This window comes from Halonatronomonas betaini (assembly GCF_015666175.1).
In the GTDB taxonomy this organism is placed as follows: domain Bacteria; phylum Bacillota; class Halanaerobiia; order Halanaerobiales; family Halarsenatibacteraceae; genus Halonatronomonas; species Halonatronomonas betaini.
The window spans coordinates 304,803-362,473 of record NZ_JADPIE010000004.1; the positions used below are offsets into that span (position 1 = coordinate 304,803).

Sequence of the window (57,671 nt, forward strand, 5' to 3'; positions counted from 1 at the left end):
GAACGGGATAATTTTAATTTCTATTTTCCTATTACCACAATGGTTATTTTAAGTATTATTTTAAATCTGGTTTTAAGAATAATCAATTATATTTTTTAAAACTTAAAAAAGGGTGGGAATATTAATGACAGATAAAATTTATTACAATGGAAATATAATTAAAAGAGAAGATGCTAAAGTTGATATAGAAGATAGAGGCTATCAATTTGCTGATGGGGTTTATGAAGTTGTGGCATTTTATCAGGGGGAGCCATTTACTCTAGAGGAGCATATGGAGAGATTAGTATTTTCAGCAGGTGAGATTGATATTGAAACTCCTTCGGCTGAAACATTAATTAAAGAAGCTAAAAATTATATGCAGGAGACAGGTTACGCAGATAGGAATGCCAAACTTTATGTTCAGGTATCCAGGGGAGTTGCCTCAAGAAGCCATGCTTATCCAGATGGCCTGGAACCTGTTATAATAATGAAAGCCGGGCCTTTAAATCCTAATCCAGAAGAGTATTTTCAGGAAGGTGTTAAAATAATAACCCTGCCAGATGAACGCTGGTCCCGTTGTTATATAAAGTCTATTGCATTGCTTCCTAATATACTGGCTAAAAAGAAAGCTAAACAGGCAGATGCCTATGAGGCTGTAATGTCCAGAGATGGCTTTATAACAGAGGGTTCCAGTTCGAATATATTTATTGTTGAGGATGATACAATTATAACACCACCTGCAACAAACTATATTTTAAATGGTATAACCAGACAGACAGTAATTGATAGACTGGCTCCTGAATTAGGTTATGAGGTCATTGAAGAGAGTATTCCATATTATACATTATTGAAAGCTGAACAGGTTTTTCTAACTGGAACAACTACTGAAATTATGCCAGTCGTGCAGATAAATGATAAAGTTGTTGGTGACGGGAAAGTTGGAGCAGAAACAAAGGAGATTTTTAAAGCATTTAGAGAATTAACTGGATTTGTCAGGGGGAAATAAGGATGTATGAAAGAGAGATAAAAATTACCAGTAAATACGGACTGCATGCAAGACCGGCAGCCAGTTTTGTTGAGCGTGCAGGAAAGTATGATTCTGAAATCGAAATAGTTCATGATGGAGAACCAGCTAATGGTAAGAGTATTATTAGTTTGCTGGCCCTTGCAGCTGGTAAGGGAGATAGAATAATCATTAGAGCAGAAGGAAAAGACGAAACAGATGCTGTCAATGATCTGGTTGATTTTTTAAAGGAGGCAGAATAAATGCCTGGAACTGCAAATTTATTGACTCCTATTCAGATTAATAATTTAATTTTAAAAAATAGAATTGTGCTTCCACCATTAGCAAGTAAAAAGGCAACTGCTGATGGGAAGGTTACTGATGAATTATTAGATTATTATAGAAATAGAATTGGCAATGGCTTAATTATTGTAGAACACAGTTACATTGATAAAGCTGGTATGGCCAGTGAAAATCAGCTGGCTATTAATGATGGCACTAAATTAGATGGTTTAAAAGAACTTGCAAGTTTAATAAAAGAGGGAGGATCAGCTGCAGGAATTCAACTTGCTCATGCCGGTGCCAAAGCTGATCCAGAAATTACTGGTTGTAATTCCTATTCCCCATCTGGAATTAAACCACCAGGGATAGAAAAAGATTATAAACCTGAAAAACTTTCAAAAAAAGAGATAGATGAGTTGCTGGAGTTATATGCTACTTCAGCAAGAATTGCTAAAGCGGCAGGTTTTGATTTAATAGAAATTCATGCTGCCCATGGCTATTTGCTAAATCAATTTATTTCCCCTTTAACAAATAAAAGGGATGATGAATACGGAGGTTCTCTGGCCAATAGATTCAGGATTATTGGTAAGGTTATTGAATCAATCAGGGAAGTGATTGGTGATAGTTTTCCGCTGGCAGTTAGATTAGGTTCAGATGATTTTGAGGAAGAAGGTTTAAAGCCTGAAAAAGCTGCTGAAGGAATTTTGCCATATCTCGATTCGATTGATCTCCTTGATCTGTCTGGGGGATTAAACGGATATGGTGTACTGGATGAAGGGGAAGAAGGATTTACTGCTTATCTGGCAGATGAATTTAAGAATTTTATTTCAGAAGATAAGTTGCCACCGATTTTAATTGCCGGAGGGATAAAAACAGCCAGTTATGCTGAAAAACTTTTAGTTTCAGAAAAGGCTGAACTTATAGGTGTTGGTAGAGCACAGTTAAAAAATAGAAACTGGCCTGATAAAGCTCTAAATCAGTTAAATAACAATTAAATGGGGTGAGAGTTTTGGAAAAGTCATTAATAATTAATCCAGGTTCAACTTCAACAAAATTAGCTATTTTTGATGGCAAAAAAGAGGAATGGTCAAAATCCCTTGATCATTCAAGATCTGATATAGATGAATTCAATAAGATAATTGATCAATTAAGCTGGAGACAGGAGCTTATACTAGAAGCTATAAAAGATGCTGGCTATCAGCTGGAGGATTTTGATTTTTTTGTTGCCCGAGGAGGTCTGCTTGATCCTATTCCTGGAGGAACTTATTTAGTTGGCGAGGAGATCATCAAAGATTTAAAGGCCGGGAAAAATGGTGAGCATGCTTCTAATCTGGCTGCAATTATTGCCTATAATTTTGCTAAAAAGTCTGGAGTAAATGCATATATAGTTGATCCAGTTGCTGTTGATGAATTTAAGCCTGTAGCCAGATTGTCTGGTTTACCTGAATTACCGAGAAAATGCCAATCACATGCTTTAAATTTAAAGGCAGTTGGCAGGAAAGTGGCTGCCAGCTTAGGTAAAAATTTTGATGAGATTAATCAGATAGGTGTTCATTTAGGCGGAGGTATTTCAATAGCTGCACTGGAATATGGTAAAATAGTAGATGTAAATAATGCAAATCAGGGAGGGCCTTATTCCCCTGAACGTGTGGGCACATTACCGGCCCTTGATTTAGTAAATTATATTTTTGAAAACGAACCGAAACAGGCAGAACTTAAAAAGGAATTAGTAGGCAAAGGTGGACTTACTGCTTATTTAGGGACAGCTGATGGAAGAGAGATAGAGGAAAGAATTTCTTCTGGAGATGAAAAAGCTAAACTTATTTATGATGGTATGGTCTATCAGATTGCAAAGGAAATAGGCGCAATGTCAGCAGTTTTAAATGGAAAAATTAGTGGAATATTTTTAACTGGTGGTCTGGCTAATTCAGATTATCTTACTGATGCTATTAAAGAAATGGTCTCTTATCTGGCACCAGTCTTTATTTATCCAGGTGCCGAAGAGATGGAACATCTTGTATCCGGTGGTTTAAGGGTTATCCGTGGCGAAGAGGATGCAAAGGATTATAAGTCAGAAAAGTTATAGGAGGGATAGCTTGAGCAAACCAGAGGTTTATGTTAGCAGGGTGATTCCAGAGACTGGATTGAATATTCTTGAAGAAAAATGTGATGTGACTGTAAATGAAGAAGATAAACAGCTTTCTAAATCTGAATTAATCGATAATTTAAAGGGCAAAGATGGCGCTCTTGTAATGCTGAGTGATGAAATTGACAGGGAATTAATTGAAGCCTGTCCAGATTTAAAAGCAGTAAGTAATCTGGCTGTAGGTTATAATAATATAGATGTCCAGGCAGCTAAAGAGGCTGGAATTATAGCTACTAATGTTCCTGGCGTTTTAACAGAAGCTACTGCTGAGTTGACCTGGGCATTATTGATGGCAGTTGCCAGGAGAGTGGTTGAAGCTGATAAGTTTTTGCGAGCTGGAAAGTTTAAAAGCTGGGGCCCAAAGCTGTTGATGGGCAATGATATTTATGGCAAAAAGCTTGGTATTATAGGTTTTGGCGATATAGGCCAGGCTGTTGCCAGAAAAGCTGCCGGTTTTAATATGGAAATCTTCTATAATAAAAGAAATAGATTATCGATACCAGCTGAAAAGAGATTAGGGGTTGAATATAAAAAATTACCTCAATTACTGGCAGAATCAGACTATATTACAGTTAATGCACCTCTGAATTCTGATACTTATCATCTGATTGGTACAGAAGAACTACAAATAATGAAGGAAACAGCATATATAATAAATACAGGCAGGGGACCAATAATTGATGAAAAAGCTCTGGTGAAAGCTTTAAGAGAAAATGTTATAGCCGGTGCTGGTCTGGATGTTTTCGAAAATGAACCTGATGTAGAACCAGGGTTGCTAGAGCTTGATAATGTGGTTTTGACTCCTCATATCGGGAGTGCTTCAAAGGAAGCCCGTTATGAGCTGGCAGAAAAAGCAGCATCTGACTTAGTTGCGGCTTTAACAGGTGGAGAAGTTGAGAATCCGGTGACCTAGAAAGTAGGTGTTTATATTGGTTGATTCAGATAACCTGGGTAATAATTTAGAAGATATTATGGCAAAAACTATTTCATTTATAGAGGACAGTACTCAGGATGTTTTTGCTATTGCTGAATCATCTAGAGAAGAACTTGATAATATAAAAAATGAACTTTTATTGATTCAGCAGGAGATTGAGGAAGTTATCGATAAGTTAGATAGTAAGGAAAAAGAAAATAAAGAGGCAAGGCAGAGGCTGATGGAAGTCAGTCAACAGTTTGATAGATATTCTGAAAGGGAGATAAAAAAGGTTTATGAACTTGCCGAGGACACCTCTGTTGAGATTGCAGTATTACGGGAAAAGGAGGAACAATTACAACAGCGAAGAAGAGAACTAGAAGAAAGATATAAAAAAATGGAAAAGACCAATAATAAAGCTGAAAGTCTGGTCAGTCGGATGGGTGTTGTCAAAGATTTTCTTGATGGAGAGCTAGTGGATATTAATGATCAGTTTGATGATTTAAGAAATAGGGAACAGCTGGCATTTAAAATAATTCAGGCCCAGGAAGAAGAAAGAAAGAGGGTGGCCAGAGAAATTCATGATGGACCTGCTCAATCAATGGCTAACCTGGTTTTAAGAACTGAGATAGTTCAACAGATTTTAAAAGAAGATAAAGACCAGGCATTAAATGAGTTAGATGATTTTAAAGATATTGTAAGAACGTCTGTAAAAGATATAAGAAAGATTATATATGATTTAAGGCCAATGTCGTTAGATGATTTAGGACTGGTTCCGACTTTAAGAAAATATATTGATGATTTTACTACTGAGACTGGCATAATGGTTGAATTAATGATCCGTGGAGAAGAGAGGACATTGCCTTCTTCTTATGAAGTTACGATATTTAGACTGGTTCAAGAGGCATTGACCAATATGAGAAAGCATTCTGATGCAAATAGTGGCAGGGTTCAGATTGAGTTTACCAGAAATGATATCAAGATATTAATCATTGACGATGGAAGAGGTTTTGATCAAAATGGTGATTTTGAAAATTCATATGGTATAATATCTATGAAGGAACGTTGTAAACTTCTTCAGGGAGATTTCAAGATTAGTTCAGAACCAGGTAAAGGAACCAGAATTAATATTGTTCTTCCCCTGGATATAGAGAGGAAAGGGTGATTTTAAATGGCAAAGACAAAAGTATTAGTAGCAGATGATCATGAGTTAGTTCGTGAGGGAATTTGTAAATTGCTTGATCTATTTGATAATATTGAAATAGTTGGTGAGGCAGGTGATGGTCTTGAAGCTGTTTCTAAAGTCAGGGAACATTTTCCAGATTTAGTTTTATTGGACTTAAATATGCCTAGAATGAATGGCATTAATGCTATCCGAAAAATAAAAGAGATAAGCCCGGAAGTGAAAGTTATTATACTAACAATTCATGATGATGAGGAATATATTTATAAGGTGACTTCAGCTGGAGCTGAGGGTTTTATTCAAAAGGATATTACATCTGAAGAATTACAGGATGCTATAAAGAGGGTACTGGACGGAGAAACAGTATTCCCAAGAACAGTTGCTCAGGAACTTGATGCTGACGGAAAAGAGGCAACTGATTATAATGAATTATTAAGTAATAGAGAACATGAGGTTTTAGGCCTTCTGGCACGGGGCATGAGTAATAGAGAAATCGCCGAAGAACTTTATATTAGTGAGAAAACAGTAAAAAATCATGTTAGTAACATTTTAAGAAAACTTGATGTAAATGATAGAACTCAGGCTGTCATTAAATCTTTAAAGTATGGCCTTGTTAGATTAGTATAAAATATTTATAGAGGTGTTAATTAATGAAGTTATTTATTGATACAGCAAATATTGAAGAAATTAAAGAGATTAATCAATGGGGTATTCTAGATGGTGTTACAACTAATCCCAGTTTGATTGCTAAAGAAGGTGGCGTTGAATTTGAGGATGTAATAGCAAGTATTACTGAGATAGTCTCAGGACCAATAAGTGCTGAAGTTATTGGGACAACAACTGAAGAAATGGTTGAAGAGGGAAAGAGACTGGCAGCTATTGCTGATAATATTGTCGTTAAGATACCTTTGATTCCTTCTGGGTTAAATGCAGTTAGCCAGTTGAGTGCTGAAGGGATTAAAACTAACGTGACCTTAGTATTTTCTGCCAATCAGGCTCTGCTGGCAGCTAAAGCAGGGGCAACCTATGTTAGTCCCTTTATTGGCAGGCTTGATGATATAGGGAGTGAAGGTGTTGATATACTTGAGGATATAGTTGATATTTTTTATACCTATGATTTAAATACTGAAGTTATCTCTGCCAGCATCAGACATCCCCAGCATGTTTTAGAATCGGCCAGAGTTGGTGCTGATATTGCAACTATTCCATACGATGTCTTTAAGAAAATGGTTGTTCACCCTAAAACTGATGAAGGGCTTGAGAAATTCTTAGCTGACTGGGAGCAGAGAGAATAATGGCAAGTAATGCTGAGTTTGATCCTGTTAGTCCGTCTGGCTTAAAAAGTATCTTAAAGAAACATGGATTATATGCAAAAAAATCCTTTGGCCAGAATTTTTTAGTTGATGGTAATATACTTGATATAATCATTGAAAATGCAGGCCTTGAAAAAGATGATAATGTTATTGAAGTTGGGCCAGGGTTAGGTGCTCTGACCCTGAGGATACTGGAAGAGATTCCTGATGGAGAGTTGCTGTCAATAGAAAAAGATAGGGAACTCTGCTCAATTTTGAGGCAGGAGTTGTCTGAATTTGATAATTTTTCACTGGTTGAAGCTGATATTCTTGAATATAAGCTGGAAGAAGAATTGGAAGATAAAGGGTTTAAGGACTTAGATTATAAGTTGATGGCAAATTTGCCTTATAATATAACAAGTCCTTTAATCAGATTATTCTTAGAAAGGGAGACCAGACCTGAGAAAATGGTTTTGATGGTTCAACGAGAAGTTGCTGAAAGAATAGTTGCTGAGCCTGGAGGCAAGGATTATGGCACCTTAAGTATTGCTGTTCAGTACTATGCCAGGGCAGAGATACAGCATTATATCTCTCCAGAAGTGTTTGTGCCCAGGCCAAGAGTTGAGTCTGCAATTATAACTTTAGATCTAACAGATCCACATCCAGAGAGAGCTGATAATGAAGATATATTTTTTAAAGTTGTCAGGGCTATGTTTCAGCAGAGGAGAAAAATAATTCGTAATTCACTTTCAAAAGCCGCTCAGGTTGATTTTCCAAGGGATAAGGTAGATGAAGCTCTCAAAAGAGCTGAGATTGATCCTAAAATTCGGGGCGAGAAATTATCTATTCAAAGAGTTATTAAGCTAAGCAATGAATTGACAAAATTACTCTAATAAGTCGGTGATTATATGGAGTTTATTAGTCCTACTGATGGCAGATTGACTTTAAAAGAGACTTATAATGCTGTTCTTAATTTTATTAAGGACCAGCCTCAACATGCCTATAAGCTAATTATAGGAACAGATTCTCAGCCGAATGATCCGAGATCATCATTTGTAACAGCAATAGTTGTATATAGAGTTGGCCATGGCGGTCGGTTTTTTTATCACAGAAGAAAAGTTAATACTAAAGGCGGTTTTAAGCAGAGAATATTTTATGAGGTTTCCTGTAGCCTTGAGGTTGCCAGTAAGATTACCAGGATGTTATCTGAAGAGACAGAATTAGATGAAAATATTGAGGTGGAGATACATGTTGATGTTGGCGAGAATGGACCGACCAGTACAATTATTAAAGAAGTGGTTGGCATGGTAGTTGGGAGCGGTTTTGAAGCTTTAATTAAACCAGAAGCCTATGCAGCCTCTTCAGTGGCAGATAAATATACTCGCTAAAGGAGAGATATTTTTGGATACTTCCATGTTGATAGGCCTTTTAGGAGGTCTTGGTTTATTCATATATGGTATGAAACAGATGAGTGAAGGCCTGCAGAAATTTTCAGGCAAGAGACTGCGCCATCTTCTGGCCTCACTCACTGATAGTCCAATAAAAGGAATTCTTGTTGGTACCGGGGTAACAGCTATAATTCAGAGCAGTAGTGCGACTACTGTTATGGTGATTGGTTTTGTCAATGCTGGCTTATTAACACTTGCCCAATCTATTGGTGTTATCATGGGGGCTAATATTGGTACTACCATAACTGCACAGCTGATTTCTTTTAGATTAGGAGATTATGCCTTTCATGCGATAGCTATTGGTGTAATTCTGTTTATGTTTGCTAAAGATAAGAAGATGAAATATATCGGGCAGTTTATCCTGGGTTTTGGAATTTTATTTCTTGGATTAAATACAATGAGCGACACAATGAGGCCTTTAAGGGATTCGGTGGCATTTGCTAATTTAATGGAACAGTTTGCTGTCTATCCTGTCTTAGGCGTATTAATTGGAATTCTTGTAACGATTGCAGTTCAGAGCAGTACAGCATCTTTTGGTATATTATTAGGTCTGGTTTCAGTTGGGGCAATAAATTATCAGGTTGCTATTCCGATTATTTTAGGTACTAATATTGGTACGACCGTTACTGCAGGGTTATCCAGCTTAGGGGCAAATCTTACCAGCAAGAGAACTGCAGCTGCGCATTTTATTTTTAATGTTCTAGGATCTCTGGTATTTTTATTATTTATTTATATAATCCCAGGATTTTTACCCTGGATAGAAAATATGATGTTGCAATTATTTAATATTTTTGGAACAGAAAGAAGTACTGAGCGGATGCTGGCAAATACCCATACTGTCTTTAATGTTATTAATACTGCTCTCTGGTTTCCATTTATCGGTTTTATTGAAAAACTACTATATAAAATTGTGCCAGGTGAAGATTTGACAATAAAAAGGGGATTATCCTTTGTTGATGAGAGGATGCTTTCTACACCAGGTCTTGCTTTAGAACAGGTAAAAAAAGAAGTTTTAAGAATGCATGATATAACAAAAGAGATGATAGATGAGTCGATGGAAGGTTTTAAAACAGGCAATACTGAACTTGCTGATAAGGTTGTAAGAAAAGAGGAGATAATTAATGAGATTGAAGAAGATCTTTTGCATTTCCTGACTTCTCTATCAAGAGAGGGCTTATCAGAAGAAGATATTCGTTACAGGGATTTTTACATAGCTTTAATTGATTCGATTGAGAGTATGGCTGATGATGCAGATGACCTGGCTGACTTAACTTATTATATTTCTGAAAATAAGATTAAATTCTCTGAAGAAGCTGATAAGACTATTGATGATATCATAGTTTTTGTAGATGATCTTCTGGAAAAAACTCAGCAGTTAATTGAAGAGGAAGATTATGATCTGATTCCAAAGTTATTAAATGGCGAAAAGAAAATGGATAGCCTGCAGTTAGAATACAGGGCAGACCATCTAGAGAGATTAAAAGAGGGGATCTGTGACCCAACTGCCGGGATTATTTATTTAGAGGCTGTTGAAGATATCGAGCATTTAACTGATTCCATGGCAGATATTGCCCATATATTTATGGAGCATTAAATCTTTGTCCTGCTTTTTTAAGCAGGGCTTTATTTTTTAGGAGGTGTTAAAAGTGGCAGAAAGAATTCTTGCTGTTGATGATGAAGAAAATATCAGGGAATTACTAAAGTATAATTTAGAAAAAGAAGATTATCAGGTTATTCTGGCAAGTAGGGGAGACCAGGTATTTGATATTCTTGATAAAGAGGATATCGATTTGATAATTCTTGACTTAATGCTGCCAGGAATAGATGGCTTATCATTATGCAAGGAAATTAAATCAGATGATAAATTTAATCGACTTCCAATTATCATGCTGACTGCCAGGACTGAAGAGATTGATCGGGTAGTTGGGCTTGAGATGGGGGCAGATGATTATGTCAGTAAACCCTTTAGCATGAGAGAATTAATAGCGAGGGTTAAAGCTGTTTTAAGAAGGACCAGGGAATTCCAGGGGACTGTTCAAGAGGCTGAAATAATATCAAGTGGAAAACTTTCAATCAACTTAACATCTCATCAGGCTATCTTTGATGATAAAGTAATTGAATTAACTCCAAAAGAATATGAATTAATTAAGTTATTATTACAAAATCCTGAAAGATTTTTTACCAGGGATAATCTCTTAAATAAGATATGGGGTTATGATTATTACGGTGATACCAGGACTGTGGATGTCCATATCCGCAGAATCAGAAAGAAAATTAGCCCGGAAATTATTAAAACTATCAGAGGGGTAGGTTATAAATTTGTGGCGCTGGAATAGATTAAGTTTAAGACAGCAATTATTAATAGTCTTCCTGGTACTCCAATTAGTAATTGTTACCTTTATCTTTCTTTATAATCAGCAGCATCAGAAGGATTTTTATATATCTGAATTAGAAGAAAGTTTATTAAAGGAAGCTAACCTATTAATTGATAGTGGACAGATTTTATTAGAAAGTGGCTTAGAGATTAATTTTGAAGATTTTGTTGAGGGTTTAAATATTAATGACAGCAGAAGAGTGACTATTATTGCTGAAGACGGTACTGTCTTATATGATTCAGATTTTAGTGCTGAAGAGATGGAGCCCCATGATACCAGGCCTGAGGTTATTGAGCTAATTGAAGGTGATGAAGAATATGGTAGGGCTATTAGATTTAGTGAAACAATCCAGGAATCTTTCTTATATATTGTTAGTCCTATAGAATTTGATGGGGGAAATTTTGGTTATTTGAGGGTTGCCCAGTCGCTAAACTCAATTGAAGAGACACTTGCTGAAAATAGAATTAATTATCTGATATTTTTTGGCCTTATATTACTTGTTAGTACAGGGGTTATATTCTGGATTTCTAAATCATTAACTAAATCTCTGGCAGACTTTAATTTAAAGACTCAAAAGATAAGCAGAGGTAATTTCAAAGAAAATATTAAAATAGAAGAGGGTAATAAAGAGATTGAAGAATTAAATAATAGTTTCACTAAAATGGCCCAGATATTAGAGACAAAGCTAAATGAACTAGATCAGGAAATAAATAAAAGAGAAGCTATTCTTAAAGGCATGATGGATGGTGTCATTGCAATTGATAAAAATAATAAAATAATTATGTTCAATCCTGTAGCTAAAAAGATGTTAAGGATTACTCAGGAAGATTTAATCGGGAAGAAAATTAATCATGTGATCAGGCAGTATCAGTTTATTGAGATGTTAGAGGATGATGAGAAAAATGGAGAATCTCAAGAAACATTTGAACTTAAAATTCAGCCTGGCGGTAGAATTTTAAGGATTCATTTAACAGATTTGCTGGATCAAAATGATAATAAGACCGGTACAATAATCACTTTAACTGATTTAACTGAACTGAGAAGGCTTGAAAAAGTCAGGCAGGAATTTGTTGCTAATGTCTCCCATGAATTGAGGACTCCACTGACATCTATAATTGGTTATCTGGAAACTTTAGTTGATGATTCAGATGAAATTTCAGATGAATTACAGGATAAATTTTTAAAGATAATTAAAAATGAAGCAGATAGACTTTATTTACTGGTTAATGATCTTTTACAGTTGTCTAAAATTGAAGGCGAAAGTTTAGATTTGAAAAAAGGAGATTTAATTGCTGTTTTAGATAATACTTTTCAAAGGTTACAGGATAAAGCTCTAGAAGCAAAAATTAAATTGGTTCCTGATTACCCGGAAGAGTTACCTGAAGTTAAGATGATTCCAGAACAGATAGAACAGGTGATTTATAATCTGGTCGATAATGCTATTAAATATACTCCAGAGGATGGAGAGGTTATTATTAGATCATCTTTGTCTGATAATGGAGAATATGTAACTGTTGAGGTTGAGGATACCGGGATTGGTATAAGTAGGAATGATCAAAAAAGGATCTTTGAACGGTTTTACAGGGTGGATAAGGCCAGGTCCAGGGAGAAAGGTGGAACTGGCATTGGACTTTCGATTGTAAAACATATAGTGCAGAATCATGGATCTAATATTGAGATAGAAAGTCAGCCCGGGAAAGGTTCATTATTTAGATTTAAACTGGAAATAGCATAAACTTACACTGCCTCCTGATTTATTCAGGAGGTTTTTTGTTTGTAACATAATCTTAACAATCTGTTTATTTGCTGTTAACATACGACTGGTATTCTTTATATAGACAAAATAAATAGGAGGTAATATTTGATGAAAAAAGTTTTGCTAGTAGCATTTTTAATGGTCTTTACATTGATGGCAGGTATGGGACAGGTTGAAGCTAATGATGGGTTTTTTGAAATTCGAGGATCAGATACTCAGGTTAATCTGACAGGTAATCTTGCTGAAGCATTTATGGATCTTAATCCAGAAACTGTAATATCAGTAACCGGTGGAGGTTCAGGAACTGGTATTGCTGGAATTATAAATAACCAGTTTGCTTTAGCTAACTCTTCTCGAGAAATCTCTGAAGCTGAGATGGAACAGGCCAGGGAAAGAGGGGTAGAACCAGTCAGAATCGTCATAGCACTTGATGCTTTATCAGTTGTTGTTCATGAGGATAACCCGGTAAGTGAATTAACTGTTGATCAGATTGGTGCTATTTTCAGAGGTGAAATAACCAACTGGTCTGAGGTCGGTGGCGAAGATAAAGAGATCAGCATGTATGGCCGTCAGAGTAACTCAGGGACCTATGTCTTCTTTAGAGAATATGTGGTTAAAGGCGATTACAGTGATGATAAGATGAGAATGAACGGTAATGCTCAAATTGTTGAAGGTGTTTTAAGTGACGATTCAGGTATCGGTTATGTCGGCGTTGGTTATACTGTTGATGAAGGCGAAGTTATTGATGGCTTAAAGATGGTCAATGTTGCCATAGATGAAAATTCTCCTTATGTTTCACCGATGGATCCGGCTAATGTTGCAGATGGCAGCTATCCAGTAGCCAGGCCTTTACACCATTATAGTAATGGTCAGCCTGAGGGTATGGTTAGAGAATATATTGAGTTTGTCTTAAGTGATGAAGGCCAGCAGGTTGCAGTAGACTCAGGTTTTTATCCGATAACTGATGAATATAGAGAGATCAATAGAGAGAATTTAGGCTGGTAAGTTTGAAACTAACAGGTTAATATAAATTGACTGGCAGAGGAGAGAAATCTCCTCTGTTAATCTTTTGTTAACATAAATTTAAAATAGATTTTACATAGATATGCTAAGCTAATACTGGAAGAATAAAGATTGGGGGTTTTTAAATGAGAAGAGAGAGAAAAGAAAGGGCTATTGAGTTATTTTTTATGTTAAATAGTCTTGTTGTAATTATTGTTTTGCTAGGGATATTTTATATTCTTATTAGTAATAGTATTCCGGCATTTAGAGAGATTGGTTTAAGAGAATTTTTTACATCTGCCCGGTGGAATCCGACATCCTACTCTCAGATTGAATATGGAATTTTAAGTCAGGTTGTCAGTACTCTGATGGTCACAATTGGCTCTATGATCCTGTCAGTTCCTTTAGGAGTGGCCACCGCTGCCTATATTTCTGAACTGGCAAGCCCTAAGACCAAACAGGTTTTAAAGCCGGTAATTGAGATCCTGGCAGGGATACCTTCTGTTGTTATTGGGTTTTTAGGGATTGTGCTTTTAGGACCGGCAATAGCCAGGGCATTTGGCCTGCCTAACGGTTTAAATGCTTTAAATGGTTCGATCTTACTTGCAATTATGTCTCTGCCGACAATAATTAGCTTATCTGAAGATGCTATCTCTGCTGTTCCCAGGGAATATAAGAATGCATCGCTGGCATTAGGGGCAAGCCGCTGGCAGACACTAATTAAAGTTACAGTTCCATCAGCATTATCAGGGATTACAGCTGCGATTATGCTTGGAATGGGTAGAGCTATTGGCGAGACGATGGCAGTATTAATGGCCACAGGTAATGCTCCGAGAATGCCGTCCAGTATATTTTCTTCAGTGCAGACAATGACAGCCACAATAGCTATTGAATTAGGGGAAGTGCCACATCATACGACCCATTATTATGCCCTTTTTGCTGTTGGTTTAGTCTTATTTATTATGACCTTTGCTGTTAATTTAGTTTCAGATATTATTCTCCATAAATATGAGGAGGTGGAGTAATTGCAAAATGATATAAAAGAGAAGATAGGATTCTGGGCCTTAAGATTATCGACTCTGCTAGTGCTAGGTATTTTATTTATAATCCTATTTGATATAGTGAGAAAAGGTATAGGTGCTATTAGCTGGGAATTTTTATCTACAGCTCCTAGAAAGGGTATGACTGAAGGAGGGATCTTTCCTGCTATTTATGGGACTTTTATGGTGACAGTGATTACAGCGGTTGTTTCAGTTCCTTTAGGGGCCCTTGGGGCTATTTATCTTAATGAATATGCTACAAAGGGTAGATTAACCAGATTAATCAGGATGGCGATTAGAAATCTGGCAGGAGTGCCATCAGTTGTATTTGGATTATTTGGTGTTGGAATCTTTGTTGTTTTCTTTGGCTTTGGTGCTTCAGTTTTAAGTGCCGGACTGACATTAGGGATGCTGACATTGCCAGTCACTATAACAGCCAGTGAAGAGGCCTTAAAGACAGTGCCTAATTCGTATCGAGATGGAGCTCTGGCTTTAGGGGCAACCAAATGGCAGACTATCCGGACCAATGTTTTACCTGTAGCTCTGCCAGGGATGTTGACTGGATCAATTTTAGGGCTGGCCCGGGCTGCCGGTGAGACAGCACCGATTTTATTTACAGGAGCAGCTTTCTTTTTACCTTATTTACCGGCTTCGCCATTTAGCCAGTTTATGGCTCTGCCCTATCATTTGTATATATTAGCGACCCAGCACCATGCTATTTCAAGGGTTAGACCTCTGGCCTATGGGACTGCCCTGGTTTTGATAAGCCTTGTACTGGTGCTAAATATGGGGGCTATTTTATTAAGAAATAAATTGAGAAAGAAATATAAAAAGTAGAGATGGAGGTATTGATTTAAGATGAGTAATCAATGTGAGATTGGTAAAGATCATGAATGCAAGATTGAGATAAATAATTTGAACTTTTATTACGATGATTTTCAGGCTTTGCATGATATAAATATGGAAATTGACTGTCAAAAGGTGACTGCTTTGATTGGGCCTTCAGGCTGTGGCAAGTCGACATTTTTGAGAACCCTTGACCGGATGAATGACCAGATAGAAGGGGCCAGGATTGAAGGAGAGGTTATTCTTGATGGTCAGGATATTTATTCAAAGGAGACTGATGTTGTTGAATTGAGGAAAAAAAGTTGGAATGGTCTTTCAACAGCCTAACCCCTTTCCTAAATCTATCTTTGACAATGCTGCCTATGGTCCCAGAATTCACGGGATGAAGGATAAGAAGGAACTTGCTAAAATTGTTGAGGATAGCCTGAGAAAAGCTGCCCTCTGGGATGAAGTTAAAGACAGACTGGACCAATCTGCTTTAAGTCTATCAGGAGGTCAGCAGCAGAGACTCTGTATTGCCAGGGCTCTGGCTGTAAAGCCACAGGTTATTTTAATGGATGAACCGGCTTCAGCCCTTGATCCCCAGGCGACTGCCAGGATTGAGGAGCTTCTTGGTGACTTAAAACAGGACTATACGATTGTAATTGTGACCCATAGTATGCAGCAGGCAGCCAGGGTTTCAGATAATACAGCTTTCTTTTTAATGGGGAAAGTTATTGAATTTGATCGGACTGATAAAATATTTGAGAACCCGGCAGATCAGCGGACTGAGGATTATATTACTGGAAGATTTGGTTAGGAGGCAAAAAATGAGGAAAAATTATCAGAAACAGCTTGATGAATTAAAGGATGAGATGTTGATTATGGCTGGCAAAGTTGAAGAGGCTATCTGGGAGAGTATTAATGCTTTACAGGAACAGGATTTAGATAGAGCAAAAACTGTAATTGCAAATGATGATGTTATTGATGAATTGGAGATGAAATTAGAGGAGATGAGTACCAGATTAATTGCCCTGCAGCAGCCAGTAGCAGGTGATTTGAGAACAATTATTGTAATTTCGAAACTGGCCACTGATCTAGAGCGGATTGGCGATCATGCTGTCAATATAGCTGAAAAGGTGCTGGAAATTGGCAATGAACCTTTAATAAAACCGTTGATTGATATTCCAAAAATGACTGAAATTGTGACAAGAAGGTTAAAGGAGAGTCTTGATGCTTTTATTAGATTTGATAGCTCTGCTGCCAGAGAAATTGCCAGGGAGGATGAAGAGGTTGATAAATGTGACGAAAGTATCTTAACTGAACTTCTAGAAATGATGGCTGAGGACTCTTCTATTGTTGAGCAGGCGACTTCATTGATCTTTATCAGTAGATTTCTTGAAAGAATCGGGGATCATTCCACTAATATCTGCGAAAGGGTTATATATATGGATACTGGAAAGCGGGAGACTTATTAGGCAACTTCTAGACATTTTAAGCGGCAATATGTTACTATAGAATTAGTTAATAATAATTAATTCTATAAAGGTGTGGATTTGATGTTTACTAAAACTAGAACTGATATTGGCCAGCGGGTCTTGAAGGTGACGCTGGCTGCTAATATTTTTCTGGCATTATTAAAGATTGTTGTTGGGTTTTTAGCCTCTAGTGCCGCTCTGGTGGCTGATGGTTTTCATTCGATTTCTGATATAGCATCTTCAGCCGGGGTCTTGATTGCAGTAGCCTTTGCCAGCAGGCCACCTGATGATAACCATCATTATGGCCATGGTCAGGCTGAGCCACTGGCAGCAGTGATGATTGGGATGATTTTATTTATAACAGCGGCATTATTGGCTTATAATATGGTTGGCAATCTAATAGCAGGAGAGGTTTCTATACCTGGAACTATGGCGCTATATGCTGCCTTTATTTCGATAGTGGTTAAAGAGTTGATGTATCGATATACGATAAAAGCCGGTGAGGAGACAGATAATCAGGCTTTAAAGGCAGATGCCTGGCATCATAGAAGTGATGCTTTTTCTTCAGTTGCTGCTTTAATAGGAATTGCTGCTGCCAGAATTGGTTTCTGGTTTTTAGACCCAGTAGCCGGTATTGTTGTTGCTGTCATGGTTTTTAAAGTTGGTTATGAAATCCTGGAAGAGGGTTTTATCACATTATTGGGTAAAGCCCCTGCTGGAAATAAGATTCTGGAAATTAAAGAGCAGATTATTGAAGTTGATGGAGTTGAAGATATACTGGATGTAAAAGGCCGGTATAATGGGCCAGTTTTATATTTGGATATAAAAATTGCGGTCTCTCCAACTTTAACTGTTGAAGAGGGCCATGAGATTGCAGCCAGGGTCAAATCTCGTTTGCTTGAAAGATATATTGAAGCTGAAGAGGTTTTGGTTCATGTTGATCCGGCTGGTAATAATGGAAAAGGGGTTGATAATGATGGCTAAGGAATTGGTTCAAACTCTTGGCCAGCGCCCTGCCATGACAGGTAGTGGCATTTATCTCCAGGCTCTTTATAATGCTGCTAAAAGTGCTGGTTACAAGCAGGCTGTTATTGGATCAGCTGTTGAAGATGGTATATATCAGGATCTGGTTGGGATTGCCAGGAAGGATTTTTATCCTGTAATATTTAATTCTACAAGGTTGCCATTTGCTCCCTTTGGTATGAGTGATAATATGCCTTATCCTAGCAGTCAGTATAAGGATATGAGTGATGATCAGAAAGAGAAATTTTTAGATGGTTATTTTTCCAGGCTGGAAGAGGTTTTAAAGCGGTTAAATAATCCTGTAATTCTAACTCATCACCTCTGGTTATTATCTGCTGAAATATCAAAAAAATTTAAGGATTTACAGGTTATGGCGATCTGTCATGGTACTGGTATTAGACAGTTAAGGCAGAACCCTGGCTTTAGCAAAAAGATAAAAGAGGATTTAAGTTATCTGGATCAGGTTTTTGCTCTAAACGATGAGCAGAAAAAGCTGATTATAGATCATTTTTCGATTCCAGCTGAAAGGATTAAGGTTACTGGTTTAGGCTATAATAGCCAGTATTTTTCTTTTCCGACTGAAGCAGAAATAAGAGATAAGAGAGAAAAAGAGGGAGTTGAACTGGTCTATGTCGGTAAGTTAAGCCATTCTAAAGGTGTTAACTCATTGATTAGAGCTATAGAGCAGGTCGATGCCAGTAATTTAAAAGTGACATTTATCGGCTCAGGCCAGGGGGCTGAAGCCCAGGAGATTAAGGATAGGGCCAATAATTTAAAAGATAAAGTTGAATTTACCGGTCAGATCAGTCAGGCTGAGGTTGCTGAAAGGATGAAAGTCGCTGACTTGCTCTGTTTACCTTCATTTTATGAGGGTTTTGCCCTGGTTATTCTGGAGGCTTTAGCTTCCGGGTTAAGGGTTGTTAGTAGCGATCTCCCTGGTGTTAAGGATAAGATTCCTGATTATATTAAAGAGGCAGGGACGATTACTTTTGTTGATCTGCCAGAGCTTAAAGATGTTGATAGGCCAGTGGAATCAGATCTGCCTGCATATGAGAAACGGCTGGCAGAGGCAATTAGAGATCAGCTCGGGAAAATTAATGAGCTTGATTTTTTAAGGGATATCAAATATCTAGAAGCTGTCAGGTCTTTAAATTGGAAGTCTGTTTTTGAGATGATAGAGCAGGAATTTTAAAGCCTGTCCGGGTCTATAATTATTTCTTATATCATCTATAAAATTTCTTGACTTATTATTTTGGATTAGGTATAATAACACCAGTTGTATTTAGAAATCAATGACTGGTGGTGGAAAGATGCTATTCGATACCCATATACATGAGAACTTATTTTCAGGTGATAGCCATTTAAGTCCTGACCAGGTTCTAGAAGAGGCTGTGGAGGCCGGCCTGGATGGTATCTGTATAACAGACCATGAGAGTAATGGTTTTAAAACATATGTTGATGAATATGAAGATAGATATGGTATAAAAATTATTGTTGGCGCCGAGGTTCTTACCAGGCAGGGAGATATTCTGGTCTTTGGCTTTGATGATCTGCCAGAGAGGGTTATTCCTGCAAATATTCTGTTGGCTGATGTTGAAAGGGCCGGGGGAGTTGCGATTGCTGCCCATCCCTTCAGGAAAAATTACAGGGGGATTGGTGATAATATAGATCATCTGGCTGATCTGCTCCATGGGGTTGAGGGCTTAAATGGCTCAACCAGTGACAGGAATAATTATAAGGCAATAGAATCTGCTAATTATAATAATCTGCCGTTACTGGGAGGCAGTGATGCCCACAGACCTGGGCGGATTGGGAAATATATTACCGAGATTGAAGCAGAAATTAATGACGAGAATGATTTTATTAATGCAGTTAGATCAGGCAGGGTAAGGCCGTTGTATCAACATGAAGGTCGTTATCTGCCATTAAAACCTCTAGAAGAGGCAGAAGCAGTTTAATTATTAGTATATTGGATGCACCAGATACTGCTTGCATTTATTAGATGGCTGTGATAAGATATATTACGGTGAATCTAAGAAAACTTTTTTTAGGGGATGATCTATTATTTACTCGTTAATATTCATAGGAATATTATTTGCTTTAGCAGGGCTTTTATTATACAAAAATGAGATCAAGATTTATAGGACAAATGATGACTCAATTAAGAATAACTTATATAATTTTCAGGTACAGTTAGGTTTGTTGACTCTTGCTTTTGGAATGGCTACATTTTTCTTGCCTTTATTTTATTCTTTCTTTGGAACTGTTGCTTTAACGATTTATTTTGTGGTTATTTCCCTTGGGATTGTAAGGCTCTTGCTGAAAAACAGGAATCTATTAGCTTTGCTGATCAATCGGGGAATATCAAGTTTGAATTAAAGTTAGGCTATTGCTAACGAATTTATACCGTAATTATACCGAAGCTTTAGCGAATCTAAACCGAATCTGGACCGAAGCGAGACCGAAGCCAGACCGAAGCGAGACCGTATTTAGGCTATGTCAATATATAATTAAATAAAGAGAAATTTGCTATCTCAACTGGAAATCCTTCTGGTTGAGGTTTTTTATTTTATTAATGAATTATAAAAGCAGGAATATCAATTGAAAACTAGAATTAATATGTTAGTAGAAATAAATGTAATGGTGAATTTAAGATATAACTGGAGTGGTGAGTTTTAAAATGAAGAGTTTAAATAGATTATTTTTTATTGTTGTTGTAATCATGCTGGTTGGCCTGCTAGCTATGCCTGGATTGGCTGTTGATGATTTTTCTGGAGATGAACCAGGGGCTGGAGGGGCTGAACAGTTTGGGCAGCAGGTTGCTCCTGACGTTGAAGAGGAATATTTGCGGGGAAGAATTGTTGATCTGACCACTGAAGAGAATCCAGACGAGTATTTGAGTTTGAGGCAGATGCTTGAAGTTGAGGTGACTTCTGGAGAGTTTTCTGGCGAGGTCATTACTGCGGAGCATGCTGTTATGGAGAATAATATTTATGGTGATGAGAGGCTTGAAGAGGGAAAGCGGATCATTCTTCAGGCTTATACCGGTGATGGCGAGATAGTTGAGGCTTATTTTCATGATCTGGCCAGGGAGCGGGGGTTAATCTATTTAGGGATTATTACTCTGCTTGTATTGATTGTTGTGGCCAGAAAACAGGGACTTAAGACTATTATTACATTGATTTTGACCCTGGGGCTTATCTTCTTTTATCTGATCCCGGCCCTTGCTGAAGGAGCGGCTCCGATACCGACAGCAGTGGCGAGCTCAATTGTTATGATTATTATTATTCATGGGATTATCGGTGGCTGGAGGTTGAAATCGCTGATAGCTATTTTAGGAACTGTAACCGGGGTTCTGCTGGCAGGTTTGCTGGCCTATGGCTTCGGTCAGCTGGTTAATCTGACTGGCTTAAATAATGAAGAGGCGAGACTGCTGATAGGTACTGGTCTTGATCTGAATCCTAAAGGGATATTATTTGCTGGAATTATTATTGGTTCATTAGGGGCTGTTACTGATGTGGCAATGTCGATAGCTTCTTTTGCGGAAAATACCTGGAAGAATGACAGGGAGATATCAGCCAGAAAGTTATATAATATCGGGATTGCTACAGGCAAGGATATTATTGGAACTATGGCCAATACATTGATTTTAGCATATGTAGGTAGTTCTCTGGCCTTATTGATTTTATTTTATCATTTTAGTGGAGGCTGGATTGATCTGATTAATTTTGATCTGGTGGCTACTGAAATTGTAAGGGGACTGGCTGGAACTGCTGGCCTGATAGTGACAATACCTGTTACAGCGCTGCTGGCATCGTTCTTTTATACCAGTCGCTAGTTATTAGTCTGATTGCCGGCAGGATTGATTGCAGTTGTTGATATTTGCTGATATAATTAACATATGTTCGGGTTAGTTATTATCAGGATATATAATTATATTTAATTCTGGAGTGTAATTTGATTTAGAAACTGTCTGGATTGTAATCAGGGTAAAATATAGTGAAATACTGGAAGAGTTCTGGAGTATTGTAGTGGATAAGCTGGAGCACTACTGGAGCAAACCTGGAGCAATCCCGGAGCAATCCTGGAGGAAACCTGGAGCAGTTATAGAGGAGAATATAATTTTATCTGGATATGAGTAATATAAATCAGGTGGGCCTGGCCAGAAAAGGTTTTCTGACCAGGCTTTTTTATCAGGAGGGGTTTTAGTTGGAGTCCAATAGGAATCTGGAGTTGAAGACTTATCTGATTATGATTTCAGGCTTAACATTATTGACCGGTTTTAATAGTTTTATTTCTGGGGGCAATCAGTTTATCACCAATAATCTGCCGCTGCCTGGTATTTTGCAGATTGTTTTGAATATGTTGATTGTTCTCTTTTTATATGGCCTTTTAGGTCTCTATGGGATTAAGATCGGCAGGGAATTTAATCTGCCCGGGATCTGGCCTGATAGTTATCCAGGCTTTAGATACTGGCTGGAACCGGCTGTGCTCGGGCTTGGATTGACTGCCCTCTATATCGTTTTAGACTTAAGTTTTGCTCCAATACATAATTTAGGGTATCTGCCTCAGCCAGAGCTACCAGAGGCTATTCTAGTTGTTTTAATCTCAGCTATAAGTGGTGAGCTTTTATTCAGGCTATTTTTGATACCATTTGGTGCCTATTTGATTGTTATGCTCTGGAGGAATTTCGGTGGGATTGGGCTTGAGGCTAAAGAACAGATTATTAAGAGGGTTTTCTGGCCTCTGGCTGGAATTTCCGGGGTAGTTTATGTCTTTTCATATCTGCCCAATCTTATTTATAGTTACGGGGTTGAATCATTATTTAATCTGCCGGTGCCGCTATTGATACAACTCCTATTAATGTATGGCAGTCTTGGCATGCTGGCTGCCTGGCAGTACAGGAGACAGGGTTTTCTGGCTGCGGTTCAGGTCCATTTCTGGGCTGCTTTATTCTGGCATATTGGCTGGGGAGGTATTTTTTAATGAATCTGGCTCAACTATCTGATAAATTGAAATATTTAAATGAGGTGACCCATTACAGGGAGCTTCCTGGTCAGGAGGCTACCTATGCTGATTTCCCTGAGGGTTTATCTGATAGATTAGTAGATGTTCTGGAAAAACAGTGGATTTCCAGGCTTTATAGTCATCAGGCTGAGGCTATTGAACATATTAAAAAGGGCAGGGATACTGTGGTTGTAACACCGACTGCTTCAGGTAAGACTCTCTGTTATAATCTGCCTGTTTTAGATAGCATCTTGAAGGCTGAAGAGAGCCGGGCCCTTTATTTATTTCCGACCAAGGCTTTAGCCCAGGATCAGTTAAATGAGTTGCTGGAGCTTTCAGAGGAGTTAGATGCTGGAGTTAAGACCTATACCTATGACGGCGATACGAGACCGGCGGTTAGAAAGAGTATCCGCCAGGCCGGTCATATTGTGCTGACCAATCCGGATATGCTCCATACTGGAATTTTGCCCCATCATACAAAATGGGTTAAACTTTTTGAGAATTTAGATTATGTTGTAATCGATGAAGTTCACAGTTATCGGGGAGTTTTTGGCAGCCATGTTGCCAATGTGATCAGGCGACTTAAGCGGATTGCTGAGTTTTACGGGTCTGATCCGGTCTTTATTACTGCTTCGGCAACTATTGCAAATCCGGCAGAGCTGGCCAGCCGTTTAATCGGCAAAGATGTTGAGCTTGTTGATAATAATGGGGCTCCCCAGGGACCCAGAGATTTCTTCTTTTATAATCCGCCGATTGTTAATCAGGAGCTGGGGATTAGAAAGAGTTATGTCCTTGAGAGCAAGTATCTGGCCAGGCGTCTGCTGAAAAATAAGATTTCAACGATTGTCTTTGCCAGGACCAGGCTCAATACGGAGCTTTTATTATCCTATCTGAGAGACGAGATTTCGGCTAATAGCGAGATTGCCGGATATCGGGGTGGCTATCTCCCTGATGAGCGTCGGAGAATTGAGGAAGGGCTCAGGGATGGTTCGATTTTAGGGGTTATCAGTACCAATGCCCTGGAGCTGGGGATTGATATTGGCCAGCTTGAGGCCTGTCTGATTGCCGGTTATCCTGGGGCTGTCTCTTCAGTCTGGCAGCAGGCTGGCCGGGCCGGCCGGGGACAGCAGCGGGCACTGACTATTTTAGTTGCCTCATCCAGTCCTTTAGATCAGTTTATGATTAATCATCCTGATTATTTCTTTCAGCAGCCACCGGAAAGTGGCCTGATTAATCCGAATAATTTATTGATTTTAATCTCCCATATTAAATGTGCGGCCTTTGAGCTGCCCTTTGAAGAGGGGGAGATCTTTGGAGTTGAGTCGACTGCGGAGATTTTAGATTATTTAGTTGAAGAGAGGGTGCTCCATTTCAGGAATGGCCGCTGGTACTGGATGACTGATAAGTATCCTGCCCAGGATATCAGTCTCAGGAGTGCTTCCAGTGATGATTTTGCTGTGATTGATATGACTGCGAATAAGAATCAGGTAATCGGTAAGGTCGATTATTTTGCAGCGCCAACGACTATTCATGAGAAGGCTATTTATATTCATGGTGGCGATCAGTATCAGGTCCAGGAGCTTGATTTTGAGGATAGGCGGGCTTTAGTTAAGAAGGTGGATGTCAATTATTATACTGATGCTTCCCTGGCTGTGGAACTCAAGGTGTTAGAGGATTTTGAGCGGCAGGGTGCTGGCGAGAAAATTTATGGCCATGGCGAGGTTTCTGTGACTGCCAGGGCGACGATGTTTAAGAAGGTTAAATTTAATAGTCATGAAAATGTGGGATATGGCGATATTAATCTTCCAGAACAGGAGATGCATACGACAGCTTACTGGCTGACAGCTCCAGCTGATTTAAAGGAGAAACTGGGTCAAAATAAGCTGGAGAATGGCCTGATTGGAATTGCCAATCTGATTGAGAATATAGCTCCATTATTTCTGCTGGCTGATTCCAGGGATTTAAAGAATACTGTTCAGATTAAATCACCCTTTACCGGGCTGCCGACTATTTTCTTTTATGATAGTTATCCTGGCGGAATTGGCTTGAGTGAGAAATTATTCAGGGTTCATGAAAAGTTGCTGGACCGGGCCCATGAGCTATTAACTGACTGCCCCTGTGAGCAGGGCTGTCCTTCCTGTGTTGGACCAGGCAGTGAGGTTGGCCTGACTGCCAAGGAAGATGCCGATCTGATTCTGACCATTTTAAAGCGAGGCGATAATTATGAATCTAAGGGAAAAATTAAAGAAGATGCCAGGTCAGAAAAGGGAGCAGACCGATAGTCCTGAAAAACCGGCTACTGTCTACCTAGAGGAGAATCGATATCCTTTATCCTATTGTCATGGCAGGTATAGTCTTGAGGACTTTTCTGAGTATCCTTTTCAAAATGCTGGAGCAATATTTGATTTACCTGAAGAACTTTCCAGGGATGAACTCTTATTTTTAGATACTGAAACGACAGGACTTGCCGGTGGAGCCGGGACAGTGGCTTTTATGATTGGGCTGGCCTACTTTGCTGGCGATGAGGTTGTTTTAGAGCAGTATATAATGCGAGATTATGATGAAGAACCGGACCAGCTTGAGGCTGTTAAAGAAAGAATTGAGGAGCGGAGTAATTTGGTGACCTTTAATGGGAAATGCTATGATTTTCCGCTTTTGAAAGATAGATTTATTATGAATCGGCTGGAACCGCCTGTTCTGGATAATCATATTGATCTTTTACATCCTGCCAGGAGCTTATGGCGTCATCTGCCTTCCTGTAGCTTAAAGGCTCTGGAATGGCAGGTGATAGATTTCAGGCGGGGAGAGGATATTGATGGCAGTCAGGTGCCTGAACAGTACTTTCAGTATCTTAAGGAGAAAGATTTTGAGCTTTTAAGACCGATTATTGAGCATAATAGGGATGATATTATTTCGATGATAAGTCTGGCCAGGCATTTAGGTGAGATTGTGAGCCTCAGTGATTCTATTGATTGGGATGGCAATAAGGCTTATAATTTAGGATATCTATTTGAGAAGGATGGACAGCTGGAAAAGAGTATCAGGTTATATGAAAGGGCAAGGGATTTACAGGATTCAGCCAGGTTATTAACGAGAATTGATAAGAAGCTAACCTGGCAGTATAAGCGGGCTGATTGTTATGATCAGGCTATTAAGATCTGGCAGGAGATGATTAGAGAGAAACGAGGCGGGCTCTTTCCCTGGGTTGAACTGGCTAAATATTATGAGCACCAGGCAAAGGATTATGATTCTGCTCTGAAATTGGTTGAGGCAGCTAATAAGTTTCTTTTATCCAGGCGGTATTATATTTCAGACTGGAAAGATAGGAAGGATGCTTTAGATCATAGATTGGACAGGCTCGAGAGGAAGCTGGCCAGGAGGGAGTAATTATGATTGAATTAGTCGGGCAATTATTTTACTTGATAATAATTCTTTTTATACTTTCTTTTAGCCGGGAGTTTGGCAGGTTTTTGATATTGCTTTATTTAAAGGTTCCTGGCAGTAAAATAAAGCTTAATCCGTTCCAGTTTCCCCATTATATTGAGCTTTATAATGGTGAGAAATGGATTAAATCTACTGAAGAAGATTTTCTGGCTGCTTATTACAGATATGAACCGGCCAGGCGCGGTGGCTTTGCTCTCTATTCATTCCCCTGGGTTTTTGAGTCGCTGGTTTTATTTATTAGTTATATCTTTATTAATACTATGGTTTCAACTGATCTAGCCAGTTATTTGATAATTTTATCTCTTATTTTTACCGGGGCAATTTTTATTTATCAGTTAATTATTTTTTGGAGAACTGAGGAGTATAGAGGAGATTTTATTGTTTTGTATGTTCTTTCTCCAGCAGCAGGAGTAGCCTCTGTAGCTTTATATTATATTTTTAGGTTAATTTTATTGGTCTTTTAGTTTAATAATAACTGTTATTAATTTACTAGAAAATATGATATAATGGTGTTAATATTTAGAAAGAGAAGATCTCTTTTTAAGGAGGTTTTAAAAAATTGAGAGGCCTAATTATTGCCGGTATTGTTCTTTTAGGTTTTACTTTGCTGTTTTTTGCTGGAGAAAGGGGGCTGACAGGTAATATGAGTTCTGAGAAAAATAATGTGGATTTTGAAGTTATGGGTGGTTCCAGTTGTGGCGTTGACGACGAAAATAGTTGCCAGGCAAGTACTGATGGCAATTTAGATCTTTCAGATGTAGATGATCCATTATTAGATGAGCTGACTGAGATGCAATATTATGTCACCCAGATGGATGGTACTGAACCGAGATTTAATAATGAATTCTATGACCATAAAGAGCCAGGTATCTATGTAGATGTTGTTTCAGGTGAGGCTTTATTTAGTTCAGTTGATAAGTATGATTCTGGTTCTGGCTGGCCAAGTTTTACCAGGCCATTAGTTGAGGAAAATATTGTTGAAAGAGAAGATAGAAGTTTTGGCATGAATCGGACTGAAGTGAGGAGTAAAGAGGCTGATTCCCATTTAGGTCATGTTTTTCCTGATGGGCCGGAACCGACTGGTATGAGATATTGTATAAATTCAGCTGCTTTGAGGTTTATCCCGGCTGATGAATTAGAAGAGAGAGGCTATGGTGAATTTACTGAACTTTTCTCTGAAGAGGAATTACAATCAAACCCTGAATCTAATGAAAATGCAAATTTGATTGAACTTGATCAGGAGGTTGCAGATATTGATACTGAAAAGGCAACCTTTGCCCTTGGCTGATTCTGGGGCCCGGATGCATTCTTCGGGATTTTGCCTGGAGTAATTAGAACCCGGGTCGGTTATGCCGGTGGCATAAGCGATAATCCAACCTATCATAATATTGGCGATCATACCGAGACTATTCAAATTGAATATGATCCTGATCAGATTAGTTACAGGGAATTACTTGAGATCTTCTGGGATAATCATAATCCTGCAACTCAACCGAGATCGAGACAGTATATGAATATTTTATTCTATCATAATACTGATCAGAAAGAAGAGTTTGAAGAGTTGAAGCTTGAATATGAATCTGAATCTGGCAGAGAGGTTAAGACTGAACTAAAGGAATATGAAGAATTTTATTTAGCAGAAGATTATCATCAGAAATATTATCTTCAGTCTAACTCAAGATTTAAGAATCATTACAGGGACATCTATGATTTGAGTGATTTCATTGATTCTACGGTAGTTGCCAGAGTTAATGGTTATTTAGGGAGATATGGCACAGCTGAACAGTTGTTAGAAGAGATAAATAAGCTTGGTTTGAATGAGCAGACTGAAAGTTATTTAAAAGAAAGATATAATATTGAGTAATATTTTTTAGCCGGCAGAAATTGCCGGCTTTTTTTGCTTTTATTTACTTAGTTTGCAGGGATTTTGTGTTTTTTATAGAACTATCTTACTATGACCTTTAAACCTGGGAGTGTTCTTATGAAATTGCAAAAATTTATCATAATATTTATTATAATTGCTGCAATAGTTATTGCAACTTCTTTTGTTTTTAATCAGAATGAGGTTGTTAAAGTTGGAGTGCTTGTTAATTTAAGTGGTTCCCATTCTGATGTTGGAATAGATATTAGAGATGGTGTCAGGCTGGCAGTTGATGAGATCAATAGTTTAGGATCATTAGAGGGTTATCAGTTTGAATTGATGATCAGGGATCATGAGATGGATATTAAAAAAGCCCATGCCGCAATCGATGAATTTAATAAGGCAGGAGTTGAAGTTATAATAGGTCCAACTTTAAGTGGCATGATTAGTAGTGTTATTAATAAAATCAATGACCTGGATATGCTTATATTGAGCCCCACTTCTGGCAGCAAGGCTTTGATTTCAGCTAATAATAATCTTTTTAGAATGGTTCCTTCATCTGAAGAGGAACAGCGATTAGTTGTTAATCATATTTTAGGTGAATATCCTGATGCCAAGGTAGCTCTTATTTACGATAGGTCTAATTATGCCTTTACTGCTGATTGGAGACAGCAATTATCCTCCAGGTTATTAAGAGGCGGAGGTAGATTAGTTGAATCAAGGGCATATGATTTTACCAGGCTCGATAATCATAGAGTACCAGTACATAATTTGAGCAATGATTTTGATGCTCTTGTTATTGCCGCTAATCCAATAGATACCGCCATGCTGGTTCAGAATTATTATAATATTTCTGGAGAAGATATGAAACAGGTTTATGCAACCCGCTGGTCTTTTGATAGATCGGTTATTGATTATGGAGGAATGGCTGTTGAGGGCTTGATTATACCCCATCCCTGGGAATATAATAGTGAGAGTTATGGAGATAGTGAATTTAATTTGAGTTTTAATGAATATTATAATAGAATGCCTGGTTTTGGAGCATATTATGGATATGAAACAGTTTTGATTCTAAAGGAGTTGCTGGCTGATGGAGTTGATTATAAAGCTAGAGACATCAGGGAAGAGCTTGAGTCTGGTAGAGCTTTTAAAGGTATCGATGGCAGAATAAGATTTAATCAATTTGGTGATGCCATTAGGGCAATCCATCTATATCAAATAGAAAATCAGGATTTTAGGAGGATTGATGCTCGTTGATTGGTGGCGGCAATAATAAGTCTATCTCATTAACTTTAATAATAACTTTTTTATTACTTATTGGGATTCCTCTTTTAATAATTGTTGGTCTGGTCTGGAGATATTCAATTTCAGAAACTACAGAGAATATCAATAACCAGAATATGAATCTTGCGAGAAGTTTAAGCGGTCAGATAGAGGGTTATTTTGAGACTGCTGAACAAACAGCTAATAATATTGAGAACCATCTTAATCATAATCAGAGCCTGGCAGATAATATAAGTTATTTGAATTCTATTTTAGAAAATAACAATAGATTGAAGAGTGTTCTTATAACTGACAATACCGGTAAGGTCAGGGTTGAAGCACCTTATAATCTTGGTATGAGCGGTTTGTTTAAACGATTGCCAGTATTTAATGATGATCAGGTTTATTACTGGACGAATAGTTATATTTCTCATCGGGATCAGGAATTAACAGCTGAAGTTGTTAAAGATTTTTCAGAGGGCTATATCTTTCTGGAAATAGATTTAACGAGATTAAATCAATATATAGATGGTATTACGGATAAGCATGATTTATTTATCTTTGATAGAGATGGGGTAGCTCTTGCAGGGACTATTGCTGAACCGATTAGACAGCAGGAGAATTTTTATAGATTTGACTTTATACAGTCTGCCCTTAATGGGGAAGAGGTTGTTACTAGAGAAAATAGTCCTATTCATCATGATATTCATTTAATAAGTAGTACTAATCTGGACAGGCTTGGCTGGGCTGTAGCTGTATTTATGCCAGCTGATGAGGCGTATGGTTTAATAAATCAGATTTCCCAGATAATGCTTATTGGAATTATCATGACAATTATTTTAGGGTTATTAGTTGGCTGGAGAAATCTTAACTATATCACAAAGCCTCTCAAAGACTTAACTGAAGAAACAGAAAAGATCGCTAATGGGAATAGAGAAATTAATTCAATTAAAGATGGTTATTTAGAAGTTAATCAATTAAGTGAAAGTTTCAAAACTATGATTGAAGAGATTCGAGAAAATGAATTAGAACTTAAAGAAAAACAGGAAGAGCTTCATGCTAGCTATGAACAATTAGAGGCCTTAAATGAAGAAACTACAGCTATGAATGAAGAATTAGAGGCTTCCTATGACCAGATTAATAGTCAGGTTGAACAACTTGAGAAAATTATTGATTTAACTGTTAATTTAAAGGTTGCTGAAGGAATTGATGAAAATAAATTTCTTGAGGACTTACTAGATACTGCAATCCAGATAGTTCCTGAAGCTGATTACGGTTCTATTGTTAAATATTATCAGGATCATGCTGAATTTGTATATTCCATTGGCCATGATTATAATATATTGAAAGATTTAAAAATAGACAAGGAGATTTTTGAACTGGAGAGTAAGGATGAAATTACTGTTATTAATCATATTTATGATACAACTATTCCTTATTTAAAAGCTAGAGATAGAGAGAAGTTTATTACAGCAACCAGGCCGATAAAGGAGACTATGATTTTTGATTTATATATTGATGGGGAAAAGATGATTGGTTTAAGTCTTGATATCAAAGAAGACAGTAATAAATATTTTGATAGAAATTCTGAGAAATCAATGCAGGCTTTTCAGAATCTGGCTTCTGCGTTTTATTCGATGCAATATTATAGCAAATTACAGTCAGAGTTTCAGAGAGATATTTTATCGGCTATGTTAAGTTTGCTATCTATCCATGATGAATATACAGAATCACATTCGCAGCATGTTGCAGAATTATCCAGTCAGATTGCGTCAGAATTAGGGCTTTCAAATAAGCAGATAAAAGAAACTTACTGGGCCGGCCTTGTTCATGATATAGGTAAAACTCTGATACCTGACCAGATATTAAATAAGCAGTCAGGACTTGATCCTGATGAGTATGAGGTTATTAAAAATCATCCCCGCTGGGGTTATGAGGCTTTAAGGACCTCTTCCAGGCTTGAGGAAATAGCCAGATATGTTTTATATCATCATGAAAGAGAGGACGGTAAGGGCTATCCAGTTGGGCTTTCTGGTGATGAAATTCCGATTGTTTCAAAAATATTGAATGTGGCTGATGCCTGGGATGCAATGACTTCTAAAAGGTCTTACAGGGATCCTTTGCCTTATGAGGAAGCCAAAGATGAACTTGTGGAAAATTCAGGCAGTCAGTTTTCAGAAGAGGTTGTTGAAGTTTTTCTAAAATTATATGAAAAAAATAAATTTCTTTAGTTAGTTGAAGGGTAGGGCATTATGCTCTACCCTTTTTGAATTAGTAAAAAAATAATAGTAAAAATACTTAATCATGATTGACAAGTAATCGTGATTATGATAATATTAACTTGATAAAAAGTTAACATTCACAAATGAGGAGGGAGGTGGAAAGATGTTAGCCGGGAAAAAGATTGCAATTTTAGGCGATAGAGATGGAATTCCTGGTCCAGCTATTGAAGAGGCTTTAAAAAGTACAGAAGCAGAAGTCGTCTTTACCACCACTGAGTGCTTTGTGTGAACAAGCGCCGGTGCTATGGACCTGGAAAATCAGCAAAGAATAATGGATTTAGCCGATGAATACGGCCACGAAAATATGGTCGTTATCCTGGGAGGAGCTGAAGCAGAAGCTTCAGGTCTCGCATGTGAAACAGTAACAAACGGTGATCCAACCTTTGCAGGTCCACTGGCTGGAGTCCAGTTAGGGCTCGCGTGCTATCATATTTTTGAACCAGAAATTAAAGATGCTATTGATGAGGATGTCTATGAAGAACAGATTAGTATGATGGAAATGGTTCTTGAAGTTGATGAAATTATAGATGAAGTTAAAGAATATAGAGAAAAGTTTAGTAAATATAGTTTATAAAAACAATTGAATAAAGGAGGGTAATTTTCCTCCTCCTTTATTTTTGTTCTGCATTGTGCGTATATCCACAATTTATGAAAGGGGTGTTTATATTGAAATTAGAAATTGGTAATTTTCATGTAGATGATATTAAGTTTGGAGATTCTACTGAATTTAATGATGGAGTTTTAACTATTAATAAAGATGAAGCTCTACATGTTGTAAAAGAAGACAAGCATATTACCGATGCTGATATTAAGATAGTAAAGCCTGGTGATCAGGTTAGATTGGTTCCTGTAAAAGAAGCTATTGAGCCAAGATATAGAATGGATGGAGGCCCTTTATTCCCAGGAGTAACTGGTGCGTTACAGCAAGCTGGTGATGGAATGACTATGGCTTTAAAGGGTACCAGTGTATTAGTTGTTGGTAAGCACTGGGGAGGTTTTCAGGATGGCTTGATAGATATGGCAGGTGAAGGTGCAAAATATACTTATTTTTCACAGCTGAAAAATATTGTACTTGTTGCTGATACTGATGAAGAATTTGAAAAGAGAGAGCAGCAGAAAAAGAATAAAGCTCTTCGCTGGGCTGGTATGAGGTTAGCTGAGTATATTGGAAGAACTGTAAGTAATCAGGATCCAGATGAGATTGAAGAGTATGAATTAGATCCGATTACAAAAAGAGATACTGATGTAGATGATCTGCCAGGTGTTGTTCTGGTAATGCAGCCACAGACTCAGATGGAGGAAGATGGCTATAATGCTTTAAATTATGGCTGGAATGCTAATCATATGTTGCCAACCTTTATGAATCCCAATGAAGTTCTTGATGGTGCTATGATTTCTGGTAGTTTTATGCCCTGTTCTTCAAAATGGTCAACCTATGATTTTCAGAATTTTGAATTGATCAAAAGATTATATGAGGAGCATGGAAAAACAGTTAATTTCCTTGGAGTAATAATGTCTAACCTTAATGTTGCTCTTGAGCAGAAAGAAAGATCAGCCCAATTTGTGGCTAATATTGCCTCTAATTTAGGAGCAGAAGCAGCTATAGTTGCTGAAGAGGGTTACGGTAATCCAGATGCTGATTATATTGCCTGCCTTGTTGCCCTGGAAGATGCAGGAGTAAAAACAGTCGGTGTCAGTAATGAAGCTACAGGTCGTGACGGTGAATCTCAGCCGCTAGTTTCTTTAGATCCGAAGGCTGATGCTTTAGTATCGACAGGGAATGTTTCAGAATTAATAAAACTGCCGCCGATGGATGAGGTTATTGGAGAATTAGAAGCTTTAGCTAGAGACGGACTTTCTGGCGGCTGGGATGATGATGAAGAGCTTGGATCATCAGTTAAAGAAGATGGCTCAATTATCATGGAAAATAATGCTATGTTCTGTGGCGATGGAATATCTGGCTGGTCAACAAAAACAATGAAAGAATTTTAGATAGATATTTTGAGGAGGTGGATTATTAATGAGTAATAAAGCAGTTGTTTATATAAATCAGTTCTTTGGACAGATAGGTGGAGAAGAGGCTGCTGATCATGAACCAGAAGTTAGAGATGGCGTTGCTGGAGCAGCCCAGGCATTAGCTCCAAATTTTGATGGTGAGATAGTAAAAACTGTAATCTGTGGAGATAATTATATGTCTTCCAACCAGGATAAGGCTGTTGCAAAAATCCTGGGAGAATTAGAAGATATCGACTTTGATATTTTCTTTGCCGGGCCAGCTTTCCAGGCAGGTAGATATGGTAATGCCTGTGGAGCTATCGGTAAAGCTGTAAAGGAAGAATTTGATGTTCCTGTAGTTTCATCTATGAATGTTGAAAATCCAGGGGTGGATATGTTTAAGAAGCATATTTATATTTTCCCAGGTGGTCATAGTGCAGCTAAAATGAGAGATGACGCTAAAAAAATGGCTGAGTTTGGAAATAAATTATTGAATGAAGAAGGACCATTCCTTGCTGAGGAAGAAGGCTTTTACAAAAGAGGTATCAGACATCAGTATTTCCTTCCAGATGAAACACCAGCAGCAGATAGAGCTATCGATATGCTGTTAAAGAAAATAAATGGTGAAGAATTTAAGAGTGAACTACCGATACCTGAGCAGGATTTAGTTGAAATTGCCCCTGCAATTAAGGATTTAAGCAGTGCAAAGATTGCTCTTGTTACATCAGGAGGAATTGTTCCTGTAGATAATCCAGATAGAATCCAGTCAGCATCAGCAACCCGCTGGGGTAAATATAATATTGCCGGTGAAGAAAAGCTAAAGAATAGGGCTTCTAACGAATATAAGACTATTCATGCTGGCTTTGATCCGGCAGCAGCAGATTCAGATCCAAACAGAGTTGTCCCACTTGATGCATTACGTAAATATCAAGAAGAAGGTCGTGTTGGAGAAATCCATGATTACTTCTATTCCACAGTTGGTACCGGTACAACTGAAGGTGAAGCCGCCAGAATGGGTAGAGAAATAGCTGAAGAACTTCTGGAGGCCAATGTTCAGGCCGTTATTTTAACATCTACCTGAGGTACCTGTACTCGTTGCGGTGCAACGATGGTTAAAGAGATTGAGCGTACAGGTATTACAGTTGTTCAGATGGCTAACCTTATTCCAGTCGCTAAAACTGTTGGAGCAAATAGAATGGTGCCAACTATTTCGATTCCTTATCCACTTGGTGATCCTAAAACTTCTGAAGAAGAACAATGGGAAGTTAGATATCATAGAGTTGGAATAGCATTGGATGCATTAGAAACTGAAATAGAAGAACAGACAGTATTTGCTGTTTAATATGCTAATCCTACCCCTCCTGAATAAAGGTGGGGTAGGGAACTTTATAAAACATAATTAACATAGCATTTCTAAATTTAAAGGAGGAAGAAAATGAGAACAGATAAGAGTGGTTTGGAAATTAAAGAACGTGGTAAAGAAGTATTTTACATTTCACTATTAATTGTTTTTGCTATAGTTATCTGGGGAATAGCAATGCCTGAGAGTTTCAGTGCAGTTGCTAACTCTATATTTGATTTTTTAACAGTTAATTTAGGCTGGTTTTATGCAATCACTATGACTTTATTTGTTATATTTTGTTTGTGGGTTGCCTTAGGAAGACATGGAAAGATTAAATTAGGTAAGCCAGATGAAGAACCAGAATTTAGCACAATCTCATGGTTTGCGATGCTTTTTAGTGCTGGTATGGGTGTTGGTCTTGTGTTCTGGGGGGTTGCTGAGCCGTTGAACCATTATGTAGCTCCATTAGGAATGGAAGGTGGAACTGCAGCAGCAGCTGATTTTGCTTTTAAGACTTCATTCTTTCACTGGGGATTACACCCATGGGCCGCTTATGGAGTTTTAGCTCTGGCATTAGCCTATATGCAGTTCAGGCATGACAAGCCTGCCCAAATCAGCAGTATCTTTATTCCCTTGATTGGTGAATCTAGAGCTAGAGGGACAATAGGTAAAGCAGTTGATATTCTTGCAATATTTGCAACAGTAGCCGGGGTTGCAACTTCTCTTGGTATGGCTACATTGCAATTAACAAGTGGATTTAATTTTCTCTTTGGAATTCCAGAGACTGATACGGTCAGGTTAATTGTTATTGGAGTAATAACAGTACTCTTTATGATATCTGCAATAACTGGTGTAGATAAAGGTATTAAATATTTATCAAATGCCAATATTACTCTAGCTTCAGTAATTATGGTCCTATGTCTGATCGCTGGGCCTACCTTATTAATTATAAATAATTTCACTAATTCATTTGGAATTTATATGAGCTCACTTGTCCGAGACAGTTTTCAAATTAGTTCTGAGCCCTGGTATGGCTGGTGGACTATCTTTTACTGGGCCTGGTGGATAGCATGGGCACCATTTGTTGCCAGTTTTATAGCCAGAATTTCTAGAGGTAGAACAATTAGAGAATTTGTCGGTGGAGTACTTTTTGCTCCAACATTAGCTTCTTTTGTCTGGTTTTCAATTATGGGAACAATGGGAATAAATCAGGGCATGGAAGTTGCTGAAGAGGCTATAGCAACTACTGAAACAGCTTTCTTTGTTGTTATGCAGAATTATCCATTAGGTGGTTTAATTTCAGGTATTGCTGTAATCTTATTAACAACCTTCTTTATAACTTCAGCTGATTCAGCAACATTTGTCTTAGGGATTTTGTCTGATAAAGGAAACCAAAATCCAACAGTACAAAGAAAAGTTACCTGGGGCTTAATTCAGACCGGTCTTGCTATTGCTCTGATGCTATCAGGTGGACTTGGCATGTTACAGACAGGCTCAATAGTTGCTGCTTTTCCATTTGCAATTATAATGTTACTGGCAATGGTATCAATGATGAAATCCTTTAGTGCTGAACATAAAGTAGATGGAGTTGTTGATTTAAATGAAGTGTCGGATAAATCGATTGAAGAATTAGATGAGATTGCTAGGTAAAATAAAAAAACTGCCCCTGATTTCAGGGGCAGTAAAATTTATAAATCAATATTAGCAGTTTTTAAAACTCTGTTAATATGTTTCATAACCTGACTGGTTGCTTTTTCAGGTTCGCATTCTATTCGATTATGAATTATTAATGATAGCATTCCATGATATATCAATCGGATTGCTTCATCGAGTTCAGAAGCTGATTCTTCAGGAATAAATCCTGCTTCTATTGATGGTTTCATGGCAATAGAAGTTCTTTTAGAAAGATCAGTTTCCATTAACATAGGAATTAATTCTTCTGGTGGGCTCCCTAAATCCTCAGGAAATAATTTATAATAGTTTTTAACTAAATTTCCTGGTTTGCCTCCAATATCATCGGCAAAAATTGCATAATAAATTTTAGGCTTTTTAAAAGAATGGTAACAGAAGCATTCCCACATAAGAATTAGTTTTTCTAGCTCATTATCACCCTGAGCAATATATTCAGGCATTTCTTTGACATAGTCTTCCATGAATCTTATTGAAGCAAAGAAAATAAGCTGATTGCAATTATCAAAATAATTATAGATAGTTGCACTATTATAACCAGCGATCTTTGCTACTTTACGGATTGTAACTTTTTCGATGCCTTCCTCTTCAATAATTTGATAGGCAGCATCGATGAAAACTTTAATTGTTCTGACTTTCTTGATATCTTTTTTGTTGAATTTGATCATTTATATCCCTCTCATCATAATTATAATTTAAACAATGATTATATTTTCAATTAAATAATACAATATATTTTGAGAAAATGCAAACAAAGTTGATAGATTTATTTAAAAAATAAAATTATATTAATACAAGGAGCTGATTTAAAATGTCAGAAGTATATGATTTACTTATTATTGGAGGAGGTCCAGCAGGCTTATCAAGTGCTATTTATGGATCCCGTTCCAAACTGAAAACACTGGTTTTAGAGTCCAAGAGTAAAATGGGCGGTCAGGTGGCAGACTATCATGAGATGGAAAACTACCCAGGAGTTGTTGATACCACTGCCCCGGAATTAGTTGAAAGTTTTGAAGAACATGCCAGGAAATTTGGGACTGAATTTGCCAAAGGTGAAGTCAAAGAACTTGAGTTAGATGGGTTTATCAAGACAGTTAAGACAAAAAAAGGTGAAGAGTACAAAGCTAAAAGTATTGTTTTAGCAACAGGAGCAGAACCAAGAAAGTTAGGCTGTGAAGGAGAAGCTGAATTTAAAGGTAAAGGAGTCTCTTATTGTGCAACCTGTGATGCCGACTTTTTCCATGATCTTCATGTTGTTGTTGTCGGTAATGGTAACTCAGCAATAGAGGAAGCGATTTATCTGACAAAGTTTGCTGCTAAAGTTACAATAATTGTTATTCATGAAGAGGGCAAAATGGATGCAGAAAAACTCTTCCAGGAAAGAGCCTATGCCAATGACAAGATTGAATTTGTCTGGAACTCAACTTTACAGGAAGTTAAAGGTGAGGGTATTGTAGAGACAGCAGTGCTTAAAAATGTCAAGACAGGCGAGAAAACAGAAATGGACTGTGATGGTATCTTTATCTTCATCGGTCGGGTGCCAAGTACTGACTTTTTAGAAGATACAGATGTTGAGCTGACAGAAGGTGGCTATATTAAGGCAGATGAAGATATGAAGACAACAGTACCTGGTGTTTATGCAGCAGGAGATGTTAGAGACAAGGTTGTTCGTCAGGTTGTAACAGCAGCAGGAGATGGAGCAACAGCAGCAGTTATGGCTCAGAGTTATTTAGAAGCTGAAGAACACTGGAGAGATAATGTCTTAAAGACAGATAAGCAGGTAGTTGTAGCTTTCTGGAATCCAACCCAGGATGATAGTTTAAATACCCTGCAGGATATTGAAGAGTTAGGTGTTGAAGCTGATGAAACCAAGAAGCTTGTCAAGATAGATACCTATAGAAATAGATTGATAACTAACCGTTATAATATTACAAAGGTGCCGACAGTATTGATAATAGAGTCTGGTGAAGAGGTCGAGAGAGTAGAGAATCCGACTGAAGAGGAACTGGCAAGAATTTTAAATTAAAGATCTAAGGATTTTCAAGAATATAAAATTAATAAACCAAAATTTATTTAGGAGGCTAAAAAAATGTTAGAATTAAACAAAGAAAATTTTGATAGTGAAGTTTTAGAGAGTGATGGTATAGTTGTTGTAGATTTCTGGAGTGAGAGTTGTGACCCATGTAAAGAATTAATGCCTGAGGTAGAAAAGTTGGCTGAAGAGTATGGCGATAAAGCCAAGTTTGCCAAATTAAATATTAAAGGCAACCGTCGTCTAGCCATGAAACAGCAGGTAATGGGTCTTCCATCAATAGTCTTTTATGTTGATGGAGAGAAGACAGAGCATTTAAGCGGCGATGATTTAGAAGGTTCTGATATTGAAGCTAAATTACAGGAATTATTAGGATAATCAAGGAGGTATCATAAGATGCAGGAAGCAGTAATAAAAGGATCAAGCTATATATTAGCCCATACACCAAACACATTGAAGGTAGGCGGGACAACCCAGACCCAGGCCAGAAATAAAGATAGCGAAAGCGAATATCTAAAGAATTTAGATAACTATTTAAGAGATTTCTCTGAAGCAGTAAGATATGCTCCAAACCAGTGCTATATCGGGAATATTCTGCCAGATGAACTAAAGGAGATTTCAAGGCCCTGGTATGCAGAAGATAATCTTTTAGAAGAAAAACGTTTCGGCAAAAGAGGCGAGATTATGCCAGAGGATGAGTTCTATGGTTTAGTCCAGTTTGTCGATGTCTTTGATTTAGTGAAACTAGAAGAAGAGTTCGTTAAAGAGATAGAACCAAAATTAAACGACCATCCCCTTTTAGGAAAACTTGATTTAGAACTAAAAGGTACACCGAAAGAAAAAATAGAAGAACTCCATAACGGCAGCCGGACAGAACCTCTCTATCTAGGAGATAGACTGGTTGGAGTCGTTAAAGGTGCCCATGAGAGCGATGAGAATTTAAGCGCCCATGTTATCATGGAAAACTTAATGAGTAAAGCAAGTGGAGTCCTGGCTCTATTAAATTTAGGCGAGAGAGATGGCATCAACCTAGAAGATATAGAATATGTTATCGAATGCTCAGAAGAAGCCTGTGGAGATATGAACCAGCGTGGCGGCGGCAACTTTGCCAAAGCGATAGCAGAAAAAGCAGGCTGTGTAAATGCCACAGGTAGCGATACCAGAGGTTTCTGTGCAGGTCCAGCCCATTCACTAATTAACGGTGCAGCTCTAGTTAAAGCAGGAGTCTATGAGCAGGTTGCAGTTGTAGCCGGGGGAGCAGTAGCTAAATTAGGCATGAACGGTAAAGATAATGTCAAAAAAGAAACACCTGTCTTAGAAGATACCCTTGGCGGCTTTGCAGTTTTAATTACAGCCGATGATGGCGTAAGCCCGGTTCTAAGAACCGATGCCCTTGGCAAACATACTGTCGGTAAAGGCTCATCACCACAGGCAGTAATCTCAGCATTAGTCACCGATGGCCTGGATAAAGCAGGGCTAAAGATGTCTGATGTCGATAAATACTCAGTCGAGATGCAAAACCCTGAGATGACCGAACCGGCTGGAGCAGGTAATGTGCCTGAAGCCAATTACAAGATGATAGCAGCTCTAGGTGTTAAAAGAGGCGACCTTGAAAGAAAAGACTTAATGAAATTTGTTGAAGAACATGGTATGCCAGGCTTTGCGCCAACCCAGGGCCATATTCCATCAGGAGTACCCTTTATCGGGCCGGCAGCAGAGATGATGGCAGCTGATAAATTAAATAGAGCAATGATTATCGGTAAAGGCAGTCTCTTTTTAGCCAGAATGACCAATCAGTTTGACGGAGTTTCATTCCTTATGGAGAAAAATACCGGTCAGGGCTCAAAAGAAGAGACAGCCGATAAAGAAGAGATTAAATCAATGATAGCTCAAGCCATGCGCGGTATGGCAGAGAGCTTAATAGAAGACGATAAAGAGTAAGGAGGTGGCTTAAAATGGAAGCTAAAAGAGAAGTAGCAGCAGTCTTTAACGAGCTAGCAGATGCAATCGAGAGTGGCCAGTTTGGCAGCAAACAGAGGATAGCCCTGACAACTCCAGGGAGTGAACACGGCAGCAAGGAACTCCTTGACGGTGTTAGAAAACTTATCAGAAAGAGATCAGATATTCAGCCGGTGATAATCGGTGAAGAGGGTATTGAAAATTTCGATCACCATTATGCCGACTGCCTTGATGATGCCCACAGAATAATGGAAGAGCTTTTCACTCAAGGTGAAATAGATGGAGCAGTAACCCTCCATTACAACTTCCCAATGGGAGTGGCAACAGTCGGGAGAGTAATCTCACCGGCTTCAGGTGATGAGATGATTATAGCCACCACCACAGGAACATCGGCAACTGATAGAGTTGAGGCCATGGTCAGAAATGCCATTGCCGGAATAGCTTCAGCCAAAGCTATCGGGATCGACAATCCTGAAGTAGGTGTCTTGAATGTTGAAGGGGCCAGAAAAGTAGAGCAGGCCTTAAATAAGCTAAAGGATAATGGTTATGAGTTTGAGTTTGCCACCTCAGCCAGAAGCGATGGAGGCTCAGTCATGCGAGGTAATGACCTATTATTAGGCAGCACAGATGTTATGGTCTGTGATACCCTGACAGGTAATATCTTAATGAAACTATTTTCAGCCAGCCAGTCAGGCGGTAATATAGAAGTCTCAGGTTACGGCTATGGACCAGGCTTAGGCCCTGACCAGGATAATATTATCGGGATCGTCTCTAGAGCCTCTGGAGCCCCGGTAGTTGCAGGTGCCATGGAATATATGGCAGATGGAGCTAAAAATGACCTGACAGCTATTTACAATAGAGAGCTTAAATCAGCCGAGAAGGCCGGTTTAAAGGATATTATCGAGGACCTTAAGCCTAAGGCGAAAGAATCAACAGAAGCTGTTAAAGCCCCGGATAAGAAGCAGACAGGGGCAGAGATAGCAGGAATAGATGTCCTTGATATCGAGACAGCCAAAGAGACCCTCTGGGCAGAAGATATCTATGCCGAGACAGGCATGGGCTGTACCGGTCCAGTGATAATGATCAATGAAGAAGATAAAGCCGATGCTAAAGAAATATTAAAGAAATCAGGCTTTATCGGTTAAAGCATAATATACAATTCAAATGAATAATATACCCTGCTGGCAAGAAAAATCCCGGCAGGGTTTCATATATTTTTAAGGGACCTGACGGTTACCCGACGGTTACCAAGTAGTATCTCTTAACATATTTCACAAAGTATTAAAATAAATATTATCAAAAGAATACAGGTATATTTATACACTAACTTAATGCAAAACATGAATATCAAAAGTTACAAAAGAGATTTACATTGAATTAATTAAAAAAAATTGCAGGAATTCATCAACAAAAAGAGAAATAAATAATAAGGATTTTTTTAAAAAGCTTTTATGCAAACGATTTCGTTAATTTTATTAATTATCAAGCAAGAATAAAATAGGAGGCAAAATTATGAGTAAAAAAATTAAAGAAACAAAAGTTGCGTATTTCTGTATGGAATATGGATTGGATGAAAATTTACCGATTTATGCAGGTGGGCTTGGCATCCTGGCTGGTGATGTTTTAAAAGCAGCTAAAGAAAATGAATATCCATTAATCGGTATCGGCTTGCTCTGGCGTCAGGGTTATACAAATCAGATTATTGGCGATGATGACAGACCTGTAGATACTTATCCCCGCAATGACCATATTTATGACCTAGCTGAAGATACAGGTAAAGAGATAACTGTATCAATCAAAAATAAAGAAGTTATCTGCAAAATTTACAAACTTGACTGTTATGACAATTCAGAGCTTTATCTGCTGGATACCAATCATCCAGATAATGATGGTGAAGCAAAATGGATTACTGGTCAGCTTTATGGCTGGTTTAGCGAAGAAAGAATTGCCCAGGAAATTGTTCTTGGTATTGGTGGAATTAAAGCAATGAGAGAGCTGGATCTTGATATTGATGTATATCACTTCAATGAAGGCCATGCTGCTTTAGCTGCAACAGAGCTAATCAAAGAAAAACGTGCAAAAGGTGCAACATTTGAAGAAGCTTTAGAAGATGTCAGAGAAGAAGTTGTTTTTACAACCCATACTCCTGTCCCTCAGGGTAATGAAGAACATAGTCTGAAAACCCTGGAATATATGGGAGCATTTAATGGGCTGACAATTGATCAGATGGTTAGAATCGGTGGAGCGCCATTTAATATGACCGTTGCCGGCTTAAGATTATCATCAGTAGCCAATGGAGTTGCCCAACTTCATGGTGAGACAGCTAATAAGATGTGGGAAGATGTTGATGATAGGGCTCCAATCAAAGCCATAACCAATGGAGTTCATCTAAATACCTGGGTCGATCAAAGAATGATTGATGCTTATAAAGATAAAGGCGACCTGTGGTCAACTCATCAGGAAATAAAATCAGAACTTATTGATTTTGTTGCTGATAAAACTGGAACTGAGCTTGATGAAGATAAATTATTAATCGGTTTTGCCAGAAGAGCCGCTCCATATAAGAGAGCTGACCTGATCTTCTCAGATTTGGAAAAAATAAGACCATATTTTGAAAAAGGTGAAATTCAGATTATCTTTTCAGGAAAAGCTCATCCACTGGATGATACAGGGAAAGAGCTGGTTGAGATATTAGTAGAAATGACAAAAGAATTTCCTGATAGTGTTGTTTTCTTAGAAGATTATGACATGGAAATAGGCAGAATGTTAACGAGAGGAGTCGATGTCTGGTTGAATAATCCTCGGCGCCCAAAGGAAGCCAGTGGCACTTCTGGAATGAAGGCAGCAATGAATGGTATTCTTAATGTAAGTATCTTAGATGGCTGGTGGCCAGAGGCCTGCGAACATGGAGTTAATGGCTGGCAGTTTGGAGATGCTTTTGAAAGTGAAGATGTCGAGGAACAGGATAAGCATGATCTTGAAGCTCTGTATGAAGTTCTATTAGAAGAAGTATTACCAACCTATTATGATAAAAAAGATAAGTGGAAAAAGATGATGAGAGAGAGCATTGCTTCAACTTTAGAAAGATTTAATGCAAAGGTAATGATAGAAAATTACTATCAAATGATGTATAGCAAAAAAGTCAGAAAAAATGCAGACAGGAAATATTAATTAAATAGCTTAAATTAAGGTCAGGAGTTAGTCTCCTGGCCTTTTAATAAGCTAAATTATATTACGAAATTAATAAATACTTGAAATTTTCTGCCTGTATTTGGAGGGAATAAGAGATTATATCTAGAATATATATTATTAGGGTGAAAATTAATGTCTAATACAATTTTAAAAACAAGATTTATACCTCCATATTTGCAAAGGGAAACCTGGATAAAATCAAATTTAAAAAGAGAATTTGATAGGATATCATTATTTCCCTTAACAGTAATTAAAGCAGGCCCAGGTTATGGCAAAAGTACAATGCTTGCCGATTACTTTAGGACCTTTCATTTAGAAGATAATTATGCCTGGTATAGTATTGATGAATTTGATAGGGACCCCAGTATTTTTATCCAAAACTTTATTTCAGCAATTAATTATGTTGACCAGGAGGTAGGTAAAACAGCGCTTAATTTTTTAGATAATAATCTTGAACAGCAATTTAATTTAAAAAGTAGTCTGGAAATATTAATAAATGAAATTTTAGACAGTGTTGATCAGGAGTTTTATTATATTCTAGATGATATTCATCTCCTGGAAAGTAATGATCAAATAATAAATTTGTTAAATTATTTCATAAAGCATATGCCCCCAAATATTCACCTTGTTTTATCCGGAAGAACAGGAATAAAATTACCAGACTTTATTAACTGGCAATTAAAAAATCAGGTTCATATTATAAATTCTGAAGAATTTAGTCTTGAGAAACCAGAGATCGATAAATTTTTACAAAACCAGTATGATTTAGATTTACAAAAAAATGAAATTAATCAGATCTATAAAAGGTCAGAGGGCTGGATTATTGCAATTGACCTTATTGGTAGGAGTCTTAAAACTGGACAGTCAATTAAGAAAATAATTGATTTGGATACACCATCATCAAAACTTTTATTTCAATATTTAACTAAAGAAGTCCTTGAAGATTTAAAAAAAGAGAAATTAGACTTTTTATATAAAACTTCAGTCTTGCAGGTTTTAGATTTAGATATAATTAATCAAATGATTAGCGGGAATTATCGACAGAGCTTTTTAAAAGAGCTTGAAGAAAATAGTATATTCATTAGTAAATATGGAAGCAAACAGTATAGATACCATAGCTTATTCCAGGATTTTTTACAGGAGGAGGCTAAGAAAGAATATGACCTTAAAGACTTGCATGAAAAAGCTGCTGAAATTACTGAAACAAAAGGATTAATAGGTCATGCAATATTTCATAGTCTCAATGCTAAAAAATATGATAAATCTGCAGAATTAATTCTTGAATCAGCAGACAAATTATTAGAAAAGGGGAGAATAAAAACCCTCCAGCAGTCATTAGATGCCTTACCAGATAAGTATTTAAATCAGAATCCTGAACTTTATTTATATCAGGGGGATATTTATAGATTAAAGAGTGATTTTAATGGCGCCTTAAACTCCTATCATGAAGCAGAAAAGCTATTTAATGAAAAAGGAGATAAGAGGGATATAATTAGAGTCTTAGAAAAATTGGCGATGATTTATCTTGATACTGTTCAACCGAATGAAGCTGATAAGTATTTAAAAGCAGCATTAGAATTAAAAGACGAAGATAATCCCTGGCAGGAAGCAAATCTACTTTATCTAATGGCTGAAAATAAAATTAATGAAGGAAATTATCAAAAGGCCGAAGAATATAGGGAAATGGCTGAAAAGGTATCTGCAACATCCAGAAATGACAGCAATTTTAATGCCCGGGTCAAATTGAGAACTGGTAGATTAAATGAAGCACTAGCTGGCCTTGAAAGGCAGCTTGAGACAAATAAAGATAAGTCTAATTTGATTCCAAGATCCCATAGAGAAACGGTATTATTATTATCATTGATAAATTCTTTTCTAGGAAGAAAAGATCCTGCTTTAGAAAATGCTATGTCAGGCAAAGAGCTAGTCGATAATTTTCCATCAACATTTACATCTGCAGTTGTACAGATGCGTTTAGGCCATGCCTATCAACTTAATGGTGAAAGAAAGATAAATAAAGCAAGAGAGGCATATGAAAAATCAATAGAATTAATAGAAGAGATAGGTGTCAAGAGAGGGTTGAGTGAGCCCTTAATGGGTAAAGCTCTTCTAGAAGCCTTTTATGGCAATCCAGGTAAGGGTGAAGAACTGGCTGAAAATGCACTTAATATTACACTTGAGTCAGGAGATAAATGGCTTGGAAGTCTAATTTATATTGCCCTAGGAATAAATCAGTATAAACAGGATTCATTTAAAGAAGCAAGAAAAAGCTTCCAATCGGCCCTGGATTTTAGTTATGACCTCTATGATATTTATGGCCAGATTATTTCTAATTACTGGCTTGCAATAGTTTATAAAGAATTAGGCTTTAAAGAGGAGAAATTAACAAGAACAAAGGAATTAATAGAACTGGTAGAAAAATTTGATTTTATAGATCTTTTGAAAAAGCCGACAATGTTTACTTCCAGGGATCCTGATATTATAATCCCGGTTCTTTTGTCATTAAAGAATTCAGATAAGGAATCAGCCTATGTAAGACTTATTTTAGCAGAATTAGGTTATGCAAAACTTGAACATCATCCAGGATATACTTTAAAGATAAAAGCTCTAGGGAGATTAAAATTATTTAGAGGTTACGAAGAAATTACCAAGGATGAGTGGAAAAGAGAAAAAGCACGAGAATTATTTTTATTATTTATTGTCAATTGGCAGGATATGCTTTCAAGAGATTATATTTGTGATAAATTATGGCCTGAATCTGATCTTGAAAGTGCTGAGCAAAGTTTTAAAGTTGTATTAAATTCCTTGAAAAATACTCTGGAACCAGAGAGAAAGCCAAGGCAAAAGCCATTTTTCATAAATCGCAGGAATACACATTATGGATTGAACCCAGAAGCCGGTTATTTTTATGATGTTGAAGAGTTTGAAAACCTGCTGTCTAAAGGTCAGAATGCTGTAAATACAGATGAGGAAATAGATTATTACCTGGAAGCTAAAGATCTTTATAGAGGTGATTTCTTAGAGAAAGAAGATTATTATTTATTTGCTGTTGATGAAAGGGAGCGGCTTAAAAATTTATATTTAAATACAATGGATAAAGTTATAAGCTATTATTATAAAAATGAAAAGTATGAGGAATGTATTAGTTATTGCAATGAAGCTTTACAGATAGACCTCGCCTGGGAGAAAGCATATTACTATTTAATGCGTTCATATTTAAAATTAAACCGACGTTCAATGGCAATAAAAACCTATAAAAGATGTGAAAGAGTTTTAGCAGATGAATTATCAGTTAAGCCAGGTGAAAATATACAACAGATATATAACGAGCTTATAAAATAAGCTGCCGTTTAACACGGCAGCTTTTATACTTTACAAAAATTTTGTAATAGCGTCAACTAGCTGATCAATATCATCTATTAAAGGGGAATGGCCACAATTTTCAAGTATTTGGATTTCTGCGTTATTTCCGATATCTTCTTTGATAGCTTCAGCCATACTCATTGGAACAACTTTATCCTGGTCACCCTGGAGGATTAAGGTTGGAGCAGTTATTTTTTCCGCCTTATTATTACCAGATTGCAAACCATTATGTTGATCACTTATATTAAAATGAGCTAGAGCATAATCTACATCAATTAAATTTCTCTGTGTCATCATATCATCAAGGTATTTTTCATATCTTTCTTCTTCTGGTTGATTATCAGTATAGATTAAAGAATTCCAGATCTGACGCATTGTTTCCTTATCGTTATTTTTTTGAGCATTTAAAACAGGTAATACCTGGACTGGATCACTAGCAATTTCTTCTTTAGTTTCTAATAATTCACCTGGGATTGGTTGGCCACCTTCATCTTTCTTTAAGATAGGATATCCTCTAGTACTAACAGATTCAAGTAGAATTAATTTATTAACTTCAGTAGGTCTTTTTGCAGCTATTTCCATAGCTACCCCGCCACCAGTTGACCAGCCAATAAGATTATAGTTTTTGAAATTTTTTTGATCTAATAAATTTATTAGATCCTGGGCTAATTCTTCAAGTGAATCAAAGCGGTTATTATAACTTGATTTCCCAAAACCTCTCATATCAGGGGCGAGCAAATGATAATTTTCTGGTAAACTATCCATTAACACATCCCAGTGTTTTGAAGAAGTCATATTACCATGGATTAGTACTAGCTTATCACCAGAACCTTCTCGTTCTCTATAAGCAATTTCTTCACCGGTTTTAACTTTAATTTTATTCATTGAAATCCCCCTTTTTTAATTTAATATCCTCTATTTACATTATAACAGACTCAGTTACAAATCTGTTACGAAAAATTTCCTGATTTAAGTAACTATTTTGTAACTGGTTTGAAACTTAAATGATATATACTGTTATCAAAGATGATTGATAGGAGGTTTTTTATGCACTGGCAAATATTTTTACAAAATGTTTTTGGTGGTATTGAAACTGGAAGTTTATATGCCCTGGCTGCTTTAGGTGTTGTTTTAATATATAGAGTATCAGATGTGACTAACTTTGCCCAGGGGGAGATGGCAATGTTTAGTACCTTTGTTACGTATACTATCTGGGTATATAGTGCAAATGCCGGATTTCCTTATCCTTATGTCGCAGCTTTTATTGGGGCTTTGATTTTTTCTGCAATATTTGGATTTCTTGTTGAAAGAGTTTTTATTAGACCAACAAGCGATAGCTCTTTACTTGGTAAAATGATAGTTACTTTAGGACTCATCTTAATAGTTAATGGATCAGCAGGAGCAATTTTTGGTACAGACTCATATTATATGAGGAGAGCTATTTCTGGTCATATAAGAGTAGGTAATATGATTATTAGACCTCATTCGTTTTTTGTTATAGGACTTGCTATTGTAATCATGCTTGTATTATTTTATATGATTAAGTTTACGATGTTTGGAGTGGCTATTCGGGCAACCGCCCAAAATGATAAAGTTGCAAAATTAATGGGAGTTCCGACAAAGAAAGTGACAGCTTTTACCTGGATAATGGCTACAATGATGGGAGCAATTGCAGGTTTAATGATTGCACCAGCAACTAATGTATATACTGGAATGATGGCAGATGTTCATCTTAAATCCTTTATTGCTGCGGTTTTAGGGGGATTTACATCTTTTGTAGGTCCAGTTGTAGGAGGACTAATGATTGGGATCCTGGATAACCTTGTAGGTTATTATATATCAACTAACTGGCAAACAGTAATTGTATATGGCTTTTTAATTATAATTCTTATTTTTAAACCCTATGGTCTCTTTGGTGAAATACCAAAAAAGAAGGTGTAAGTATGGCAATTATGAAATTATTCAATAATAATCCTTATTTTAAATATATTTTAGGAACAATAATATTTATGATAATTGTTTTTATAGATCTACAAATAGGATTATTTGCAAGTAGAACAGTTAATCTATTAATAAGAGTAGTTTATTTTAGTATTGTGGCAATAGGATTTAATATTTTACTTGGTTATGCAGGTCAGATCTCTTTAGGTCATGCTGCTTTTATGGGCTTTGGAGCTTACTTAACTGCATTTATAAGTAACAATTTTGGCTTAGGATTTTTGCCTACAATAATTTTATCAGGTTTAATACCTATGATATTTGGAATTGTTCTTGGTCTAGTAGCTTTAAGGCTAGAGAGATTATATTTAGCAATAGCAACACTTGGAATTGGTGTAACTATTGAATTTGTTTTCAGGGAATGGGTCTGGTTCACAAATGGATTTTCAGGAGCCCGACTTAGTAGACCTGAGATATTTGGTTTTGCTTTTAATAATTCAAGACATTTTCTTTTACTAGCAACCTTTATTTTATTTTTAGTTGTATTATTTACGTATAACTTAATAAGATCTAAAACAGGAAGAGCTCTTTCAGCTATGCGAGATAGTAATCATGCTGCCCAGGCAATGGGAATTAGTTTATTAAAATATAAGTTAATTGCATTTGCATTAAGTGCATTTTATGTTGGGCTGGCAGGCTCTTTATATGCTTATGCAGAAAGATATGTACATCCCTCAACCTGGGGGGCAGAACTTTCGCTGGATATGTTGGCCATGGTTGTAATAGGTGGATTAGCATCAATTGGTGGTTCAATTACTGGAGCAGGTTTTCTAGTATTAGTACCGAGATTAGTTCAAGATTTGCCTGTAATCGGAGGAATTACAAATATAAATTTTATTTTAACCGGACTTGCAATGATACTGGTTATTAGATTTATGCCAATTGGAATTTATAATTGGTTTGATTATAAAGTTATTCAACCATTTTATTATAAGATGCTTAATTTTGATGATCCAGGCGGGGATGATTAATTATGAAAATATTAGAAATTAAGAATATGACTAAAAGGTTCGGAGGATTAGTTGCAGTAGATGATTTAAGTTTTCAAGTTGAAAAGGGAAGCATTTTTGGATTGATTGGACCGAATGGTGCTGGAAAGACAACTGTTTTTAATTCAATTACAAGGTTTTATGATCCCGAAGAAGGAGAAGTAATTTTAAGAACTCAAGATGATGAGATAAACTTATTAAATTATAAATCTCACCAAATAGCCAATTTTGGTCTGGCCAGAACATTTCAGAATGTTGAGTTGTTTGGCAATATGTCTGTTTTAGATAATATGCTAGTAGGAGCTCATACTAATATTAAAACTAATTTTTTAATAGAAGGTTTTAGATTGCCTGGTTTTAGAAATAAAGAAAATGAAGCAAAAGAAAAGGCCATGGATATTTTAGGTTTTCTTGGCTTAAAAAAATTAGCCAATCAATTTGCAAAATCTCAACCATATGGCGTTCAAAAATTATTAGAACTTGGCAGAGTTTTGATGACGGAACCCAGAATTATATTATTAGATGAACCAGCTGCTGGAATGAATGATTCAGAGACAGATAAATTATCAGAACTTCTTATGAAAATTAGAGATGAATATAATCTTACTATATTTCTGGTAGAACATGATATGGGTCTGGTAATGGATATTTGTGATGAAATAGTTGCAATTAACTTTGGTAAATCTATTATGCAGGGAACCCCACAAGAGATCCAGGCAAGTCCTGAAGTTCAGGAGGCATATTTAGGAGGGGACGATGAATTATAATGCTTAAATTAGATAATATTTCAGCTTATTATGGGAATATAAATGCTCTTAGTAATATTAATCTGGAAGTAGAAAAAGGAGAGATTGTTTCTTTATTAGGGGCCAATGGAGCAGGAAAATCATCAACATTGAAAGTAATTTCAGGATTGTTAGAACCTCGTGATGGCGATGTTTATTTTAAGGATGATAAAATAACTGGTATGGAACCTGAAAAGATTGTAGATCATGGGATTATCCATATCCCTGAAGGGAGACAGATATTTCCAACATTAACTGTTGCAGAAAACTTAAAAATTGGTGCTTATAGAATTAGAAAGTCAACTAACTGGCAAAATAAACTTGATGATATATTTGAATATTTTCCTGTTTTATCTGATAGAAAAGAGCAGCAAGGTGGGACTCTTTCAGGTGGTGAACAACAAATGCTTGCTATAGCAAGGGGTTTGATGGCTGAACCAGAACTGCTAATGCTAGATGAACCATCACTGGGACTTGCCCCTTTAATAGTAAAGGATATATTTAAAATAATTAAGAAAATCAATTCTGAAGGAGTAACTATTTTATTAGTGGAACAGAACGCTAATATGGCCTTAAAAATAGCTAATAGGGCTTATATATTAGAAACAGGAGAGATTGTTCATTCTGGTAATGCAGAAGATTTAGCCAGTGATGAAAAAGTAAAAGAGGCTTATCTAGGCAGCAAGCATTAAAATATATAGATAAGAGATATTAACTAAATTTAAGGAGGAGTTAAAATGTTAAAGAGGTTAAGTAAAATTGGAGTTATGGCTTTGGTGGCAGCATTATTATTACCTGGTCTAGTTATGGCATCATCTCAGGGTGTTGATGATAACACAATTACTATTGGTTCAGTAGGTGTTACATCAGGCCCAGCAGCTTTTATAGGGCAGCCTTATTATGAAGGTATGAGAGCTTATTTCAGTACAGTTAATGATGAAGGCGGGGTTTTAGGTAGAGAGATTGAATTAATTCAAAGGGATGATGAGTTCGATCCAGCTCAGGCAAGGGATCATGTTGAGGAATTAATTTATGATGAAGAAGTTTTTGCTATTGTTGGTCAGTTAGGAACGCCTGGTGTTATTTCTTCTGCTCAATTAGTAAGAGATGCCGGGATTCCTTCTGTCTATTTCGGTTCAGGGGCGACTGAACTAACAGAACTTGGAGAGAATTTCTTCCCGGTTCAGCCAAATTATGTTTATGAGGGTAAACTAATGGCTAAGTATGCAGTAGAACATTTTGAAGCAGAAAATATTGCTGTTTTATATCAGAACGATGATGTAGGTCGTGATGGTATTCAGGGTATTAGAGAAGGTTTAGCTGAAATGGGTATGGAAGAACATTTAAATGAAGATGCAGTTATTTCTCATAACCCAAATGAATCAGATTTTACAGCTCAAATGCAGCGGGTTTTGGTTCAGGATCCTGATATGGTAATAGTTTTTAGTCTTTCTCAGGCTGCTTCATTAATTGTTAGAGCAGCAGAAGATTTTGGCTTAGAAGTTCCTATGTTAACAACTTACTCAAATGCTGATGCTAGCTTCCTTGCTACAATTGAACCATCTGAGACAGCTCCAAATGCAATTCATAATTTACATGTAATGGGCTGGTTAGATGTAGATGAAGAAGGGCTTGCTCCTCTTAATAATGCGATGGAAGAATATTATCCAGATAGTGTTATAAATGCTTACACAATGGCAGGCTGGGTTGCTGGTGAAACATTTGTAGCAGGTTTAAGAAATCTAGAAGGAGATATAACCTGGGACAATTATATTGAGTCTATGAATAATTTAGAGTTTACCGATGGTTTGGCTGCTGAAATTTCATTTGAACCTGGCGTCAGACAGGGAGTAACTCATATGGCAGTTAGTAAAGTAGTCGAGGAAGATGGAGAGTATTTCTTTGAACAATTAACAGACTTCATGGAATTTTAATATTGACTACTCCTGGCAAGGGCCCGGTTTGCCGGGCCCTTTTTCTTTATAACTTAAGGAGGTTTATAATATTATGATAAAAGATCAAGAACATGTTGGAATAATAGGTGTCGGAATTTATTTGCCCTCTGAAAGAATGACGGCAAAAGAAATTTCTAAAAAAACTAATGGTAACTGGGAAGAGTGGGCTATTAGAGAAAAATTAGGTATTAATCAAAAGGTAGTTCCTGGTGAAAAAGATGGTACTCAGGCTATGGGTGTTTCTGCAGCCAAAGATGCCATTAAGAGCGCAGAAATTGATCCTGCTGACATTGATATTGTCTTAGGAATAGGTGAAGAATGGAAGGAGTATCCCTTAACGACTTCCAGCATTTATATACAGGAACAGGTTGGAGCCAAAAGTGCCTGGGCTATTGATGTTCAGCAAAGGTGTGGAACTACTGTAGCAGCATTACAGATGGCTAAAGATTTATTATTAGGTAATAAAGAATATGATACGGTATTAATTGCAGGTGGCTATAGAAATATTGATTTACTTGATTATGAAGATCCCAAACTATCAATGATGTATAATCTAGGCGCTGCTGGTGGGGCACTAATATTAAAGAAAAATGCAGAAAGAAATATAGTAGAAGGTAGCCATTTGATTTCAGATGGATCACTGGCTAGAGATGCAGGAGTTAGAATTGGTGGTGTAACTAACCCTGTCACAAAAAAAAACATTGATGATGCTTTCAAACTGGAAATATTTGATGTTGATCATATGAAAGAAAGGCTAAATGAAGTTTCAATGAGTAATTGGTTAACCTGTATTGATAAGGCATTTGAAAAATCAGGTAGAAATAAATCAGAGATGGATTACCTGGCTGTATTACATTTTAAACCATCAATGCATGAATATCTTTTGGATCAATTAAATTTAGATAAAAACCAGACTACTTATTTGTCTGATTATGGTCATATTGGCCAGATAGATCAAATTTTATCATTAAAATTGGGACTTGAATCAGGCAAAATCAAATCTGGTTCAGTTATATCCATGATATCTGCTGGTATAGGATATGCCTGGGCAGCAAATGTTATTAAATGGGGAAGTATTAAATAAATATTACTGGGGGTAGAAAAATGAACGTAAAAAATAAAATAGTAGTTATTACTGGTGGAGCTAGAGGAATAGGTAAACAAACTGCAGAAGTTTTTAAGGCTAAAGATGCAAAAGTAATAATTGCAGATTATGATGAGGAAAACGGTGAAAAAACTGCCTCTGATCTAAATATTGAATTTATAAGAGTGGATGTTTCGGATCAGAATTCAGTTAAAAATTTATTTTCTAAGATAGATGAAAAATATGGTCAGTTAGATGTTTTAATAAATAATGCAGGTACTACAGCAGATGGATTTTTAGTTAAAATGGATGAAGATGCCTGGGATAAAGTTATTGATGTTAACTTAAAAGGTGTTTTTAATTGTGGTAAAGAAGCTGCAAAAAGAATGATGAATAAAGGTGAAGGAGTTATAATTAATACAGCTTCAGTTGTTGGATTATATGGAAATGTTGGTCAAACTAATTACGCTGCCAGTAAATTTGGAGTTATAGGTTTAACAAAAACCTGGTCTAAGGAGCTTGCTCCTAAAGGGGTAAGAGTTAATGCTGTAGCTCCTGGTTTTGTTGAAACTGAGATGTTAGATTCAGTACCTGATAAAATACTAGACGATATAAGGAACAAGACTCCTTTAAAAAGGCTTGGTAAGACTGAAGATATTGCCAATGCTTATCTTTATCTTGCATCAGAAGAAGCTTCCTTTGTTAATGGAAATGTCTTAAGTGTAGATGGAGGGCTGGTTTTAGGCTAAATAAATATTTTGAGGTGATATAAGATGAATCAATTTCAAAAAAAATATAAAAATAATTTAATAACTTTAGGTGACGCAGTTGAAATGGTTAGTGATGGTGATAAAATTACTGTAGCAATGGCAGGTTCAGAACCTCAAGGTTTACTGGGGGAACTTGCTAAAAAAGCAAATGAGCTAAATGATGTAACTCTTGTTTCCTGTTTGATGATGGGCGATTATGGATTTCATTCTCCAGAAATGATTGGGCATATAAAAAATGAAACATGGTTTTATGGTCAATCTGATAGAAAAAATCATCATCATGGTAATATTAGCTATATACCAAATAATTTACATGAAGCCGGCGAAAAAAAGTTAGAAAATGATAATATAAATATATTCTGGGGAACTGCAACTCCGATGGATGAAAGAGGATATTTTTCATTGTCTTTAGGTGTAACTTATGAGAAGATGATGATAGAAGAAGTAGATTTAGTTGTTTTAGAGATTAATGAAAACCTGCCGTGGACTTTAGGTGATACCCAAGTTCATATTTCAGATATAGATCATGTAGTTGAAAATACAGCTGATTTAATAGAATTGCCAAATATTGTGCCTGGAGAAACAGAAAATAAAATTGGGCAATATATTGCAGAGATGATAGAGGATGGATCAACATTACAGTTAGGTATCGGTGGTATACCAAATGCAATCACTAAATATCTGACTGATAAAAATAATTTAGGAATTCACACTGAAATGTTTACAGATGGTATGGTTGATTTATTTTATTCAGGGGCAATAACAGGTAGTAAAAAATCTATCTGGAAAGGGAAGATGGTTACAACTTTTGCTTTAGGTACACAAAAACTCTATGATTTTATAGATGAAAATATTGCAGTTGAATTTCAACAGGGTAATGTTACTAATGATCCTTCTGTAATTGGTCAAAATTATAAAATGGTTAGTGTTAATACTGCACTTCAAGTTGATTTATCAGGTCAGGTCTGCTCCGAGGCTATAGGTAATAAGCAATATAGTGGAACTGGAGGCCAGGCAGATACCCATAGAGGCGCTCAAAGATCTGAAGGAGGTAAGGGTATAATTGCTTTAAGATCAACTGCAAAGGGTGGAGATCTTTCAACTGTGGTTTCACAATTACCTGCTGGATCTAAAGTAACATTAGGAAGAAATGATATAGATTATATAGTTACAGAATATGGAATAGCTCATTTAAAAGGTAAATCAATGAGTAAAAGAGTTAAAGCAATGATAAATATTGCTCACCCTGATTTTAGGGATAAACTTAGAGAGGAAGCTGAAGAATTAAAACTTTGGTAAATTAGTGCCAGCAGATATCTGCTGGCTATTTTTATCTATCTTTTTATTGCAAATGATAAGTATATTAAGATATAATATAATTATCATGGTATTTAAAGGAGAGATATAAATGGCTGAGATAAAAAGGTTATATAGGTCCAGACAAAACAGAATATTAGCAGGTGTCTGTGGAGGTATAGCTGATTATTTTAAAATCGATCCTTTAATAATCAGGCTTTTTTTCGTTTTTTCATTCTTTTTAAATGGAGCAGGAATTTTAGCTTATATTATCGGCTGGATAATTATTCCTGAAAGGCCCTATGATTATAATGGTGAACAATACAATGAGAAATTTGATGAAGAGAGTTATTATGAAAATGAATCATCAGGCTTTAATAGAACTAATCAAAGATTTATAGGTATAATTTTAATTATTATAGGTGCCTTTATAATATTTAGTAGAGTAATTCCTTTAATAGTCTGGAGGAATTTTTGGGCAATAATATTAATTGTATTAGGTATTTCAATTCTAGTGAAAGGGGTTTCTGGGAGTGACTAAAAAAAATAATGATATTACCTTAGGAATTATTTTAATTTTTATTGGCGGTTTATTCCTTTTAAATACCCTTGATATTATAAGATATAATATTTGGAATTTGTTGTTTAGGTACTGGCCAGTTTTTTTAATAATTATTGGAATAAATATTTTATTTAAAAGCACAAAATTGTGGTGGCTAAGCCCCTTGTTAATAATAGTTCTTTTAGTGCTTTTATTTGTTCCAGGTGATTATATGCCTTCTTATATTCAAAATTTTAGGCAAGATAGTGGAACTCATATGAGGCCTAGTACAGAGCCTTTTGAATCAGAACATGAATATTTGGATAATCATCATTATTTTGATGTGTATTTATCAATAGACTCAGGCAGAATAGATATAGGAAGTCTAGCTAATGATAATTATTTATATAAGCTTTTATATAATTATCATAATGAAAAGCCTAATTTGGATTTTGATTTTGACTTGGAAACTAATAGAGCTCAATTAAATATTAGTCACATGCAAAGCTTTGAATTTGATCAAGTTGATGTGGTAAATAATTCAAAGCTTAATCTTAATAAAGAAGCTATTCATAATATAAATATAGAATCAGGAATCGGAAGATATAATCTAGAACTTAAAGATTTAGATATAGAAGAATTAATTATTAACACAGGAATAAGTGAAATATATGTTAGCTATAATGATTTTCCTAATGAAACAATTATAAACTCTGGGGCTTCTAATATTGAATTTGAATTTCCAGATAATATTGGTATTCAAATTGAAACAAGAAATATTACTAATAAACAAGATTTTATTGAAAAAGGTTTTATTGAAATAGAAGAAAATATTTTTCAGAATGAAAAATATGATGAAGCTGAAAACAGAATTATGATTAGTCTTTCAAGCCCTGCTACAAATATAGAAGTTTCATTTAGAGATAATTGATATTTATTAATCTTTTATTGATTATAAGTAATAATATTACTTTAATAGCATCACCTGGAATAAAAGGTAATACACCTGCTGATAAGGCTGATATAATATTAAAATCCCAGCCTATAATCATGAAAACAACTCCAGAAAAATATATTAT

The 57,671-nt window shown here is 36.6% G+C and carries 52 protein-coding genes and 2 pseudogenes (2 of these 54 cut by a window edge); 51 read left to right on the plus strand and 3 right to left on the minus strand.

What is annotated here, in order from left to right:
- From I0Q91_RS08955 to I0Q91_RS09125, 35 genes and pseudogenes are all read left to right on the plus strand, one after another.
- Nucleotides 1-99 carry the final stretch of a DUF2905 domain-containing protein gene (locus tag I0Q91_RS08955; RefSeq protein ID WP_270454154.1) on the plus strand. It extends 132 nt beyond the left edge of the window, so only the last 99 of its 231 coding nucleotides appear in the window; its start codon lies beyond the left edge, outside the window; the stop codon is at nt 97-99.
- Between the two features lie 25 nt (nt 100-124).
- Nucleotides 125-985: a D-amino-acid transaminase gene (gene dat / locus I0Q91_RS08960; RefSeq protein WP_270454155.1), complete on the plus strand. Its 861-nt coding sequence runs from the start codon at nt 125-127 to the stop codon at nt 983-985.
- 2 nt (nt 986-987) lie between these two features.
- Nucleotides 988-1,245 carry an HPr family phosphocarrier protein gene (locus I0Q91_RS08965; protein ID WP_270454156.1) on the plus strand — a complete coding sequence of 86 codons (258 nt, stop codon included), beginning with the start codon at nt 988-990 and terminating at the stop codon, nt 1,243-1,245.
- The gene (locus tag I0Q91_RS08970) at nt 1,246-2,259 is read left to right on the plus strand and encodes an NADH:flavin oxidoreductase (RefSeq protein WP_270454157.1); all 1,014 of its coding nucleotides are present in this window, start codon (nt 1,246-1,248) and stop codon (nt 2,257-2,259) included.
- A 14-nt stretch (nt 2,260-2,273) separates the two neighbouring features.
- Nucleotides 2,274-3,350 (plus strand): butyrate kinase, encoded by a 1,077-nt coding sequence (gene buk, locus I0Q91_RS08975; RefSeq protein WP_282550583.1) that lies wholly within the window; start codon nt 2,274-2,276, stop codon nt 3,348-3,350.
- 10 nt (nt 3,351-3,360) lie between these two features.
- Complete coding sequence (locus tag I0Q91_RS08980) at nt 3,361-4,323, plus strand: 2-hydroxyacid dehydrogenase (RefSeq protein WP_270454159.1); 963 nt, start codon at nt 3,361-3,363, stop codon at nt 4,321-4,323.
- Between the two features lie 16 nt (nt 4,324-4,339).
- Nucleotides 4,340-5,488 carry a sensor histidine kinase gene (locus tag I0Q91_RS08985; RefSeq protein ID WP_270454160.1) on the plus strand — a complete coding sequence of 383 codons (1,149 nt, stop codon included), beginning with the start codon at nt 4,340-4,342 and terminating at the stop codon, nt 5,486-5,488.
- Nucleotides 5,489-5,494: 6 nt separating this feature from the next.
- Nucleotides 5,495-6,133 (plus strand): response regulator, encoded by a 639-nt coding sequence (locus I0Q91_RS08990; protein WP_270454161.1) that lies wholly within the window; start codon nt 5,495-5,497, stop codon nt 6,131-6,133.
- Between the two features lie 23 nt (nt 6,134-6,156).
- Nucleotides 6,157-6,801, plus strand: a complete 645-nt coding sequence (gene fsa / locus I0Q91_RS08995; protein WP_270454162.1) for a fructose-6-phosphate aldolase — start codon at nt 6,157-6,159, stop codon at nt 6,799-6,801.
- Nucleotides 6,801-7,691, plus strand: coding sequence for a 16S rRNA (adenine(1518)-N(6)/adenine(1519)-N(6))-dimethyltransferase RsmA (rsmA, locus tag I0Q91_RS09000; protein ID WP_270454163.1), 891 nt, complete (start codon nt 6,801-6,803; stop codon nt 7,689-7,691). Before fsa ends, rsmA begins: the two co-directional genes overlap by 1 nt.
- A 15-nt stretch (nt 7,692-7,706) precedes the next feature.
- Complete coding sequence (locus tag I0Q91_RS09005) at nt 7,707-8,186, plus strand: ribonuclease H-like YkuK family protein (protein WP_270454164.1); 480 nt, start codon at nt 7,707-7,709, stop codon at nt 8,184-8,186.
- A gap of 13 nt (nt 8,187-8,199) precedes the next feature.
- Nucleotides 8,200-9,840 (plus strand): Na/Pi cotransporter family protein, encoded by a 1,641-nt coding sequence (locus I0Q91_RS09010; RefSeq protein WP_270454165.1) that lies wholly within the window; start codon nt 8,200-8,202, stop codon nt 9,838-9,840.
- 52 nt (nt 9,841-9,892) lie between these two features.
- A complete protein-coding gene (locus I0Q91_RS09015; RefSeq protein WP_270454166.1) occupies nt 9,893-10,582 on the plus strand; it encodes a response regulator transcription factor in 690 nt (229 codons plus the stop codon).
- Nucleotides 10,566-12,356 carry an ATP-binding protein gene (locus I0Q91_RS09020; RefSeq protein WP_270454167.1) on the plus strand — a complete coding sequence of 597 codons (1,791 nt, stop codon included), beginning with the start codon at nt 10,566-10,568 and terminating at the stop codon, nt 12,354-12,356. The genes I0Q91_RS09015 and I0Q91_RS09020 overlap by 17 nt, the downstream gene beginning before the upstream one ends.
- Before the next feature lie 129 nt (nt 12,357-12,485).
- The gene (locus I0Q91_RS09025; RefSeq protein WP_270454168.1) at nt 12,486-13,382 is read left to right on the plus strand and encodes a PstS family phosphate ABC transporter substrate-binding protein; all 897 of its coding nucleotides are present in this window, start codon (nt 12,486-12,488) and stop codon (nt 13,380-13,382) included.
- A 143-nt stretch (nt 13,383-13,525) separates the two neighbouring features.
- A complete protein-coding gene (pstC, locus tag I0Q91_RS09030) occupies nt 13,526-14,404 on the plus strand; it encodes a phosphate ABC transporter permease subunit PstC (RefSeq protein ID WP_270454169.1) in 879 nt (292 codons plus the stop codon).
- On the plus strand, nt 14,405-15,256 hold the full coding sequence (gene pstA, locus I0Q91_RS09035; protein ID WP_270454171.1) for a phosphate ABC transporter permease PstA: 852 nt from the start codon (nt 14,405-14,407) through the stop codon (nt 15,254-15,256).
- A gap of 21 nt (nt 15,257-15,277) precedes the next feature.
- Nucleotides 15,278-16,064 (plus strand): annotated as a pseudogene (pstB, locus tag I0Q91_RS09040) (phosphate ABC transporter ATP-binding protein PstB).
- A gap of 10 nt (nt 16,065-16,074) precedes the next feature.
- Nucleotides 16,075-16,722, plus strand: a complete 648-nt coding sequence (gene phoU, locus I0Q91_RS09045) for a phosphate signaling complex protein PhoU (protein WP_270454172.1) — start codon at nt 16,075-16,077, stop codon at nt 16,720-16,722.
- Between the two features lie 81 nt (nt 16,723-16,803).
- Entirely contained in the window at nt 16,804-17,706 is a 903-nt protein-coding gene (locus I0Q91_RS09050) for a cation diffusion facilitator family transporter (protein ID WP_270454173.1), read from the plus strand.
- Complete coding sequence (locus tag I0Q91_RS09055; RefSeq protein ID WP_270454174.1) at nt 17,699-18,937, plus strand: glycosyltransferase family 4 protein; 1,239 nt, start codon at nt 17,699-17,701, stop codon at nt 18,935-18,937. The genes I0Q91_RS09050 and I0Q91_RS09055 overlap by 8 nt, the downstream gene beginning before the upstream one ends.
- 118 nt (nt 18,938-19,055) lie before the next feature.
- The gene (locus I0Q91_RS09060) at nt 19,056-19,703 is read left to right on the plus strand and encodes a PHP domain-containing protein (protein WP_270454175.1); all 648 of its coding nucleotides are present in this window, start codon (nt 19,056-19,058) and stop codon (nt 19,701-19,703) included.
- A 722-nt stretch (nt 19,704-20,425) separates the two neighbouring features.
- Nucleotides 20,426-21,583, plus strand: coding sequence for a YibE/F family protein (locus I0Q91_RS09065; protein ID WP_270454176.1), 1,158 nt, complete (start codon nt 20,426-20,428; stop codon nt 21,581-21,583).
- 371 nt (nt 21,584-21,954) lie between these two features.
- Nucleotides 21,955-22,731 carry a hypothetical protein gene (locus tag I0Q91_RS09070; RefSeq protein WP_270454177.1) on the plus strand — a complete coding sequence of 259 codons (777 nt, stop codon included), beginning with the start codon at nt 21,955-21,957 and terminating at the stop codon, nt 22,729-22,731.
- Nucleotides 22,731-25,034 (plus strand): DEAD/DEAH box helicase, encoded by a 2,304-nt coding sequence (locus I0Q91_RS09075; RefSeq protein WP_270454178.1) that lies wholly within the window; start codon nt 22,731-22,733, stop codon nt 25,032-25,034. Before I0Q91_RS09070 ends, I0Q91_RS09075 begins: the two co-directional genes overlap by 1 nt.
- Nucleotides 24,976-26,139, plus strand: a complete 1,164-nt coding sequence (locus I0Q91_RS09080; protein WP_270454179.1) for a ribonuclease H-like domain-containing protein — start codon at nt 24,976-24,978, stop codon at nt 26,137-26,139. The genes I0Q91_RS09075 and I0Q91_RS09080 overlap by 59 nt, the downstream gene beginning before the upstream one ends.
- A 2-nt stretch (nt 26,140-26,141) precedes the next feature.
- Nucleotides 26,142-26,660 carry a hypothetical protein gene (locus I0Q91_RS09085; RefSeq protein WP_270454180.1) on the plus strand — a complete coding sequence of 173 codons (519 nt, stop codon included), beginning with the start codon at nt 26,142-26,144 and terminating at the stop codon, nt 26,658-26,660.
- 95 nt (nt 26,661-26,755) lie between these two features.
- The gene (gene msrB, locus I0Q91_RS14450; protein WP_345790968.1) at nt 26,756-27,484 is read left to right on the plus strand and encodes a peptide-methionine (R)-S-oxide reductase MsrB; all 729 of its coding nucleotides are present in this window, start codon (nt 26,756-26,758) and stop codon (nt 27,482-27,484) included.
- 12 nt (nt 27,485-27,496) lie between these two features.
- Nucleotides 27,497-28,060: pseudogene (locus I0Q91_RS09095) on the plus strand (peptide-methionine (S)-S-oxide reductase); the annotation flags it as partial.
- 117 nt (nt 28,061-28,177) lie between these two features.
- A complete protein-coding gene (locus I0Q91_RS09100) occupies nt 28,178-29,314 on the plus strand; it encodes an ABC transporter substrate-binding protein (protein WP_270454181.1) in 1,137 nt (378 codons plus the stop codon).
- On the plus strand, nt 29,311-31,551 hold the full coding sequence (locus tag I0Q91_RS09105) for an HD domain-containing phosphohydrolase (RefSeq protein ID WP_270454182.1): 2,241 nt from the start codon (nt 29,311-29,313) through the stop codon (nt 31,549-31,551). Before I0Q91_RS09100 ends, I0Q91_RS09105 begins: the two co-directional genes overlap by 4 nt.
- A gap of 154 nt (nt 31,552-31,705) precedes the next feature.
- Nucleotides 31,706-32,176: a glycine/sarcosine/betaine reductase complex selenoprotein A gene (grdA, locus tag I0Q91_RS09110; protein WP_270454183.1), complete on the plus strand. Its 471-nt coding sequence runs from the start codon at nt 31,706-31,708 to the stop codon at nt 32,174-32,176.
- A gap of 92 nt (nt 32,177-32,268) precedes the next feature.
- Entirely contained in the window at nt 32,269-33,594 is a 1,326-nt protein-coding gene (locus tag I0Q91_RS09115; protein ID WP_282550584.1) for a glycine/sarcosine/betaine reductase component B subunit, read from the plus strand.
- Nucleotides 33,595-33,622: 28 nt separating this feature from the next.
- The gene (gene grdH / locus I0Q91_RS09120) at nt 33,623-34,939 is read left to right on the plus strand and encodes a betaine reductase selenoprotein B (protein ID WP_270454185.1); all 1,317 of its coding nucleotides are present in this window, start codon (nt 33,623-33,625) and stop codon (nt 34,937-34,939) included.
- Nucleotides 34,940-35,032: 93 nt separating this feature from the next.
- Nucleotides 35,033-36,589, plus strand: a complete 1,557-nt coding sequence (locus tag I0Q91_RS09125) for a BCCT family transporter (protein ID WP_270454186.1) — start codon at nt 35,033-35,035, stop codon at nt 36,587-36,589.
- 38 nt (nt 36,590-36,627) lie between these two features.
- Here the strand turns inward: I0Q91_RS09125 and I0Q91_RS09130 are convergent, their stop codons facing one another.
- On the minus strand, nt 36,628-37,296 hold the full coding sequence (locus I0Q91_RS09130; RefSeq protein WP_270454188.1) for a TetR/AcrR family transcriptional regulator: 669 nt from the start codon (nt 37,294-37,296) through the stop codon (nt 36,628-36,630).
- 143 nt (nt 37,297-37,439) lie between these two features.
- On the opposite strand from I0Q91_RS09130, the gene trxB reads away from it, so the two are divergent.
- From trxB to I0Q91_RS09160, 6 genes are all read left to right on the plus strand, one after another.
- Complete coding sequence (gene trxB / locus I0Q91_RS09135; protein WP_270454189.1) at nt 37,440-38,654, plus strand: thioredoxin-disulfide reductase; 1,215 nt, start codon at nt 37,440-37,442, stop codon at nt 38,652-38,654.
- Nucleotides 38,655-38,717: 63 nt separating this feature from the next.
- A complete protein-coding gene (trxA, locus tag I0Q91_RS09140; RefSeq protein ID WP_270454190.1) occupies nt 38,718-39,038 on the plus strand; it encodes a thioredoxin TrxA in 321 nt (106 codons plus the stop codon).
- Nucleotides 39,039-39,056: 18 nt separating this feature from the next.
- Nucleotides 39,057-40,601 carry a glycine/sarcosine/betaine reductase complex component C subunit beta gene (gene grdC, locus I0Q91_RS09145; RefSeq protein ID WP_270454191.1) on the plus strand — a complete coding sequence of 515 codons (1,545 nt, stop codon included), beginning with the start codon at nt 39,057-39,059 and terminating at the stop codon, nt 40,599-40,601.
- Nucleotides 40,602-40,615: 14 nt separating this feature from the next.
- Nucleotides 40,616-41,764: a glycine/sarcosine/betaine reductase complex component C subunit alpha gene (gene grdD, locus I0Q91_RS09150; protein WP_270454192.1), complete on the plus strand. Its 1,149-nt coding sequence runs from the start codon at nt 40,616-40,618 to the stop codon at nt 41,762-41,764.
- Nucleotides 41,765-42,131: 367 nt separating this feature from the next.
- Nucleotides 42,132-43,790, plus strand: a complete 1,659-nt coding sequence (glgP, locus tag I0Q91_RS09155) for an alpha-glucan family phosphorylase (RefSeq protein WP_270454193.1) — start codon at nt 42,132-42,134, stop codon at nt 43,788-43,790.
- Nucleotides 43,791-43,943: 153 nt separating this feature from the next.
- Nucleotides 43,944-47,153, plus strand: coding sequence for a BTAD domain-containing putative transcriptional regulator (locus tag I0Q91_RS09160; RefSeq protein WP_270454194.1), 3,210 nt, complete (start codon nt 43,944-43,946; stop codon nt 47,151-47,153).
- 30 nt (nt 47,154-47,183) lie between these two features.
- Here I0Q91_RS09160 and phaZ read toward each other — a convergent pair whose 3' ends face one another.
- Nucleotides 47,184-48,059, minus strand: coding sequence for an intracellular short-chain-length polyhydroxyalkanoate depolymerase (gene phaZ / locus I0Q91_RS09165; protein ID WP_270454195.1), 876 nt, complete (start codon nt 48,057-48,059; stop codon nt 47,184-47,186).
- A gap of 162 nt (nt 48,060-48,221) precedes the next feature.
- Between phaZ and I0Q91_RS09170 the strand changes: the two genes are divergently transcribed.
- The 10 genes from I0Q91_RS09170 to I0Q91_RS09215 all read left to right on the plus strand — a co-directional run bounded on the left by I0Q91_RS09170 (nt 48,222) and on the right by I0Q91_RS09215 (nt 57,523).
- Entirely contained in the window at nt 48,222-49,115 is an 894-nt protein-coding gene (locus tag I0Q91_RS09170; RefSeq protein ID WP_270454196.1) for a branched-chain amino acid ABC transporter permease, read from the plus strand.
- Between the two features lie 2 nt (nt 49,116-49,117).
- Nucleotides 49,118-50,143, plus strand: a complete 1,026-nt coding sequence (locus tag I0Q91_RS09175) for a branched-chain amino acid ABC transporter permease (RefSeq protein ID WP_270454197.1) — start codon at nt 49,118-49,120, stop codon at nt 50,141-50,143.
- Between the two features lie 2 nt (nt 50,144-50,145).
- Nucleotides 50,146-50,928, plus strand: a complete 783-nt coding sequence (locus I0Q91_RS09180; protein WP_270454198.1) for an ABC transporter ATP-binding protein — start codon at nt 50,146-50,148, stop codon at nt 50,926-50,928.
- On the plus strand, nt 50,928-51,638 hold the full coding sequence (locus I0Q91_RS09185) for an ABC transporter ATP-binding protein (RefSeq protein ID WP_270454199.1): 711 nt from the start codon (nt 50,928-50,930) through the stop codon (nt 51,636-51,638). The genes I0Q91_RS09180 and I0Q91_RS09185 overlap by 1 nt, the downstream gene beginning before the upstream one ends.
- A 45-nt stretch (nt 51,639-51,683) precedes the next feature.
- The gene (locus I0Q91_RS09190) at nt 51,684-52,880 is read left to right on the plus strand and encodes an ABC transporter substrate-binding protein (RefSeq protein WP_270454200.1); all 1,197 of its coding nucleotides are present in this window, start codon (nt 51,684-51,686) and stop codon (nt 52,878-52,880) included.
- Between the two features lie 73 nt (nt 52,881-52,953).
- The gene (locus I0Q91_RS09195) at nt 52,954-53,985 is read left to right on the plus strand and encodes a 3-oxoacyl-ACP synthase (RefSeq protein ID WP_270454201.1); all 1,032 of its coding nucleotides are present in this window, start codon (nt 52,954-52,956) and stop codon (nt 53,983-53,985) included.
- Between the two features lie 20 nt (nt 53,986-54,005).
- Nucleotides 54,006-54,734: an SDR family NAD(P)-dependent oxidoreductase gene (locus tag I0Q91_RS09200; protein WP_270454202.1), complete on the plus strand. Its 729-nt coding sequence runs from the start codon at nt 54,006-54,008 to the stop codon at nt 54,732-54,734.
- A gap of 24 nt (nt 54,735-54,758) precedes the next feature.
- Nucleotides 54,759-56,054, plus strand: coding sequence for an acetyl-CoA hydrolase/transferase family protein (locus I0Q91_RS09205; RefSeq protein WP_270454203.1), 1,296 nt, complete (start codon nt 54,759-54,761; stop codon nt 56,052-56,054).
- Between the two features lie 109 nt (nt 56,055-56,163).
- On the plus strand, nt 56,164-56,592 hold the full coding sequence (locus tag I0Q91_RS09210; protein WP_270454204.1) for a PspC domain-containing protein: 429 nt from the start codon (nt 56,164-56,166) through the stop codon (nt 56,590-56,592).
- Nucleotides 56,585-57,523: a LiaI-LiaF-like domain-containing protein gene (locus I0Q91_RS09215; protein ID WP_270454205.1), complete on the plus strand. Its 939-nt coding sequence runs from the start codon at nt 56,585-56,587 to the stop codon at nt 57,521-57,523. The genes I0Q91_RS09210 and I0Q91_RS09215 overlap by 8 nt, the downstream gene beginning before the upstream one ends.
- Here the strand turns inward: I0Q91_RS09215 and I0Q91_RS09220 are convergent.
- Nucleotides 57,510-57,671: the 3' end of a biotin transporter BioY gene (locus I0Q91_RS09220; RefSeq protein ID WP_270454206.1), read on the minus strand. 366 nt of this gene lie beyond the right edge of the window; the window shows 162 of its 528 coding nt (coding positions 367-528); the start codon falls outside the window, past its right edge — the gene reads right to left on this strand; its stop codon occupies nt 57,510-57,512. The genes I0Q91_RS09215 and I0Q91_RS09220 overlap by 14 nt on opposite strands.

What these genes read in the sequence shown, in the direction of transcription:
- dat (WP_270454155.1), top strand. Translation starts at nt 125, where the DNA reads ATGACAGATAAAATTTATTACAATGGAAATATAATTAAAAGAGAAGAT.
- I0Q91_RS08965 (WP_270454156.1), top strand. Translation starts at nt 988, where the DNA reads ATGTATGAAAGAGAGATAAAAATTACCAGTAAATACGGACTGCATGCA.
- I0Q91_RS08970 (WP_270454157.1), top strand. Translation starts at nt 1,246, where the DNA reads ATGCCTGGAACTGCAAATTTATTGACTCCTATTCAGATTAATAATTTA.
- I0Q91_RS08990 (WP_270454161.1), top strand. Translation starts at nt 5,495, where the DNA reads ATGGCAAAGACAAAAGTATTAGTAGCAGATGATCATGAGTTAGTTCGT.
- fsa (WP_270454162.1), top strand. Translation starts at nt 6,157, where the DNA reads ATGAAGTTATTTATTGATACAGCAAATATTGAAGAAATTAAAGAGATT.
- rsmA (WP_270454163.1), top strand. Translation starts at nt 6,801, where the DNA reads ATGGCAAGTAATGCTGAGTTTGATCCTGTTAGTCCGTCTGGCTTAAAA.
- I0Q91_RS09005 (WP_270454164.1), top strand. Translation starts at nt 7,707, where the DNA reads ATGGAGTTTATTAGTCCTACTGATGGCAGATTGACTTTAAAAGAGACT.
- I0Q91_RS09025 (WP_270454168.1), top strand. Translation starts at nt 12,486, where the DNA reads ATGAAAAAAGTTTTGCTAGTAGCATTTTTAATGGTCTTTACATTGATG.
- pstC (WP_270454169.1), top strand. Translation starts at nt 13,526, where the DNA reads ATGAGAAGAGAGAGAAAAGAAAGGGCTATTGAGTTATTTTTTATGTTA.
- phoU (WP_270454172.1), top strand. Translation starts at nt 16,075, where the DNA reads ATGAGGAAAAATTATCAGAAACAGCTTGATGAATTAAAGGATGAGATG.
- I0Q91_RS09050 (WP_270454173.1), top strand. Translation starts at nt 16,804, where the DNA reads ATGTTTACTAAAACTAGAACTGATATTGGCCAGCGGGTCTTGAAGGTG.
- I0Q91_RS09055 (WP_270454174.1), top strand. Translation starts at nt 17,699, where the DNA reads ATGGCTAAGGAATTGGTTCAAACTCTTGGCCAGCGCCCTGCCATGACA.
- I0Q91_RS09060 (WP_270454175.1), top strand. Translation starts at nt 19,056, where the DNA reads ATGCTATTCGATACCCATATACATGAGAACTTATTTTCAGGTGATAGC.
- I0Q91_RS09065 (WP_270454176.1), top strand. Translation starts at nt 20,426, where the DNA reads ATGAAGAGTTTAAATAGATTATTTTTTATTGTTGTTGTAATCATGCTG.
- I0Q91_RS09075 (WP_270454178.1), top strand. Translation starts at nt 22,731, where the DNA reads ATGAATCTGGCTCAACTATCTGATAAATTGAAATATTTAAATGAGGTG.
- I0Q91_RS09080 (WP_270454179.1), top strand. Translation starts at nt 24,976, where the DNA reads ATGAATCTAAGGGAAAAATTAAAGAAGATGCCAGGTCAGAAAAGGGAG.
- I0Q91_RS09085 (WP_270454180.1), top strand. Translation starts at nt 26,142, where the DNA reads ATGATTGAATTAGTCGGGCAATTATTTTACTTGATAATAATTCTTTTT.
- I0Q91_RS09100 (WP_270454181.1), top strand. Translation starts at nt 28,178, where the DNA reads ATGAAATTGCAAAAATTTATCATAATATTTATTATAATTGCTGCAATA.
- I0Q91_RS09125 (WP_270454186.1), top strand. Translation starts at nt 35,033, where the DNA reads ATGAGAACAGATAAGAGTGGTTTGGAAATTAAAGAACGTGGTAAAGAA.
- I0Q91_RS09130 (WP_270454188.1), bottom strand. Translation starts at nt 37,296, where the DNA reads ATGATCAAATTCAACAAAAAAGATATCAAGAAAGTCAGAACAATTAAA.
- trxB (WP_270454189.1), top strand. Translation starts at nt 37,440, where the DNA reads ATGTCAGAAGTATATGATTTACTTATTATTGGAGGAGGTCCAGCAGGC.
- trxA (WP_270454190.1), top strand. Translation starts at nt 38,718, where the DNA reads ATGTTAGAATTAAACAAAGAAAATTTTGATAGTGAAGTTTTAGAGAGT.
- grdC (WP_270454191.1), top strand. Translation starts at nt 39,057, where the DNA reads ATGCAGGAAGCAGTAATAAAAGGATCAAGCTATATATTAGCCCATACA.
- grdD (WP_270454192.1), top strand. Translation starts at nt 40,616, where the DNA reads ATGGAAGCTAAAAGAGAAGTAGCAGCAGTCTTTAACGAGCTAGCAGAT.
- glgP (WP_270454193.1), top strand. Translation starts at nt 42,132, where the DNA reads ATGAGTAAAAAAATTAAAGAAACAAAAGTTGCGTATTTCTGTATGGAA.
- I0Q91_RS09160 (WP_270454194.1), top strand. Translation starts at nt 43,944, where the DNA reads ATGTCTAATACAATTTTAAAAACAAGATTTATACCTCCATATTTGCAA.
- phaZ (WP_270454195.1), bottom strand. Translation starts at nt 48,059, where the DNA reads ATGAATAAAATTAAAGTTAAAACCGGTGAAGAAATTGCTTATAGAGAA.
- I0Q91_RS09170 (WP_270454196.1), top strand. Translation starts at nt 48,222, where the DNA reads ATGCACTGGCAAATATTTTTACAAAATGTTTTTGGTGGTATTGAAACT.
- I0Q91_RS09175 (WP_270454197.1), top strand. Translation starts at nt 49,118, where the DNA reads ATGGCAATTATGAAATTATTCAATAATAATCCTTATTTTAAATATATT.
- I0Q91_RS09180 (WP_270454198.1), top strand. Translation starts at nt 50,146, where the DNA reads ATGAAAATATTAGAAATTAAGAATATGACTAAAAGGTTCGGAGGATTA.
- I0Q91_RS09185 (WP_270454199.1), top strand. Translation starts at nt 50,928, where the DNA reads ATGCTTAAATTAGATAATATTTCAGCTTATTATGGGAATATAAATGCT.
- I0Q91_RS09190 (WP_270454200.1), top strand. Translation starts at nt 51,684, where the DNA reads ATGTTAAAGAGGTTAAGTAAAATTGGAGTTATGGCTTTGGTGGCAGCA.
- I0Q91_RS09195 (WP_270454201.1), top strand. Translation starts at nt 52,954, where the DNA reads ATGATAAAAGATCAAGAACATGTTGGAATAATAGGTGTCGGAATTTAT.
- I0Q91_RS09200 (WP_270454202.1), top strand. Translation starts at nt 54,006, where the DNA reads ATGAACGTAAAAAATAAAATAGTAGTTATTACTGGTGGAGCTAGAGGA.
- I0Q91_RS09205 (WP_270454203.1), top strand. Translation starts at nt 54,759, where the DNA reads ATGAATCAATTTCAAAAAAAATATAAAAATAATTTAATAACTTTAGGT.
- I0Q91_RS09210 (WP_270454204.1), top strand. Translation starts at nt 56,164, where the DNA reads ATGGCTGAGATAAAAAGGTTATATAGGTCCAGACAAAACAGAATATTA.